The organism is Patulibacter ginsengiterrae, from assembly GCF_056269115.1.
Genome location: NZ_JBWDOG010000001.1, coordinates 741973 through 799643, shown reverse-complemented (window position 1 = coordinate 799643; position 57671 = coordinate 741973). Strand labels below are relative to the sequence as shown.

40 protein-coding genes (1 of these 40 running past the window's edge) are annotated in these 57671 nt (G+C 73.4%); 17 read left to right on the top strand and 23 right to left on the bottom strand.

The features are described from left to right. Positions 1-45: 45 nt before the first annotated feature. From ACVUH9_RS03390 to ACVUH9_RS03365, 6 genes are all read right to left on the bottom strand, one after another. The gene (locus ACVUH9_RS03390; protein ID WP_475753944.1) at positions 46-11547 is read right to left on the bottom strand and encodes a hypothetical protein; all 11502 of its coding nucleotides are present in this window, start codon (positions 11545-11547) and stop codon (positions 46-48) included. Between the two features lie 14 nt (positions 11548-11561). Then, positions 11562-13052 carry a ComEC/Rec2 family competence protein gene (locus tag ACVUH9_RS03385; RefSeq protein ID WP_475753942.1) on the bottom strand — a complete coding sequence of 497 codons (1491 nt, stop codon included), beginning with the start codon at positions 13050-13052 and terminating at the stop codon, positions 11562-11564. Between the two features lie 3 nt (positions 13053-13055). Next, a complete protein-coding gene (locus tag ACVUH9_RS03380) occupies positions 13056-16580 on the bottom strand; it encodes a hemagglutinin protein (protein ID WP_475753940.1) in 3525 nt (1174 codons plus the stop codon). Then, complete coding sequence (locus tag ACVUH9_RS03375; RefSeq protein ID WP_475753938.1) at positions 16577-21826, bottom strand: hypothetical protein; 5250 nt, start codon at positions 21824-21826, stop codon at positions 16577-16579. The genes ACVUH9_RS03380 and ACVUH9_RS03375 overlap by 4 nt, the downstream gene beginning before the upstream one ends. A gap of 17 nt (positions 21827-21843) precedes the next feature. Then, entirely contained in the window at positions 21844-23511 is a 1668-nt protein-coding gene (locus tag ACVUH9_RS03370) for a Hint domain-containing protein (RefSeq protein WP_475753936.1), read from the bottom strand. A 386-nt stretch (positions 23512-23897) separates the two neighbouring features. Then, on the bottom strand, positions 23898-24164 hold the full coding sequence (locus ACVUH9_RS03365; protein ID WP_475753935.1) for a hypothetical protein: 267 nt from the start codon (positions 24162-24164) through the stop codon (positions 23898-23900). A 232-nt stretch (positions 24165-24396) separates the two neighbouring features. Between ACVUH9_RS03365 and ACVUH9_RS03360 the strand changes: the two genes are divergently transcribed. The 3 genes from ACVUH9_RS03360 (at position 24397) to ACVUH9_RS03350 (ending at position 27474) form a co-directional block, all read left to right on the top strand. Then, positions 24397-25347, top strand: a complete 951-nt coding sequence (locus ACVUH9_RS03360) for a hypothetical protein (protein WP_475753933.1) — start codon at positions 24397-24399, stop codon at positions 25345-25347. A 166-nt stretch (positions 25348-25513) separates the two neighbouring features. Beyond that, a complete protein-coding gene (gene fabG / locus ACVUH9_RS03355) occupies positions 25514-26284 on the top strand; it encodes a 3-oxoacyl-ACP reductase FabG (protein WP_475753931.1) in 771 nt (256 codons plus the stop codon). Positions 26285-26304: 20 nt separating this feature from the next. Beyond that, positions 26305-27474: an acyl-CoA dehydrogenase family protein gene (locus tag ACVUH9_RS03350; protein ID WP_475753929.1), complete on the top strand. Its 1170-nt coding sequence runs from the start codon at positions 26305-26307 to the stop codon at positions 27472-27474. Between the two features lie 223 nt (positions 27475-27697). Here ACVUH9_RS03350 and ACVUH9_RS03345 read toward each other — a convergent pair whose 3' ends face one another. Next, complete coding sequence (locus ACVUH9_RS03345) at positions 27698-28462, bottom strand: hypothetical protein (protein WP_475753927.1); 765 nt, start codon at positions 28460-28462, stop codon at positions 27698-27700. A 1797-nt stretch (positions 28463-30259) separates the two neighbouring features. Here ACVUH9_RS03345 and ACVUH9_RS03340 point away from each other — a divergent pair. Then, on the top strand, positions 30260-31009 hold the full coding sequence (locus tag ACVUH9_RS03340; protein ID WP_475753925.1) for a hypothetical protein: 750 nt from the start codon (positions 30260-30262) through the stop codon (positions 31007-31009). A 30-nt stretch (positions 31010-31039) separates the two neighbouring features. Next, a complete protein-coding gene (locus ACVUH9_RS03335; protein WP_475753923.1) occupies positions 31040-31282 on the top strand; it encodes a hypothetical protein in 243 nt (80 codons plus the stop codon). A 142-nt stretch (positions 31283-31424) separates the two neighbouring features. On the opposite strand, the gene ACVUH9_RS03330 is transcribed toward ACVUH9_RS03335, so the two are convergent. Beyond that, entirely contained in the window at positions 31425-31547 is a 123-nt protein-coding gene (locus ACVUH9_RS03330; RefSeq protein WP_475753921.1) for a hypothetical protein, read from the bottom strand. 944 nt (positions 31548-32491) lie between these two features. Between ACVUH9_RS03330 and ACVUH9_RS03325 the strand changes: the two genes are divergently transcribed. From ACVUH9_RS03325 to ACVUH9_RS03310, 4 genes are all read left to right on the top strand, one after another. Continuing rightward, positions 32492-32773, top strand: a complete 282-nt coding sequence (locus ACVUH9_RS03325; protein ID WP_475753919.1) for a hypothetical protein — start codon at positions 32492-32494, stop codon at positions 32771-32773. A gap of 185 nt (positions 32774-32958) precedes the next feature. Further along, a complete protein-coding gene (locus ACVUH9_RS03320; protein WP_475753991.1) occupies positions 32959-33912 on the top strand; it encodes an ABC transporter ATP-binding protein in 954 nt (317 codons plus the stop codon). Beyond that, a complete protein-coding gene (locus ACVUH9_RS03315; protein ID WP_475753917.1) occupies positions 33909-34700 on the top strand; it encodes an ABC transporter permease in 792 nt (263 codons plus the stop codon). Before ACVUH9_RS03320 ends, ACVUH9_RS03315 begins: the two co-directional genes overlap by 4 nt. A 12-nt stretch (positions 34701-34712) precedes the next feature. After that, positions 34713-35486 (top strand): MerR family transcriptional regulator, encoded by a 774-nt coding sequence (locus ACVUH9_RS03310; RefSeq protein WP_475753915.1) that lies wholly within the window; start codon positions 34713-34715, stop codon positions 35484-35486. 64 nt (positions 35487-35550) lie between these two features. On the opposite strand, the gene ACVUH9_RS03305 is transcribed toward ACVUH9_RS03310, so the two are convergent. Further along, positions 35551-36444, bottom strand: coding sequence for an NADP-dependent oxidoreductase (locus ACVUH9_RS03305; RefSeq protein ID WP_475753913.1), 894 nt, complete (start codon positions 36442-36444; stop codon positions 35551-35553). A 70-nt stretch (positions 36445-36514) separates the two neighbouring features. On the opposite strand from ACVUH9_RS03305, the gene ACVUH9_RS03300 reads away from it, so the two are divergent. Further along, a complete protein-coding gene (locus tag ACVUH9_RS03300; RefSeq protein WP_475753911.1) occupies positions 36515-37096 on the top strand; it encodes a TetR/AcrR family transcriptional regulator in 582 nt (193 codons plus the stop codon). 214 nt (positions 37097-37310) lie between these two features. On the opposite strand, the gene ACVUH9_RS03295 is transcribed toward ACVUH9_RS03300, so the two are convergent. From ACVUH9_RS03295 to ACVUH9_RS03265, 7 genes are read right to left on the bottom strand one after another with little or no spacing between them, the layout of a single operon-like run. Then, positions 37311-39125, bottom strand: a complete 1815-nt coding sequence (locus ACVUH9_RS03295) for a CocE/NonD family hydrolase (RefSeq protein WP_475753909.1) — start codon at positions 39123-39125, stop codon at positions 37311-37313. An 11-nt stretch (positions 39126-39136) separates the two neighbouring features. Then, positions 39137-40858 (bottom strand): ABC transporter permease subunit, encoded by a 1722-nt coding sequence (locus ACVUH9_RS03290; RefSeq protein WP_475753907.1) that lies wholly within the window; start codon positions 40856-40858, stop codon positions 39137-39139. Next, entirely contained in the window at positions 40840-41895 is a 1056-nt protein-coding gene (locus ACVUH9_RS03285; protein WP_475753905.1) for an extracellular solute-binding protein, read from the bottom strand. Before ACVUH9_RS03285 ends, ACVUH9_RS03290 begins: the two co-directional genes overlap by 19 nt. Beyond that, complete coding sequence (locus ACVUH9_RS03280) at positions 41892-42884, bottom strand: ABC transporter ATP-binding protein (protein ID WP_475753903.1); 993 nt, start codon at positions 42882-42884, stop codon at positions 41892-41894. The genes ACVUH9_RS03285 and ACVUH9_RS03280 overlap by 4 nt, the downstream gene beginning before the upstream one ends. Then, positions 42881-43630: an enoyl-CoA hydratase/isomerase family protein gene (locus ACVUH9_RS03275; protein ID WP_475753901.1), complete on the bottom strand. Its 750-nt coding sequence runs from the start codon at positions 43628-43630 to the stop codon at positions 42881-42883. Before ACVUH9_RS03275 ends, ACVUH9_RS03280 begins: the two co-directional genes overlap by 4 nt. After that, a complete protein-coding gene (locus ACVUH9_RS03270) occupies positions 43627-44502 on the bottom strand; it encodes an amidohydrolase family protein (RefSeq protein WP_475753899.1) in 876 nt (291 codons plus the stop codon). Before ACVUH9_RS03270 ends, ACVUH9_RS03275 begins: the two co-directional genes overlap by 4 nt. Beyond that, on the bottom strand, positions 44499-46004 hold the full coding sequence (locus tag ACVUH9_RS03265) for an AMP-binding protein (RefSeq protein ID WP_475753989.1): 1506 nt from the start codon (positions 46002-46004) through the stop codon (positions 44499-44501). Before ACVUH9_RS03265 ends, ACVUH9_RS03270 begins: the two co-directional genes overlap by 4 nt. 106 nt (positions 46005-46110) lie before the next feature. On the opposite strand from ACVUH9_RS03265, the gene ACVUH9_RS03260 reads away from it, so the two are divergent. Next, entirely contained in the window at positions 46111-46770 is a 660-nt protein-coding gene (locus ACVUH9_RS03260; protein WP_475753897.1) for a TetR/AcrR family transcriptional regulator, read from the top strand. A 74-nt stretch (positions 46771-46844) separates the two neighbouring features. Here the strand turns inward: ACVUH9_RS03260 and ACVUH9_RS03255 are convergent, their stop codons facing one another. Next, positions 46845-47645 (bottom strand): IclR family transcriptional regulator domain-containing protein, encoded by an 801-nt coding sequence (locus tag ACVUH9_RS03255; protein ID WP_475753895.1) that lies wholly within the window; start codon positions 47643-47645, stop codon positions 46845-46847. Positions 47646-47816: 171 nt separating this feature from the next. Here ACVUH9_RS03255 and ACVUH9_RS03250 point away from each other — a divergent pair, with 171 nt between their 5' ends. The 3 genes from ACVUH9_RS03250 to ACVUH9_RS03240 are packed head-to-tail and all read left to right on the top strand — an operon-like array spanning position 47817 to position 50598. Then, the gene (locus tag ACVUH9_RS03250) at positions 47817-48635 is read left to right on the top strand and encodes a CoA transferase subunit A (protein WP_475753893.1); all 819 of its coding nucleotides are present in this window, start codon (positions 47817-47819) and stop codon (positions 48633-48635) included. Continuing rightward, entirely contained in the window at positions 48632-49414 is a 783-nt protein-coding gene (locus tag ACVUH9_RS03245; protein ID WP_475753891.1) for a CoA-transferase subunit beta, read from the top strand. Before ACVUH9_RS03250 ends, ACVUH9_RS03245 begins: the two co-directional genes overlap by 4 nt. Beyond that, positions 49411-50598 carry a thiolase family protein gene (locus tag ACVUH9_RS03240; RefSeq protein ID WP_475753889.1) on the top strand — a complete coding sequence of 396 codons (1188 nt, stop codon included), beginning with the start codon at positions 49411-49413 and terminating at the stop codon, positions 50596-50598. Before ACVUH9_RS03245 ends, ACVUH9_RS03240 begins: the two co-directional genes overlap by 4 nt. Before the next feature lie 214 nt (positions 50599-50812). Here the strand turns inward: ACVUH9_RS03240 and ACVUH9_RS03235 are convergent, their stop codons facing one another. Further along, positions 50813-51337, bottom strand: a complete 525-nt coding sequence (locus ACVUH9_RS03235; RefSeq protein ID WP_475753887.1) for an RDD family protein — start codon at positions 51335-51337, stop codon at positions 50813-50815. Then, entirely contained in the window at positions 51334-51834 is a 501-nt protein-coding gene (locus ACVUH9_RS03230) for a hypothetical protein (RefSeq protein ID WP_475753886.1), read from the bottom strand. Before ACVUH9_RS03230 ends, ACVUH9_RS03235 begins: the two co-directional genes overlap by 4 nt. 286 nt (positions 51835-52120) lie before the next feature. Between ACVUH9_RS03230 and ACVUH9_RS03225 the strand changes: the two genes are divergently transcribed. Next, a complete protein-coding gene (locus tag ACVUH9_RS03225; RefSeq protein WP_475753884.1) occupies positions 52121-53017 on the top strand; it encodes a DUF6916 family protein in 897 nt (298 codons plus the stop codon). Then, positions 53014-53340 carry a DUF6916 family protein gene (locus ACVUH9_RS03220; protein WP_475753882.1) on the top strand — a complete coding sequence of 109 codons (327 nt, stop codon included), beginning with the start codon at positions 53014-53016 and terminating at the stop codon, positions 53338-53340. The genes ACVUH9_RS03225 and ACVUH9_RS03220 overlap by 4 nt, the downstream gene beginning before the upstream one ends. Before the next feature lie 51 nt (positions 53341-53391). Here the strand turns inward: ACVUH9_RS03220 and ACVUH9_RS03215 are convergent, their stop codons facing one another. Genes ACVUH9_RS03215 through ACVUH9_RS03200 form a run of 4 tightly spaced genes read right to left on the bottom strand, consistent with a single transcriptional unit; the run spans position 53392 to position 55438 of the window. Then, positions 53392-53901 carry an N-acetyltransferase family protein gene (locus ACVUH9_RS03215; protein ID WP_475753880.1) on the bottom strand — a complete coding sequence of 170 codons (510 nt, stop codon included), beginning with the start codon at positions 53899-53901 and terminating at the stop codon, positions 53392-53394. Then, positions 53898-54425 (bottom strand): phage tail protein, encoded by a 528-nt coding sequence (locus ACVUH9_RS03210; protein ID WP_475753878.1) that lies wholly within the window; start codon positions 54423-54425, stop codon positions 53898-53900. The genes ACVUH9_RS03215 and ACVUH9_RS03210 overlap by 4 nt, the downstream gene beginning before the upstream one ends. Next, positions 54422-54934 carry a phage tail protein gene (locus ACVUH9_RS03205; protein ID WP_475753876.1) on the bottom strand — a complete coding sequence of 171 codons (513 nt, stop codon included), beginning with the start codon at positions 54932-54934 and terminating at the stop codon, positions 54422-54424. The genes ACVUH9_RS03210 and ACVUH9_RS03205 overlap by 4 nt, the downstream gene beginning before the upstream one ends. A 3-nt stretch (positions 54935-54937) precedes the next feature. Beyond that, positions 54938-55438 (bottom strand): phage tail protein, encoded by a 501-nt coding sequence (locus ACVUH9_RS03200; protein WP_475753874.1) that lies wholly within the window; start codon positions 55436-55438, stop codon positions 54938-54940. 185 nt (positions 55439-55623) lie between these two features. On the opposite strand from ACVUH9_RS03200, the gene ACVUH9_RS03195 reads away from it, so the two are divergent. Then, a protein-coding gene (locus ACVUH9_RS03195) for a beta strand repeat-containing protein (protein ID WP_475753872.1) crosses the window boundary here: on the top strand, positions 55624-57671 show its start. Its footprint extends 7615 nt past the window's final position; 2048 of the gene's 9663 nt are visible here — the first part of the coding sequence; it begins with the start codon at positions 55624-55626; its stop codon lies beyond the right edge, outside the window.

The window sequence follows — 57671 nt, the reverse complement described above, 5'->3', positions numbered from 1 at the left end:
ATCCGCATCAGTTCGCTCGCCGCCGCGCCTCGCCGCCCGCTGCCCTCAGTCGGCGATCCGGTGGACCAACCGGTCGAGCACCAGCAGCGGCCGCGAGGTCTGCTCGTCGAGCCAGCTGGAGAGGGTCAGCGAGACCAGCCACGAGCCCCCGGCGGTCGCCGGCCGGTGCTGCTCGATCCAGGTCGACGCGGCGGCGCCGATCTCCGCCGGGAGGGTCGCCGAGAGCGGCTGGTGCGGGTAGAGCGCGACCGGCAGGACGCTGATGATGCCCGAGCCGGGAACGTCGGGATCGGGCGCGACCAGCTCGTGGCCGTAGTCGATCGAGACCGTCAGCGGCGGACCGGTCGTGCTGCCGAAGAGCTGACCGAAGGCGGTGGTCAGCGCCGCGGCGAGCGAGGCGCCGGCGATCGGCAGGTCGAGGTGCCACTCCAGCAGCGGGGTGGCGACGTCGGGGGCGGTCACCGACGCGCTGCTGAGGACGAACGCAGCCGTCGTCGGGATCCCCGGCAGCAGGTGCTCGTTGCGCCGGGCCGAGAGCGACGCGTGACCGTTGCCGACCGTCGCGACCGGCAGCTCCGGCCACTCCAGCCGGACCGCGGGCCACCCGCTGACGACCAACGGCTGCGCGGGCACGTAGCGACAGGTCGTGCCGGTCACCGTCCCGGTCAGGGGCACGAAGGTCCCGTCGGCGTCGCGGATGCCGACCGTCGGCCAGCGGTCGCCCGGGCCGGGGCTGGCGCCGCCGTCGAGGCTCAGCCGCAGCGCCGTCAGGCGGTCGCCCTGGCCCGGGCCGTCGTCGTAGTCGACGGCGACCCGGAAGTGGTAGCTGTCGCCCGCCGGCAGCTCGTCCTGGCGACCCGCGGCGAGGACCGGGGCGGCGTTGGGCCAGTGGCTGGCCCAGGCGTCGGCGATCCCGGTCGCGAGCGTCGCGACGGTCGTGGCGACGGCGTCGCGGACGGCTTGGAGGTTCGTCGGGGCGGGGTTCGGCGGGTCGACGTACCAGGCCATCAGGTTCCGCAGCTGCGGCCCGAGCACGGCGTAGCGGCCGAGCGCGGCGGCGAGGTCCGAGCCCTCGACGAGCCGCTGCTGCGGGCCGCCGGCGACGTTGAAGGTGACCGCGAGCAGGACCTCGTCCTGCTCGGCGTGCTCGTGCGAGTAGCTCAGGCCGAACGTCCACTGCGACGCCTGGGCGAGGGTCGGGGGCTGCTCGCCGACGTAGCTGGCCTCCGCCGTCTGCCCGAGCACCAACGGGACCGGCGGATGCGCGCGCAACGGCACCGGCACGACCGGTGAGCCGAGGTCGCCGGTGACGTGGGCCGGACGGTCGCTGCCGGTCAGCGGGCGCACCAGCGTCACCCAGTCGGAGTCGACGTAGCCGTCGACGCCGGCGACGGGATCGATCGCGAACTGGACGCTGTCGTAGACGTACTCGAGCGGACCGGTGGCGATCGTCGCGTGGTGGCTGGGGTCGGGCACCGACATCGCGAAGCCGACGTACGAGCGGGCGGCGTCGAGCGCGGTCGTCGCGGTCGCCAGCGAGAAGTCGCGGTCGTCGGGGCCGGCAGCACGGTTCGGCGGGTGGGCGCCGCCGATCAGCCGCGCCGGGGCCAGGCCGCGGGCGGGGACGGCGTAGGCGGAGCTGACGGCCGCGTCGAACTGGAGCACGGTCGCGATCGCGTAGGCGCTCGAGAGCCCCGAACCGTACGCCCGCGCGAGCTCGGCGACGGCGGCGGCACGGCCGGCGGCGGCGTCGGGATCGGCGATCGCCAGCACGGGCGCGAGACCGGCGGCGATCCCGCCGGTCAGCTTCCAGCGGGCGGCGAGCAGCGTGTCGAGCGCGGTGCTCGAGGCGGCGTTGGCACGGATCGCGGTCGTGTACGCGGCGGTGCTGAAGCGGTCGAGGTCGGCGAGGAAGCTGGTCGCCCAGCCCTCGACGTCGACGCCCTGGAAGGCGGTCGGCGTGGTCCGTCCGGGCACGATCGCGCCGTTGTCGTCGAGCACCGGGACCGGCACCGCCGGACGGCTCTGGAGCGCCGGGTAGAGCGGCCGCAGCGCCAGGAACCGCGGGTGACCGGTGCTGCCGTCCGGGTAGCTCAGCGGCGGGGTGACGGCGACCGAGGCGATCCCCTGGGCGCCGAAGTCGACGGCCCAGAGATCGGCCGTCGTGCCCTCGACCCGGGCCGTCCCGAGGCGCAGGTTCGGCAGCGCCCGCTCGAAGGCGGTGACGAAGGCGTCGAAGGTCTCGGAGACGTGCCCGTCGCGGTCGCTCGGGGCGGTCGGCGCCGGCACCCGCGTCTCGGCTCGCTCGACCGGGCCGTCGTCGTTCGGGGTCGGGGCGAGCACCAGGTCGCGCGGCCGCTGCAGTCGCAGGTCGACCGTCAGCGGCAGGACCGGGTCGCGGAACGGACCGCTGCCGTCGCCGATCGGGGCCGAGACGGTGACGGTGGTCGGCGGCAGCAGCACGCGGACCCCGGCGACGAACAGCGGCGTCGGCGCGTTGGCGGCCAGCAGGCCGCGCAGGTCGATCGCGACCCCACGGGCGGCGAACCGGCCGAGGACCGCGTTGAGGCTGTCGGCGGTGGTCGTCCGCTCGGGCGCGATCGGCGGGGCCTGCGGGTCGGGACGCGGGGCCTGGAGGTCGATCCCGGGGACGAGCAGGCCGGCGAGCGCGGCGTTGGCCTGGGCGAATGCGAGCGCGTCGATCCCGTAGGCGGCGGCGACCTGGGCGGCGGTCAGCGGGGCGGCACCGGGCGTGCCGCGGGCGGCGAGCGGCGGCGCGGGGGTCAGCAGCAGCCCGCCGGGGGCGAGCAGCGTGGCGTCGTCCTGGATCGCGGCGACGACGGCCGCCAGGTCGATCGCCGGCCGCTGCGCCTGGAGCCGCTCGGTGACGGCGGCGAGCGTGTCGCCGGCGACGGTGGTCGTCGCGTACCCGGTGCCGTCGACGGTGACGGTGATCGTCCGCCCCACGACCAGCAGCCCGGGCAGCCGGTCGTTGGCCTCGGCGAGCGCCAGCGGGGTGGCGCCGAACAGCGGCTGGAGCAGCGTCAGGCGGTCGCCGGCCTGGAGCGCGTAGGGGACGAGCGGGGCCGCGGCGGGCAGCGAGGCGACCCCGGGCAGCATGATCTCGGGCGTGTCGGCGAGCCGCAGGCCGGGGTTGGCGGCCAGCACCAGCGCCGGGGTCGTGCCGTGGACGGCGGCGAACTGGCCGAGCGTCTCGAGTGGATCGGCGGGGACGGTCGGGGCCGTCGGCCAGGTCGTGCCGAGCGAGAGCACGGTGCCGGCGGGGAAGAGGTCGGCACGGTCGCCGTTGTGGTCGGCGAGGTCGGGGACGCCGGGCGCACCGAGGCTGGCCAGGCTGTCGCCGGGGCGGGCGACGAGGTGGGCGATGCTGAGCGACGCGGCGTCGGCGAAGATCGCGGTGGCCTTGGCGGCGGCGTCGGCCAGCTCGCTGACGGCGACGTCGACGGAGCGGGTCGCGAACGCGGTCTGGACCTGCTCGAAGCTGGTGATCGTCGTGCCGTCGACGGTGACGGTCTCGCCGCCGGCGGCGAACGCGAAGCCGGTCCGCAGGATCGGCCGGGCGGCGTTGTCGATCGCCAGCTGCGCGACGCTGGTGTGGTGATCGTGGGCGACGCTGTCGAGGCTGAGGGCGCTCGGGTCGGCGGGGAGCACGACGGTGATCGGGGTGATCGCGAGCACCGTCTCGGGGCGCAGCGGCAGGGCCGGGTTCGGATCGTTCTGGAGCAGCGCGCTCGCGCTCGCGGGGACGGGCCAGCCGTCGGGGACCCGGGTCAGCAGGGTCGCGGCCGAGTCGCCCTCGGTGACGGCCAGGCCGGCGGCGACGGTCAGCGGCTGACCGGCGGCGACGAGCAGGCCGAAGCCGCGGTCGGCGTTGGCCGGGCCGAGCAGCGACGGGGCCACGCCGTAGCGAGCGGTCAGGTCGCCGAGGGTGGCGAGCCCGGCGAGCGGCACGTCGACCAGCGCGGCGGCGGCGCTGGTGTAGCGGTACGCCGCGGCGGTGAAGCGCCACAGCGGGGCGAGGCCTTCGACCAGCTCGACCGGCAGCGGCGCGCCCGACGGATCCTGGTGGAGGCTGGTGACGATCGAGCCGGTGACGCTCTGGGCGAGCTGGAAGTAGGCCTCCGCGTAGCGGGCGGCCTGGCGCCCGGCCGCGTCGGCGGCAGGGGCACGAGCGTCGCCCGGGGCGGGCACGGCCGTCGCGGGCTGGGAGGTCACCGCGACGGTCAGGGTCACGACGTCCTGCGCCCGGTCCAGGCGGTAGCCGCTGGTGCAGCCGGGCCAGGCGCTCGGTCCGAGCAGCGGGTCGGTGTAGCCGACGTCGATGTCGAGAGCGGCGCCGGATGGTTCTTGGGTCATGTTGCCGAGCACGTCCGTGTAGCGGAAGCGGAAGGTCGCGGTCGCCTTCGCGAGCGCCGTGCCGAATCCGCGGTAGGGATCCGCCGCGGGAGCAGGGAGCCCCGTGACGGTGGGGGCGGGCGACGGCGGGCCGAAGGTCGAGATCGGGACGACCTGATCGTACCGCCAGTATTCCGCCGCCGGGGGATCATCCGGAAGCTGCTCGCCGCGGGCCAGGAGCGCGCGTTCGAGGCGCTGGCGCTGCCACGCCGGCAACGCCAGTCCGTCCTCGCGCTGGGGCGGCGCCGGCGGGGCGGCCCGCGGTGCGGCGTAGGTCGTGCCGTCGATCTCGACCACCAGCAGCGAGAGCAGCTGGGCGAGCCGGGCGGCCCGCTGCGTGGGAACGGGAGCGGTCGGGAGCGGCGGGAGCGGACGCGCGATCGTCAGCGTGATCCCGGTCGAGCCGGCCGGGACCAGCGCCTGGGGCTCCAGCTCGGCCGGCTGGTGGCGGGCGTCGTGGGCCTCGACGTAGAGCGCGGGGGCGGAGGCGTCGAGTCCGTCGGCGACCAGCACGCAGTTGTCGGTCGGGAGCAGCGTGCGGCCGTTCGGCTTCGGTGCGAGCTGGTCGCGGGCGATCGCGACCAGCCAGAGCGTCGCGCTGCCGTCCTGGTCGAAGGCGCCTGCGGGCAGGTCCCGGCCGTCGGCGGTCGCGAAGGCCAGGTGGTAGCCGCCGGCCGCGACGCTCGCCTCCCACGCGAGCTGGAGGAAGCGCGCGACGTCGCCGAGCCCGGCCGTGAGGACGGTCGGCGGCGCGGCCAGCGGGATGTCGCTGGCCATGTTGGCGCGGACGGCGAAGGTCGCCGTCGGGCTGGCGTCGAGCAGCGCCAGGCCGCGGGGGTCGGTCGCTCCGGGGACGGGTGCGATCGCCAGGTAGAGCCGGCTGCGGGCGGTCGGGGTGTCGGCCCGGGCGTAGAGCGCCAGCTCGCGCAGCAGCTCGCGGTCGACGGTGTCGGCGCCGAGCAGCTCGTAGACGTGCTTCCGGCCTTCGACCCGGCGGATCGTCAGCGGGACCAGGGTGCCGAAGGTCGAGGCGGCGACCGTCGTGTCCCCGGCGACGCTGCCGGCGGTGGTCGGGCGCAGGACGTCGAAGGCGATCGTGGTCGCGGCCCGGGCCCGCGCCAGCAGCGACGACGGGAAGCGCCAGAGCGCGGGGGCGCCCGCGGGGCGGCCGGTGTCGGTCCCCGGGATCGCGGGCACGACGGCGGCCTGGAGGTCGATCCGGTGCTCGAGCCCGTAGGTCCGGGGGACGCTGCCGACGACGGCGATCGCGGCCGGTCCACGGGCGGGAGGCCGCGCGAGCGCGTCGGCGGGGTAGCGGCTGGCGAGGCCGGCGTTGTCGTAGGCGCAGCCCGCGGTCCCGGGCTGGGGACCGCCGACCAGCGCGATCCAGCCCTGGGCCGGGCCGCTGGCGCCGATCGTGACGGTCAGGCCCGTGGTGCCGTCGAGCGGCGGGGCCGGCAGCTGCCAACCCGCCAACGCGGCGAACGCGGTCATCGGGCCGGTCGCGGTCACGGTCCGGCTGACCGGGTCGGTCACCGGTGCCGGCAGCCGCAGGCCACCGAGCAGGGTCCGCGAGACCTGGGTCGAGATCGCCGCCAGCGCGTCGCCACCGCAGACCGCGGCGACGACCGCGTCGACCGCCTGGGCGGGCAGGTGGCGGACGTCGAGCTGGGTCCTGGCGGGGAACAGCCCGGCGGTGGTGGCGATCTCCGGCCGCCGGGAGAGCGCCTCGACGGTCAGCCCGGCCGTCGCGGCGATCGCGGCGAGCGTGGGGTGGGTCGCGGTCGCGAGCGGCAGCAGCGGCAGCCGGACCACCGCCAGCGGATCGAGCACCGGCGCGGCCTCCAGCCACGGTAGCAGCGCGGGCACGCCGCCGGCCACGAGCAGGCGGTCGGCGAGCAGGGCGAGCGTCTCTCCCGGCAGGATCGCGACCGGGGTCGCGGGCACGGTCCCGCCCTGGTCGGCCAGGACCTGCGCCCGGAACGCCTTCCAGGTCGGGTTGCGGTCGTAGGCGGCCGGGGCCTGGGCGAGCGAGAGGGTCGCGCCGATCGTCAGCAGCGAATCGCCGATCCGGGTGGTGTAGCTCGTCGTGGTCGTCGCGCCGAACGCGGTCGGGACGGTGAAGGCCAGACCGGCGGGGATCGCCTCGCCGGGGAGGAGCGGACGCAGCGCGTCCTGGTTGAGCTCGGCGACGGCCTGCGCGTACCAGTCGGCGTGCGGCGCCTGGAGGTCGGCGAAGTAGCGGACGTAGGCACTCGCGGCGAGCAGCGCGAGGTCGGCGCCCATCCCGGTCCGCAGGGGCACCGCGACCGCGGCCCCGGACCGCAGCAACCGGCGCTGGGTGGCCAACGAGGCCTCGGTCACCAGGCGCGCCGCCGCGGCCGCCCCGTAGGCCCGCTGCGACAGCCCGTCGAGGCTGTCCTGCGAGCGGATCGGGAGCGCGACGTCGGTGACCGGCACGGTGACGTCGGGGGCGAGCGGGCGGGTCGCGTTGTCGACGGCCAGCGTGCAGGCGGCGACGCCGACGGTGACGTCGAGCCGGGTGCCCGGGAGGGCGGCGGCCAGCCGTTCGGCGAGCCCGGGGTTGAGCGCCTCCAGCTCGGCTCGACCGGCGCCGAGCCAGGCCGCCATGCTCGCGACGGTGTCGCCGGGGCGGACCGGGTAGGCGACGACGTCGCGCGGAAGCGTGGCCGCGGTCGTGGCCAGGTCGGCGGCCATCGCGACGGTCGTGCCGGCCAGCGCCAGCCCGGCCTGACGGACCGCCTCGCGCGTCAGCAGCAGGCACCAGTCGCGGAAGACCTGGGCGGCGAACGACTGGTACGCGTTGGGGTCGTCCGGCGGCTGCTCGCCCGGCAGCGGGGCGACCGGGGCGAAGCCCGCCATGTAGGCGGCGACGCCCTCGGCGTAGCGCGGGCCGACGGGGGAGGCGGCGAAGAGGTCGCTGCGCCCGCCCGGGTAGCTGCTGCCGGCGCTGCCGGTGGCGGTGATCGCCAGCCACGGCGGGGGCGGGAAGGCCATCGCGCCGACCGGAGCCGTCGTCCCGTCGTCCCCGCTGATCCGCAGGTGGAGGTTGCTGGCGAAGAACGCGGCGAGCCGGTCACGGGTGAAGACCTGCTCGGCGATGTACGGCTCGGTCAGCTGCTCGGCCAGCAGGGCCAGCTCGCCCGCCGTGACCTGGCCCTGCTGGCTGACGCCGGTCGGCAGCGCGTTCAGCGCCCAGCGCAGGAACGCCTCGACGATGCTGGCGGCCGCGACCGGATCGCCGTCGTCGACCGCCGGCGCGCTCGCCTGGGCGGCGGTCCGGGCGGTCGGGGCGATGCCGTTGGGCGCGAACAGCGGGAACGCCATCCGCCAGTCGGGCACGGCCGGAGACGGTGGCGCGGTGCTCGTCGAGGAGACCGGCGCGTCGGCGATCGCGAACGCGGGCAGGACCGAGAGCGCGAGCGTGCGCGGCGCGCCGAAGGCCGAGAAGCTCGTCGGCCACGACCACGGCTCGCCGTCGGCCCGGGCGGCGGCGAGCAGGACCGGCGCCCGCTGGTGCTCGGCGAGCCGGTGCGGGGCACGGGCACTCGAGACCCGCGGTGGCTGGACGGCGGCCAGCGTCCACGGCGCCTGCTCGTCGCGGCCGACGGTGAAGCTGAGATCCAGCTCGACGTCGAACGAGAACGAGACGGTGATGAAGAGGATCTCGATCTCGGCCTCGGCGCGGACGCGGACCTCGAGCGCGAAGCGGGTCGCGCGGTAGGACTCGAAGACGACCGTCGCCTGGGCGTAGGCCTCGAGCGTGACCGACGCCTTGACGACGGCGAAGTCGACCTCGCCGTAGACCTTGCCGTGGATCGCCACGATCCCCTGGGCCCAGTGGTAGCGGTCGGTCGCGACGTCGGAGCCGGTCGGGTGGAACCACGCCAGGACGCCCTGGAAGATCACCTCCAGCTCGACGTAGGCACCGCCCGAGAGCGGCCCGATCGAGATCTCCTTGCCGACCCCGACCGCAAGCCCGATGCCGAGCTCGAGCACCGGCGAGAAGGTCCCGTTGGTGATCTGCGGGACCCGCCGCGAGGTCGCCCCGTTCAGGACCCCGAAGTAGATCCCGCCGCGACCGATGAAGGGGAAGACCTGGACCGTGAAGGCGCGGGTGTAGTCGCGGCCGTGCGGGAACCCGAGGTCGATCAGGAAGTTCCCGTTGGTGTAGATCTCGACGACGATCGTGCCGAGCGTGATCGAGACCTCGCCGAGCTCGATGTGGCGGAACGCCTCCGGGACCCGCAGCTCGATCCGGAACATCCCCAGGCCGGGCGCGAGCTGCTTGTAGAGGACCTCGAAGCGGAGTCCGGCCAGCGGCCCCGCGCGCTCGCCGTCGAGCGCGATGAACAGCCCGTAGAGCCGCGGGTCGCTGAAGACCAGCCCGACCTGGACGGTCTCCAGCACCCGCAGGTCGAGCGCGACCAGCCACTGGCTGGCCGCGTCGAAGACCATCTCGCTGCCGACCAGCGGGTTGACGTTCGGGTCGCGCTCGGGCATCTCCTTGCGGAGCCGGGCGATCGCGTCGGCGACGGTGTCGGGCTGGGGGTCCTTCAGGCGGATCCGCTGGCCGAGCCCGAGGTACCGCAGCTCCAGCAGCTTCGGGCCCTTGCCGGGGACGGCCGGCGGCGGGTCGTTGACGACGTCCCAGGCGAGCGGCTTCGAGCCCGGTTGGTCCCGGAACGGCTTGCCGAGGAAGCTGCCGGTCAGGATCAGGTCGACCTTGCTGGACGCGCCCATCGCGTAGCGGACGCCGATCGTGTCGATCTGCATCACGAGCAGGTCGGCGTCGACCGCGTAGGTCAGGGCGACCACCCGGTCGGTCGGGTCGATCGTCAGCGTGAAGCGCGAGAGCTCGATCCGGCCGAGCACGTCCCACGGCGGGTCGAGCGAGAAGCCGAGCGTCGGCGCGGCCCGCCGGACGATCTCCTCCAACAGCTCGCCGAGGGTCGCGCCGCCGAGCTGGATCGCGACCACCTGGTGGCGTCCCCGGGGCGGATCGTCGGTCGTGATCCGGGCGGGCAACCCCGGGGAGTCGTTCGGCGAGGGCAGCCGCGGGACCCCGTCGGCCAGCTGCGGCGGCACGCGGTCGTCGACCCAGGCGGTCGCGGCGTTCAGCCACAGGGCCCCGAGCTCGACCCGCAGCGCGTAGGTCGGCTCGAGCACGCCGACGTCGCGCTGGAGGCGCAGGCGGAAGCGGTTGACCGAGAACGAGCCGGCGACCCACCCGCTCGCGGGCTTGGTCTGGTCGGGGCGGCGGAGGTCGACCTCGACCCCGGCGGCGACGTCGATCGTCGTGCCCAGCAGCCGCGGGCTCCAGCGGGCCGAGAAGGCGCCGGAGAGCGTCCAGCTGTCGTCGCCGGTGTCGATGCTGCCGTCGAGCCGGTCGATCCGCAGCGCGTCGAGATCGCTCGGCGCCGGCAGCGAGATCAGCCGCAGCAAGGCTCCGACGGTCAGCGGGTGCTCCGGTTCGAGCCCGCCGGAGAAGATCCAGCCGGACGATCCCTCGCCCTCGGCCGGCGGCGACTCCGCCCGCAGCCGGAGCGCGGCCGCGGTCGGCCCGACGCCGAGCTGGAGCCGCCCGCCGATCGCGCCCGAGAGCGACGACGCGGTGGCGCTGACGTCGAACTCGAGCTCGGTGATGCTGAGCCCCGAGAAGAACGGGACCGGCCAGTCGACGGTCAGGGCGGCGCCGGCCGAGAAGATCTGGCCGAACGGGTCGGCGTAGAGCGTCAGCTCGGTGATCGTCGGGTCGCCGGGAACGGCCGGCAGCGAGCGCCCCATCAGCTGGCGGAACGCCGCGCCGACGTTGATCACGGTGCCGTCGCGCTGCTCGCCCTCGATCACGAACGACGGCAGCTGGCCGACCACGTCGACGATCCCGTCCTCCTGCCCCGGGGCGTTGGTGAAGACGAAGCTGCCGAAGACGCTGCCGGCGACGACCCGCTGCTGGCGTCCCGCGACCGGGACCCACGAGAGCACCCAGCGGGTGCCGACGTCGGTCACGCTGAGGAACGGGATCGGCGGCTTCCAGACCTTGGGCTCGCCGCTGGTCGTCGAGCGGATCGTGGCGGCGATCGCCGAGAGCCCGGTCAGGCCGGCCGCGGGGCTGCCGTCGACCCACGCCTCGACCTCGTCGAGCGTGAAGCTCTCGAACCCGCCGAGCCCGGGCGGCGTCCGCAGATCGCCGGCCTCGATCCCGAACAGCGAGGCGAGCTGGGCGAGGCCACCGACGATCGAGGGACCGCTGCCGTCGAACTCGGCCAGCAGCCGCCAGCCGTCCTGGCCGACCAGCAGCGACCCGGAGAGCCGCGCGACGATCGGCGGGGCGCCGTCGATCGTGACCTGGCCGATCAGCTGCAGCTCGCTGTAGGGCGGCGGAACCGGCAGATCGGGGTCGTCCGGGGCCGGCTCCGGGCCGGCCACGATCGCGAAGCCCGGCCGCTGGAAGCTCAGCGGCGGAACGCTGATCCGGGCCTCCGGGGCGACCGCGCGGAGGTCGAGGTCGGGCGTGGCGGCGGTCGTCGCCGGCAGGCTCACGGTGCCGTCGAGCGTCAGCGGCCAGCCGTCGAACCAGCCGCGGTAGGCCGCGAGGTCGCCGCTCGGTTGGAGGCTGCCGGTCAGCTGGACCCGCTGGCCGCTGCCGCTGCGGGCGGTGAACGTGGGGGCGTCGACCCGCAGGTCGGCGACGGTCGACGCGCCGAAGGCGACGCCGGGGTCGGACGGGTCGGCCCGGAGCGTGTGCGGCAGGGTCGGGAACGTGCTGGAGAACGTCCAGCCGGCCTGGGTGACGGTCAGGGCGACGGCGAACGCGAGCGTCCCGGCGACGGGCTCGGTGACCGTCATCCGGACCGCCACCGGGAGCCCGCTGCCGCCGCCGGGGAGCGCGAAGCGGCCGCTGCCGCTGACCAGCAGCTGGTCGCGGGGGCGGGTCAGGGTCGCCGCGTCGACCGGGAAGGCGGTCGCGATCCGCAGCAGCGCGAGCGGCTCGGCGAGCGGGCCGAGCGGGACCCGGCCGCTGGCGGCGACGAGGTCGATCGTCTGGTTCGGCGGCTCGCCCTGGAGGGCGGCCTGGAGCGCGGTGAACGCCTGGTCGAGCGTCGGCACCGGTCAGCGGCCTCTCACGGGATCTGCCGAATCCGGCGGAAGCCGGCCGACGGGGGTGGGGACGCAGCGGCCGAGGGCAGCTCGACGACGGCCGGCGCGCGGGGCGACGGGGGCGGGTCCTGCTCGACGGTCGGCGCCGACGGCACCAGCACGAACCGCTCGGGCGAGAGGCCGCCGTGGACGTCCTCCAGCCGCGCCATCGTGGCGGCTGCGGCGAAGTTGCGATCGACGACCCGGAGCAGGTCGTAGTCGGAGCCGTCGGCCTTGACCTCCCACGCCCAGCCGGCGGCCCGCGGCGGGACGGGGGCGTAGGGGGCGTTCGGCGCGTCGACCACCGCCTCCGGCGGGAACACGGTCGGGACGTTGAGCGTCGCGGGGTTGCCCCGGAAGTAGTCGATCGTGAAGACGTTCTTGACCGTGCGGCCGGTGTACCAGCCGGTGTTCGGCGGCCAGGTGACCGTGGCGCCGCTGCCCAGCAGGCCGAGGCCGTTGGCGGCGTAGTGCGAGGTGAAGAAGTGCTGCTCGCGGAAGGGGATCCCGGCGTCGGCGTAGAGCTTCTCGCCGAGGTGGCTGCCGAAGTCCTCGATCACGCGGCTGGCCGGGTGCTTGTGGTGATGGTCCTCGCCGGCGCTGGCGGTGATCGAGAACGGCTTGAGGTGGTCGACGAAGGCCTTGATGATCGCGTCCGCGACCTCGTCCTGGTCGAGGTCGTCGGTCTTGAGGCCGAGCATGTCGTAGGTGGTGACCTTGCTGCCGTGGTGCGGCAACGACAGCGTGGAGACGGGCCCGAGCTTGATCTCCTGATCGTCGATCTTCGCGTTGCAGCCGGCGAGCGTGAGTCCGGTCGCGTCGCCGAGCGCGACGAGCTTGCGGCTCGTGGTGCTCCCGTAGCGGACGACCATCACCAGCGAGGAGACGTTGCGCAGGTACGCCCGCGAGCCCTTGCGGCTCGGCTCGGCCTCCTCGTAGAGCTCACCGACGACCGGAGCGTTGCCGTACAGCAGCCAGAAATTGACGCCGTTGCTGGTCTTGAAGAGCGGTTTGGGGTCGTCGCCCCTCCAGCTCGATCTGCGGAGGCCGAGCTCGTTGATGTTCGTCGCCGTACCGGTCGGCCGGTAGGTCTTGACCCGGTCGAGGATGTTCTTGCTGCGCTTCTTGTAGTGCCCGTGCTCGCCGCCGTACCAGACCTCCTTGATGATCAGGGTCTCGTCGACGGGATCGCCCTTGCTGGGCGGGGAGAACTCGTCCAGGACGCGGCCGAGCAGGTTGGTGTGGTCGCCGTCGGAATGGGAGAGGAACAGCGCCTTGAGCTGCGGCACCGCCATCTTCTGCAGCTCCGCGATCACGAAGTCGGCGCTCGGCTTGCCGGCCTGCTTCGACCAGCCGAGCGAGCCGAGGTCGATCAGCGAGGTCTCGATCGGGACGCCGCCTCCGTCGAGCACCTGGATCAGCGTGCCGCTGCCCTGGCCGACCGGCAGCACGGTGTAGCGCAGCTTGTTGGGCACCGTCTAGCTCCGTTCCGCCAGCCGGGCCGGGCCGTCCGGCTCGCCGTCGTAGGCGGCGTACCAGCCGACGGTCCGGCTGTCGGGACGGTCGGGGTCGCCGAAGAGGGTCAGGTCGAGGTTGCCCGGGGGCAGCGAGATGCTCAGGATCGAGAGCGCGAAGCGCCGCAGCCGCAGCAGGTAGGCGAGGCCGCCGTTGGGCTGCGGGTTGGTCTCGAACTGGAAGCTGCGGAAGCCGAGCTTCATCACGCTCTGGAGCGACCACTGCATCCCGCCGGGCAGTTGGAGGCCGACGTAGGTCGGCCGCGAGCCCTCCTCGGCCCCGGCGCCCCAGGCGACCAGCATCGTCAGCGAGAGGCCGGTCGCGCCCGCCAGGGCCCCGAGCGTGCCGAGGTCGAGCGTGTAGCGGAGCCCGTACCACGGCGGCTCCAGCGGGCTCTGGTCGAGCGGCACCGCGATCGACGTGAAGCCGGTGTCCTGCGGGGAGAGGGTCGTGGAGCCGACGAGCGCGTCGAGGCCGACCGGGAAGTTGCGGATCAGCGAGCGGCGGCGGGCGGCGCTGCGGGAGCTGTCGAGCCGGAGGCCGTCGAGGGCGACGTCGAACGCGAGCTGTCCCGGCGCGCCGAGCGGGAACCGCATCCCGATCTCGAGGCCGTCGAACCGCAGCCGCCCGTCGAGCTCCGGATCGGGGACGGCGGCGGCCGGCCCGTAGCCGAAGCCGTCGAACGTCGGATGGTCGACGAACCGCAGGAAGCCGCCGAGCGCGAAGGTCGCCCGGACCTCGCCGGTGCCGCGGACGCCGGCGGTCGTGAGCGCCTGGACGGCGTCGATCACGATCGAGTCGATCGCGGTCCGGTCGGCGCTGTAGCGGTGCTGGCCCTCGAGCGCGAACGCGTAGGCGAGCGTGCCGCCCTGGCGCTGGCTGGTGCCCGTCAGCAGGACGTTATTGCCGTGGGTCGGATCGAGCTTGAGCAGCGGCGCGGCGAGCAGCCGGTTGACCATCAGCTCGACCCGCGCGTCGAAGCCGGTCAGGGCGGCGTTGGCGAAGCGGGCGGTCAGCGAGAGCGTCTTGAAGCCGAAGTCCGGATTCGGCGACGTCGGGTCGAGGATCAGATCGGCCGGGTCCTGGTAGTCGATCAGGCCGAAGGCCGCCGTCCGGTGGATCTCGATGCCGTTCGTGCCGGCCTCGACCGGGGTCGCGGAGAAGCCGAGGTGGTGGGCGTAGAAGCGGCTCGGCTCGATCCCGGCGGCGAGGAACTGGAGCTCGGGCGGGAGCGCGTCGATCGCGACCGGGGCGTTGAGGAACAGGACCCCGTTCCAGGCCGGATCGGCGAGCACGTCGCGGTAGAAGGCGACGTAGGGGTCGTCACGGGCGATCGTCCGGTCGTCGAACCGCGCCCGGGTCCGCTCGATCGTCTGCTGCAGCACCTGCTGGGCGCCGCCGGCCGCGCCCCGCCAGCCCCAGGCGGCGCCATCCTCGGCCAGCGCGAGCAGCGAGCGGTGGCAGAACTTGAACAGCATCACCGTCGGGTCGCTGCTGCCCGTCCGCCAGTTGCGGGGCGAGAGCTGGAACGTCCACTCGTCGAGCACGGCCCGCAGGAAGCCGGCCAGCTCGCGCAGCAGCGGGAGCTGGGCGCCGGCGACCGTCCCGACGGCGGCGTCGAACGCCTGCTCGTCGGCGAAGACCCGCGGGACGCCGCCGGGCAGCACGATCGGGCGCAGCGCGGCGATCACCGTGGCCGGCACGCCGCGGGCGGCGGCGATCAGCAGGCCGGTCGCGTCGAGCCGGTAGCGGACGGACGAGTCGTCGAGGTAGGCCGCGGGATCGCCGACGGCGAAGAACAGCTCGTTGGTCTGGAGCGCGCCGCGCAGGTGAGGGCCGACGCTGGTCAGGTCGAGCCGGTCCTGCTCCGTCTCCGGCAGGGCGGCGACGATGATCCGCTCGATCTCGTCGGTGCCCGCCTCGACCAGCAGGCCCTGCGGGGTCACCGCCAGCGTGCCGGCGTCGGCGGCCGCCCCGAGCCCGTCGGCGGCGAGGCCGATCGCCTGACGACGGGCGGGGGCGAGCGCGGCCTGCTCGATCCGGCGGGCGAGCGGGCCGGCGGACGGCGCGACCCCGGCCAGCGGCGCGGCCGGGACGACCGCGGGCACGGCGGTCGGGTCGCTCGACCAGGCGGGGAGCCGGGCGGCGATCAGCTCGAGGTAGCCGAGCACCCCGGGCCCGAGTCCACCGCCGGCGGCGTAGAGCGGGGCCTGGCGGGGCTGCGCGTAGTAGGCGAGGCCGGGGCCGGGCGTCGGCGGCAGGATCGCGAGCTGCGCGGTGGTCGCGGCGCCCGTCAGCGGGCTGGCGGTGGTCGGCGGGGACGGCGGCGCGTCGGGGGCGGCGCCGGGCGCGAAGGCCGGCAGCCCGGCACGGAACAGCGCGACCGCTCCGGCCCCGGCGGTCAGCGCCGCGTACTCCTGGCCCGAGAGGCCGAGCATCAGCCGGTGGCGGTCGTCCTGACCGGGGTCGGCGGGGGCGATCACCGCCAGGTCGAAGGCTCCGTCGGGGGCGAGGTGGTAGGTCGGGCTCGCGGTCTCGGGCGGGGCGGCGACGGTCGACGGGGTCGCGCAGAGGACGAGGCCGGCGGGCCAGAGCGGGGCGGCGGCGGTGCGCGGGGCGAGCGTGGTCGCGTAGCCGCGGCTGGTGCGGAGGGTCGCGGCGAGCGGGGCGACCGGCGGGCCGCTGCCGTCGTCGGCGAAGAACCCGAGCCGGGTCCGGGTCGGGAGCTGCGGATGCAGCCAGTCGAACCGCAGGTAGAGGGCCAGCGCCGCCGCGCCCTGGGCGACCACGGCCGCCTCGAGCACGTCGACCGGGTCACCGGGCTGGCCGTCGCCGTGCGGCGCGGCGTAGCGGATCTGGACCCGCAGGTCGGCGAGTCCGTCGCGGCCGGGCGTCGGCGGCAGTCGCAGCCGGGCGCGCCAGCTGCCGAGGCCGGGACCCGCCAGCGGCAGCCAGCAGCTCGCGGGGTCGGCCGCGCAGCTCGTCGCCGGGCCGGCGAACGTGAGGCCGGCGACCGCGATTCCCCAGCCGAGCGCCGTCGGGTCGGCTGGGGTCAGGGCCGCGCCGCGGGGCAGCTCGACCGCGTACTCGCCGACGACGAAGGTCGCCGGGCGGGTGACCGTCCAGGCGATCGCGTCGCCGCTGCCGGTCGCCCGCGCGCCGAGTGCGGTCAGCTGCCAGTTGCCGGGCGCGATCGTCGGGTCGGCGATCCAGACCGCCCGGATCGACCCGGCCGGCCCGAGCCCCGCCAGGGCCGCGAGCAGCTGGCTGGCGAGCGCGGGCAGGTCGGCCGGCGTGCGGGCGAGGAAGACGTAGCTGCCGCCCGCGTCCTGCCACGCCTGGGTCAGCGTCGCGGTCGCGGCGAACGCCGCCTCTGGGCCGGCGAGGTATCCGGCCCAGAACCCGTCGACGCCGGCGTCGGGCGTGCTGCTGAGGGCGTAGAGCCGCGACCCGCCGACCTGGGTGAAGGTCGGAGCCGGAGCGGTCATCCGGCGGTCCCGGTCCGCAGTCGGTCGCCGTGCAGCAGCGGCAGCGAGAGCGCGTCGCGTCCGCCGGCCCAGCTGACCAGGCCCTTCCAGTCGAGGTGGACCCGCTCGCCGGCGGCGGCGTCGTAGGCGGCGGCCGGGTCGAGCACGACCGGGCCGAGCGCCCGCTCGAGCCGCAGGCCGGCGAGCGGGGCGGCGGTCGCCGGCGGGCGGCGGGCGAGTCGGTCGAGCAGGTTGCCGATCGTGGTGCCGACCGGGACGACCTGCTCGCGGCCGTCGACCTCGACCCGGATGCAGAGCGTCACGACGGTGCGCCCGCGCAGGTAGGCGATGCTGACGCCGCCGCCGGGGATCGGGGTGGCGGCGTCGATCGCGGCCCAGCTGCCGGCCGCGGCGATCGCGAACTGCTGGCCGGTGCGGGAGACCGACGGCGGCGTCGCCGGCTGGAGGTTGTCGGGGACGAGCAGCCGGTGGTAGGGCTGACGGAAGCCGGAGAAGAAGAGGTCGGCGGCCCCGGCGCCACCGGTCTCGAGCACGTCGCCGGCCGACGGCGGGAGGCCGCTGGTGGTGGTCTGGGGGGCGGGGACGGTCAGCACGCCGTTGGCGGTCAGCCAGGCGACGAAGGCGTCGAACCCGACCCGCCAGGGTCCGCCGGCGCCGTCGTAGTAGTCGTCGATCGCGAAGTCGACGACCGGGCCGGGGGCGTAGCCGGAGGACCAGGCCGGGGCGGCGCTGACGGCGGTCAGGTCGAACGAGCCCGACGCGACCCGCAGGATCGTCCCCGGGCGGAGGTCGATGCAGCCGTTGGTCGCCGAGAGCCCGTAGGCGTAGTAGAGGCTCTCGTCGAAGCTCTGCGGCATCAGCCGCGAGATCGCCTGCTGGATCGCGAAGATCCCCTGCGGCGTCGCCCCGGCGGTCTCGGCGGCCGTCAGCAGGCTGCCGTAGGTGGTGGCCAGCGCCGAGCGGGCGGCGTCGAAGCGGAGCGCGCCGTGGGCGATCGTGAGCGTGTAGGGGAAGCGCGCCACCGTCGCCGGGTCGGGGTTGGCCGCGAGCGTGAACGGCACGTCCTGCGCGCCGGCCTGGGCGGGCGCGATCGGCAGGCCGGTGATCGTGCCGATCGGCGGCAGGTAGGCGACGACCGGGGCGGCGACGACGGCAGCGGTCGCGGCGCGAACCGTCCGCGGCGGGCCGTCGGTGGCCTGGACGACGATCCCGGGGGCGAACAGCGGCGCGCGCGAACGGACGCCGGTGCTCGGGCCGGCCTGGGCCTGGACGACGACCTCGTAGGCCTGGCTCGGATCCGGCAGCGTGACCGGCAGTCGCAGGCGGGTCGCGCCGGCCGCGGCGTCGGCGGTCGCGGTCGGCACGGCCGCGGCGGGGGCGACGACCGAGACGACGTAGCCGGTCGCGTCGGTCACGGCCGCCCAGCGGACCGCGACGGCGGTCCCGTCGAAGGCGACGTCGATGACCTCCGGCGCGTCGGTCACGACCGGCAGCGGAGGACCGAACGGTCCCGCGAGCGCGGTCGACGAGACGACCGCGCGGGTGGCGACGGCGACGGTCAGCGCCTGGTTGCGTGCGGGGGCCGTCGCGAGCACGACGCTGGTCGTGGCCGGGGTCAGCGGCGGGCCGCTGGGAACGCCGTCGCGGTACGCCTGGACGACGTAGCCGCTGGCCGCCGGGGCCGTGGCGGCGGGCCAGCTGACGGTGGCCGTGCCGTTGGTGGGATCGACGGTCACCGCGGTCACGGCGGGGCCGGTGGTGACGAGGGCGACGGGAGCGGCCGGCCCGAGCGCGACCCCGGACGCGACCCGGACCGCGACCGTCGTCGGTGGCGCCGGGGCGGCGAGCGGTAGTGCGGTGGTGGCGCCGCGGACCGTCGCGACGGCGAGCTCGGTCGTCCCGGAGAGGACCGCGACCCGGTACTCGGTGGCGGCGGCGCCGTCCCAGGCGAGCAGCAGCGTCTCGCCGTCGTAGGCCGCCGAGCGGACGACGGGCGCGGCGAGCGGCAGCGGGACGGGGGCCGACCATGGGCCGACGACGCCGGGATAGGTGGCACGCACGGCGACGCTGGCGGAGGTCACGGCTGGGGCCAGCGCGGGGAAGCTGGCCTGGCCTTCGGGATCGACGTCGACCGGGCTGCCGGCGACGCCGTCGACGGTCAGGACGGCTTCCAGCGTCCGCCGGACCGGCGGCAGGGCCCCGGGGCGGGCGGTGAGGGACACGGACGCCCCGTTGCTCGCGCGCACGATCGACGGGGCGGCGAGCAACGCCGGCGCGTCGGCGGCGGGCGGACCGAGCGCGGTCCCGGCGCGGGCCCGGACGCGAACGGCGTGCCGCACGCTCGGGTCGTTCGACGGATCGACGGCGAGGGCCAGCGGCTGGCCGGTGGCCGGGGCGGGAAGCTCGGCGGTCCGGACGACGGCGCCGTCGCGCAGCAGCTCGAGCCGGTAGCCGGTGGCGGTCGGGGCCGGGGCAGCGGGTGCGGTGATCGTCACCGCCAGGTTGGTGCCGTCGTAGGCGACCGGGCCGACGGTCGGCGGGGCCAGCAGCAGCGGGACCCCGGGGGCGCCGTCGGGACCGAGGGCCCCCGGTCCGCTGGCTCGGCTCGCCCGGGCGATCACCGTCACCCGCGCGCTGGCGCCGGGTGTCAGCGGCAGGCGAGCGGAGGTCCCGGGCACGCTGACCTCGACCGGGCTCGCGCCGCCGGTCACGCGGACCTCGTAGCCGTCGACCGGCTCGGCGACCGGTGCCCACTCCAGGGTCAGCTCGCCGTTCGCGAAGGCGGCGTCGCGGACGGCCGGCGCATCGCGGAGGACCGGCAGCGGATCGCTGGCCGGGCCGATCACCTGGGGGCCGGTCGCCCGCAGCGCGACCCGCTGCGCGACGAACGGGCCGTCGAGGTCGGGCGGCAGCGCGATCGTCTGCGGCGAGCTGGTGCCGGCGAGGGCGACGATCGCGTCGGGGCGGCCGGGCGACGAGAGCACCGCGGCGTAGCCGGTCACGGCGCCGGCGGCGGCGGACGCGGGGGTGAAGCCGAGCGCCAGGTGACCGTCGAGGCTGGCGACCGCGCTCGTCAGCTGCGGGGCCGTCCACGGGATCGAGAGCGCGGGGGCGGCGACGAAGGCCGCGGGCGGCGCGAGCGGGCTGACCGCGAGCCGGACCGGTACGCCGGGATCGATCGGGCCGTCCGGGACCAGCGTTCCCGCCAGCCCGTCGACGACCACGTGCCCGCGCGCCGCGGTCCCGCTGAACAGCTCGAGCCGGTAGGCGGTCGCGGTCGCGGCGCCGCTGGCGCCGGGGGGCCAGGCCCAGCTCGCCCGCAGCCGGTCGCCGTTCCAGTTCGCCGAGCCGACGACCGGGGCGCCGGCGAGCAGCGCCGCGGCGGGGCCGGCCGGCGACGAGCCGGTCGGACCGACGGAGCTGGCGGTGACCGTCCAGCCGACGTTCGGATCGAGGTAGCCGGCGTCGAGGGTCAGCGCGGCCGCGTGGCCGGGCAGGCCGGCGAAGGTCTTCGGCGTCGCCGGCCCGCTGGTCGGGGCGACGACGACCGTCGTCGAGCTGGCCGCGCCGTCGGGGGCCGGCGCCGGGGCCCAACGCAGTTCGAGCGTGGTGCCGGAGACGACCGCGCGCTTGATCGTGGGGCCGGTGGCGAGGACCGGGCTGGGGGCGCCGAGCGGACCGGAGCCGGTCGCGGGGGCGGTGGCGAGCGCCTGGACGCGGACGCTCAGGCCGGTCAGCCCCGCCGTCGCGCAGGCGATCGTGGCGACGGGGGCCGGGCCGGCATCGACGGGTGGGGAGGAGGCGAGCCGGCGGTCGCCCTGGAACAGGTGGGCGACGTAGCGACCGACCGACGGAGCGGCCGGCGGCGGGGCGATCGTGACCGCGACGGCGGTCGGGCTGACCATGATCGCGCTGGCGGTGGCGGTGGCGGCGAGCACCGTCGCGGTCGGCCCGGCGGGTCCGAGCCCTCCGGGGGTCGTCCAGCGCAGCCGGACGCCGTGGGCGGCAGCCGGCTCGAGCGCGACGTCGAGCGTGGCGGTGCCGCCGGTCGCGGCGCGGGTGGCGATCACCGTCGGTCCCTCGAGCACCTCGACCCGGCAGCCGGTGGTCCCAAGGTGGTCGGCATCCACCCAGCTCACGGTCAGCCGACGGCCGTCGTAGTCGGTCGCGGTGACGGCGGTGCGGACGTTGGCGACGAGCACGGGGACGCTCGCCGGCCCCTCGGCGGGACCGCGCAGCGCGGCGACGGTGGTGGCGTAGACGACCCCCGAAGCGAGCGGTGGCACGGGCGCGCAGGTGCCGCTGTCGGCGCCGCTGATCACCGCCGCGCTGGTCGTCTGACCGCTGGCGGTGAACAGCACCTGGCCCGCGGACGGGTACGGCGGCCCGGGCAGGCTGCGCCAGGAGAGCGCGGCGGCGGTGCCGTCGAGCCGGACCTCGCCGAGCACGGGCGCGGTGGACAGGACGTCGACCGCCGGACCCGGCGGACCGCTGGCGACGCCGGCCGACCAGACCGGCTGCAGCGACCAGGCGACGGCGGGATCGAGCGGGGCGGTCAGCGGCAGCGGGACGACCGTCCCGGCCCCGGTCGCGGAGACGAACGGCACGCCGTCGGCGAACAACGTCGCGCCCGGCGTGGCACCGGTCGGGGCGGGCGCGGCGAGCAGGGCCTGGACGTGGAGCCCCTGGGCAGGGTCGTAGGAGACGGCGCGGGTCGCGGCCCGGGCGACGACGAGCGGGACCTTCAGCGGCGGCCCGGTCGAGGTGCCGATCGCCGCCCGCACCACCAGCGACGCGCCGGCGGCGAGCGGTGCCGACGGCGTCACCGCTCCGCTGGAGGCGACGATCGTCTGCTGGGTGAGGACGCCGCCCGTGGCGGTCTCGACGGTCAGCTGGGCGGCGTTGACGGGTCGCGCGGGCAACGTCCAGGCGGCGGCCACCTGGCTGCCGTCGTAACGGACGGCGAGCCCGGTGACCAGGTCGATCACGATCAGCAGCCGGTTGCTGTCGGGCCCCCGTCCGCTGCTGTCGTTGGTGGCCACCGCGACCTGGCAGGTGCGGTCGGTCAGCGGCTGCGGGAGGGTGACCGTGCCGATCGTGCCGAAGCCCGGTCCCGAAGCGACCACGCTCCCGCCCGCGTAGACCGTGATCAGGAACTGGTTGATCCCCGGGATCACCTGCCACTGCGCGCCGACGGCGAGCTTGCCGTCGTAGGAGGTCGCCAGCAGCGTTGGGGTGGTGGCCATCCCCGGACGCCGTCCGCTCAGACCGCGGTGGTCTTCGCCAGGTGCCGGCGGTAGTCCTCGTGGAACAACGGGTCGAGCGTGGCGAGGATCCGCTCGGGGTCGTTGCGGCGGGCCTCGGCGACCTGGACCTGGAGCTCGTAGTCGCCGACCCGGACGCCGTTGGCGAGCAGGCTCTCGCAGCCGGGATCGACCGGCTCGCCGGACACCACCAGGCTCGCGTTGGCCAGCAGCCCGTCGTACTCCTCGCTGGTGACGGAGCGCAGCGTGGCCTGCCCGTCCTCGACCAGCACCTGGTCGCCGACCTCGAGCTCGCCGGCGGGCACCGGACCGTCGGGGGTCAGCACGAGGTGGTTGTGCGAGAGGACCAGCTCGCGGTCGCCGTCGACGGCCAACCGCAGGACCTCGCCCTGGTGGTTCCCGAGCATCGTCGAGACGACCGGGACCGCGCTGCCGTCGCCGCCCAGCACGCTGTCGTCGCTGGTCAGGTCCTCGATCGCCTTGGTGGTGCCGTCCGCGAGCGCGATCTGCGTCCCTGCGGCGAGGCAGTGGAAGACGAACTGGATCGGCGGGATCGTGGTCACCCCGTCGAGCGTGTCGAGGTCTGGCGTCGTCGCGCTCATGATCGACGCGACCGCCGGCTGCTGCTGGCCGACGAGGTTGACGGTGAACTGGATCAGGAAGAAGGTCAGCTCGCTGGTGTCCCAGGGAGCCGGGATCCAGACGATCGGGTTGCCCGGATTGGAGGCGCTGACGGCGGCCGGGAGCGTGTAGGTCAGCTGGCCGCCCGAGGGCTGGCAGGAGTTGATGACGTTGGCGATCTGGGCGGGGGAGATCTCGAGGATCCCGCCCTTGGGTCCCGGATCGGGAGCGGGGGTGCTCTTGGCGCGGGCGAGGTAGCCGGCGACGGTGAGGTTCGTCGAGAGCGGCGTGGCGATCGTCCCGTCGAAGTCGGCGTAGCCGACCAGCGGCACCGCGTAGGTGGTGCTCGCCTGCCCCTGCCAGAACCAGTAGTCGACGTCGCCGGTGTAGCCGGTCCCGCGACCGAGGCCGATCCGCAGCTGGGGCCCGGGCGTGCCGGCGCGCTTGACCGGCTGCTGGACGACCGGGTCCGCCAGCGGTCCCTGGTCACGGTGGACGTAGACGTTCTCGACGACGATCGGCTTGCCGATCCCCGGCTGGTAGCTGTACTGGAGCGTGCCGGTCATGTGCGCGGCGATCGGGCGCGCGGTCGCTGGGTTGGTGGCAACGGGGAGGTAGGTGCCGTCGCCGTAGACGACCGACGAGCCGTTGGCCAGCAGGACCGCGTTCTGGTCCTTGATGACCAGCACGTTGGAGAGCATCGGCGCGCCGCCGAGCACCGACGAGAAGCCGTTCGACCCGGTGTTCCGCGTGCCGGTCTGGGTGCTGACGTCGCTGATCACGCCGCCGGTCTCGAAGCCGGCGTCGTCGGCGACGTCGATCGGCGGTGGACCGCCGGCGGCGATGTGCGCTTCGCGGGCCTGGGCGAGCGCGGCGTGGAGGCCGGGGAACTCGTCCGGGGTCTGGCCGCCGAGGGTGTGCATCGTGACCGCGTGGCGGTACTGACGTTCGTCGGAGAGGTCGAGCCGGTGGCGGGTCCGTGGGGGCGCGAGGCTCTCCACGTAGGCGGCATCGGCCTGCTGCTGGGCGGTCAGGGAAAGGGTCATCGGATCCTCACGGAAATGGTGCGGCGGGACGGCGGGAGGCAGGACCCGTCAAGGATTACTGGTGGGTGGAAGGTGTCACAGAAGTTGGGCGATCGCAAGCGGCTTGGCCAGATGGCCCGCGGAGCGAGCGGTCGCCCGGTTCGGTCCGGCGCGCGGGCGCTGCCGGGCTCCGGGTGGACCGGAGAATCCTGCCAATAGCAGGGCCTTTGCCGTCCTCGGCGGTGTTGCCCGCGCGCCGTCCGGGGTCGCGGCCGTCGACTTCGACGCGGGGCGTGAATCGTTTTACTGCGTCCGCAGAGGGGCGATGCTCGATGCTGTCGAGCGCGGAGGGAGGGCCCTCGGCAGTTCGGTATACGGGTGAAGCGAGAGAGGGAGGGGCGGGCGGCTCAGCGCCGCCGGTTCCGGTGGTCGAGCGCGGCGATCCGGGCCTGGACCTGGTGCAGCTCGACGGTGAACTCGTCGAAGACCCGCGCGAGCGCAGTCCGCCGTCGCCCGACCTCGGCGTCGTGCCGCACGTGCTGGCGGAGCGCCTCCCGGGCGGCGGTGATCTGGCCGGCGCGGCGCTCGAGTCGGTCGCGCTCGGGGCCCGTGGTGAGCACGACGACCCGCTCGTTCCGGGGCGGGCGGGAGGAGCGGTGCGAGGCGGCGGTCATGGCGGCGTCCTACGGGGAGCGGTGGGTTCCGACAGGCGCACTCTGTCTCGTTCGTGGCGCGCTGCCATCCGCGCAAACCCCGTGGTGCTCGTCCGTAGTTCCGTGTAGGAGGCTGCACCGCCCGCTCCGGGCGGAGCCCGAGGGCCGCGGGTTGGGACGCGCTCGGCGCGGTAGCGTCGGTACGTGAGGGCTCTGTCGGTCTGCGGGAAGGGCGGTGCCGGCCGTGGGTAGCGTGCCGGTCGGTCCTCCGCGGGACGAGGACGGGCGGGTGATCGCCTGGTTCGTCCGGCTGCGCGCGTTCGGGGCCCGGCACCGCACGCCGTTGACGATCATCGGCTCGCTCGGCACGCTGACGGTGCTCGCGCTGGTCCTGGCCGGACGCCGGGAGGAGTTCGCGACGGCCCTGTCGGGGACCGCCACCTGGGTGCTGATCGTGACCGTGCTGCTGCAGATCGCGGCGCTGGTCTCCCGGAGCGAGGCGTGGCACCTCTCGATCGAGGCGGCTGGCGGCACGGTGGCGCGGCGGGTCCTCTACCGCGCGTCGAGCATGCAGGTCCTGGGTGGCGTGCTCAACGGGCATCTGGGGGTCGCCGCGCGGATCACGGCGCTGCGGCGCTCGTCCCCGACGGTCAGCCCGCAGGTGCCGACGCTGATCGCGGCCGAGTTCCCGATCCTCGCCGTCGAGGCGGTCCTCGCCGCGCTCAGCTCGTTCACGCTGGTCGCGCCGCTCGGGCTGCCGTGGTGGCTGCCGCTCGTCGTGGTGGCGCTGATCGTCACCATCAGCGCGGGGCTGCGCCACCTGGCGATGCGCACGGGCCGCGAGCTCTGGCGGGGGCTGGCGGCGATCCGCAGCTTCAGTCACGGAGGCCGGGTCGTCGGCTTCGTGCTGGTGGCGGTCGCCGCCCAGATCCTCCGCAACTGGCTGCTGCTGCAGTCGGTCGGCGTCGACGCCTCGCTGTTCGACGCGGTCGCCGTCCTGATCGCCGTCGTCACCCTGGGCCAGCTGCCGATCGGTCCGGGGGTCGGGGCCGCGGCGGCGGTCCTGATCCTCGGCAGCCAGGGCGTCGCGGCGGCGGCCGCGGCGGGGGTCCTGCTGACCGTCACGGGCACCATCGGCGGACTCTGCTTCGCGGCCTGGGCGGGCGCCGACCGGCTCTGGGTCCACAGTCGCCGCAACCGCTAGCTCCGGGTCGGTCGCAGCGCCGGTTGGTCCGCGGAATCGTGGATGTGGGGTGCCTTCAGGACGTGGGTCACGCCGCGACGTCGGGGAATCGATCATCTAGTGTCGTCTGCGGCCAACCACCGCAGTCCCGGGCGCGGCTCGCCGGCCCGGCGAACGAGGAGCAGCAGTGAGCACGACGTCCCGGCGTTTCCCCGAGCAGGTCGCGATCGTCACCGGCGCGGGCGGTGGCATCGGTGCCGCGGTCGCGTGGCGGCTGGCGGAGGAGGGCGCGAACGTGATCCTCGCCGACCGTGACGAGCCGGCGGCCAGCGTCGTCGCCGCCGAGCTGGAAGCGGCCGGCCACCGAGCGAGTGCGGTCGCGGTCGACGTCACCGACGGCGACGCGGTCGAGCGGATGGTCGCCTGGGTCGCCGAGCGCCACGGCCGGATCGACGTGCTCGTCAACAGCGCCGGGATCACCCGCGACAACCTGCTCTTCCGGCTGACCGACGAGGACTGGGACACGGTCGTCGACGTCAACCTCAAGAGCGTCTTCCTCTGCGCGCGGGCGGTCCAGCGGGTGATGGTGCCGGCGAAGTCGGGCGCGATCGTCAGCCTCTCCAGCCGCTCGGCCTACGGCAACCGCGGCCAGGCGAACTACAGCGCGGCGAAGGCCGGGATCCAGGGCCTGACGGCGACGATCGCCTCCGAGCTGGGGCCCTTCGGGATCCGTGCCAACGCGGTCGCTCCCGGCTACATCGCGACCGCGATGACCGACCTGACCGCCCGCCGGCTCGGGCTCGAGCCCGCCGAGTACCAGGAGCGGGTGGCCGCGGCGACGCCGCTGCGGCGGGTCGGGCAGCCCGACGACGTCGCCTCGGTGGTCGCGTTCCTCGCCTCGTCCGATGCGGCCTACGTGACCGGCCAGACGATCAACATCAACGGCGGCGCGCGCTAGCGCCGCGCGGAGCGGCGACGATGGACTTCTCCCTCAGCGACGGGCAGCGCTCGATCCGCGACACCGCGCGGGCCTTCATCGAGAAGGAGGTGATGCCGCTCGAGCCGGAGGTGCTCCAGCGCGAGCGGCGCGGCGAGCCGGCGCTGCCCCACGAGCAGCTGCGGGCGCTGCAGGCACGGGCGCGCGAGTTCGGCTTCTGGGGCCTCGGCACGCCCGCGGCCTACGGCGGCGCGGAGCTGCCGGCGGTGACCCAGAGCCTGGTCTGGACGGAGATCGGCCGGACCTTCGTGCCGTTCGTCTTCGGCGGCGAGACCGACGTGATCCTCTACAAGGCCAACGCGGCGCAGCGCGAGGAGTACCTGCTGCCCGCGATCGAGGGCACGCGCGCGTCCTGCTTCGCGGTCACCGAGCCGGGGGCGGGCTCCGACCTGACCGCGATCCGGATGAGCGCGCGGCGCGACGGCGACGACTGGATCCTGAACGGCGAGAAGACCTTCATCACCCGCGGCAAGGAGGCCGACTTCTCGATCGTGATCGCGGTCACCGACGCCGAGCTGGGCTACCGCGGCGGCTTCACCGCCTTCATCGTCGACCGGTCGATGGGCTGGACCTCGTCGCCGATCGAGACGATGGGGCCGGCCGAGCCGATCGCGATGGCGTTCGACGACGTCCGGGTCCCGCACGCGAACGTGCTGGGGGAGGTCGGCGACGGCTTCCGGCTGGCGATGGAGTGGATCGGCCGCGGCCGCTACGTGATCCCGTCGCAGGCGATCGGGGCGGCCGAGCGGCTGCTCGGGATGGCCGTCGCGTACGCCAACCAGCGCGAGACGTTCGGGGTGCCGATCGGCGACCACCAGATGATCCAGGCGATGATCGCCGACAGCGAGGTCGAGCTGGAGAGCGCCCGCTGGTTGGTGCTGGTGGCGGCGTGGACGGTCGAGCAGGGCCGCGATCCGCGCCACGAGTCGTCGATGGCCAAGCTCAGCGGGGCGACGATGGCCAACCGGGTCGTCGACCGGGTGCTCCAGATCCACGGCGGGATGGGCTACACCCGCGAGCTGCCGATCGAGCGCTGGTACCGCGAGGCGCGGCTGTGGCGGATCTTCGAGGGCACCGACGAGATCCAGCGTCGGGCGATCGCCCGCAACCTGCTCAGCGGCAAGCGCCGGATCGGCGGGCACCTGGCCTGAAGATCGTGGTGTCCCGGGTTCGAGTCCCGGTCTCGCCATACGCAAGAAAGCCCCGTAAATCGGGGCTTTTTTCGTTCCCCGGGGAGGGCCCGTTGTGAGCGCCTACGCGCCACGTTTTGGGGTTCGTGGCCTGATCATGGCCTAATCAGCTGTGAATCCGTCGTTCGGTGCTTCAGTTCGAATTGCAACTGACGAGTTGCAGGGGCCCCGTTTGGCGCGACTCCTACTTCGGGCGGTGCCCTCGCGCCTCGCCCGAAGCCTCAGCGGAACCGTCGCGGAGTCGCTGGGCCTGCGCTGCGATGTGGCGGTGGAAGCGCCGTTCGGTGGGCGGCCGTCGCAACAGCTGGTCGTCTGCCGCGTTGGCGACTGTGATCCTCAGGGCGTCGATCAGCTGGTCGTGGATGTGATCGAGCTGGTGCCGATGGTCGAGGAGCCAGAGTTCGTCGGGCACATCCTTGCCGTGGACGATCGCGTTTCGCAGCTGGCAGAGACGCGTCAGCCACCGCTCGTTTGGGGTAAGGGGTGCCGGGCCATTCGCCCAAAACACCTCGTCGCGGCCGTAGGTCTTCTCCGGGGTGTCGGGTCCTCGCGTGAGGTGACCGAAGGCGCGTACGAGGGCCTGCGTCTGGTCCCCGGAGTCGGTGAGTACCTCCAGGGCGCTGCGGGTCGCGCCGACTCGCACTTCGAGCGTGACGGCCTCTGCATTGCTCAGTGCGATCCGGTACCAGTCCAGCGCGCGGCCCAAGCGGCGGCCGGCCGCTTCGTCCTCGTCGAGCGCCGAGTAGGTCGCGTCAGCGAGTTCGTCGTCGAACGACGCGAGACGGGGTTTGGGAAGCTCGACTGGCGGTGCGATCGGAGGCAGTGGCTTCCCGTCGGGTGCGCGGTGAATCGCGGAGATTCGGACGAGCATTCCGGTCACCGTCGCGTACGAGTTGTCCCGTCCTCCAAGCGGGTGGCCATAGACCAAGGCGTTCTCCGCCGTCGTCATCGCATGGCCCGCGTTCGGGCTTACGTCCCCCGGCCCCCCACCATGGCGGGGTTGCAGGACATCGCTCCGGCGAGCAGTGCGTGCCCGAGTCTCCGCATTTCTGGGTGAGAGAACGGGGCCTCGACCTGGTCTCCGGACGGCAATGCGACTGCGCCGAGCGACGGCCCACCGCCGGGCCGGTATGCCTCGACCAGTCGCGTCACGTGTGGGCGTAGGTGCACCGGTACGGCGGCGCACGTGTCGATGTCCTTGAACGGCACGAGTCGCCACGGCCCGACGGTTGCCTCTTGTCCTAGCGGCACGTAGGGGGCGAAGAGCGCGTCGGGCACCCCGGATCTTCCCCGCCTACCTGGACGGAGCGCACGGGCGGCGGCCGATCTCGTGGAGCGAGAGGGCAACGACCAGCGGGTCTCGTTGGCTGCCGCCGCAGTCGAATTGCGTCCGGCGGGTTGCTAGGCGCCCGTTTGGCGGGCCCAAAGCCTTGGCTTTGGATCTCGGTCCATAGCGTCGGTCGGGTTCTGACAATCAAGAGTGCCCCGGGCGACGCGCGAACGTCCCCGGGGCTGGCACAGGAGCAGCAACTCCCATGCAAGACCGGCCTACCCACGGCCGGGGCCTCTCCCCGGCCGAAGCTGACAGCGAGATGCAGGGCGTCGTCTTGATGCATCTGTTGGACGACTACCCGGCGCCGTTCACTACCGAGGAGGTGGTGACGGAGCTCCTTGGCGATGATCCGCGCTTCGGCGGCCGCGACGTGATCGTGCGTGCGGTGCGCGACCTGCAGCATGCGGGGCTGCTGCATCGTCACGGCGAGTTCATCTTCCCGAGCCGTGCGGCAGCACGTTTCGCAGTATCCGCGTCAACTGAGTTTCGGCCTGGGCGCGGGTATTGGTACTTGCCTCGCGCTCTAGGTCGACCGGAGGCGCGTGCCCTCGCGGCTAGCTCTGCGCAGGCGTGCGCCGGCCCCGCTCGCTCGCTTCGCCAGCGAGAGGATGCACAACAGTCCGAGGGCGGTGGGGAGGCACATGAGGCGAAGCACGGCGGCAGCGTAGCGAGCCGGTCCTCAAGCCGCGGGCAGTTGCAGGGCCATCCGGCACCGTCAACACGACGCCAGATACCGACCGCAGGCCACGACGAGCGCCGCTACGGCTGTGACCCCGCCGGGGCTGGTGACGCAACACAGCACCGCCCCGATGAAGACGATGACGACCAGGCTGAACACTCCGAGCGCCGGGTGCAGCCCGGGGCGAGAACGAGCACTACTTCGCTTGCCCTGCTGCTCCGTTCGGATGTCGTCCTCGGTTGCGATGGTTCGGCGAGAGTTTGGCACTACAAGCACCGTAGGATCGACTCTCGACCCGAACCGGATGCAATGCATCACGCGTAGTACTGCGAACATGTTCGGCAGGGGCATTCAAGGCACTTTTGCTCTGCCGAAGGCCGCGACCAAGATGCTGTAAGCCCTGCGGCTGGGCGTCGACCGGCGCTCTACCGGCTTGCTGCTCTCAGCCGCCAAGCCGGCTGGCTCGATGGTGTCCGTGCCGACATTCTCGGCGTCCGTTTCGCAATGCATGCCAAATCGCCATAGGCGATTGGTCTAGAACGGATCGACTATGGATGTCCTCTCAGCGGCACGGCGCCGGGCTGCCTGGCGCTGCCGGGGGCGCGACCCGGCTGACGAAACGTGCGGCGCCGCTCCGGCGCCCTGACGGGCCGCCGTGCGGGCGGAGGGTCTCATCACCCTTGACACATGCAACTGGTGCCTTATGCTGGACAAGCTGTGTACTAACCCAGGAGATGAGAATGGGACTGAGCAGGCAGGCCCTCAAAACCGTGACCTTTGGGGCGGTCCTTCTGGCCGTACCGTTGGGAGGAGCTTCTAGTGCTCTGGCCGGTACGGTCGTCGCGACGAATTCGTCGGAGATCCCTAGCGAGTGGAAGGCGATCGCGCCGGCGGGATCGTGCATTGCCGACCCGTTCAAGCCCGACTGCCGCGACGAGACAGGCGGCCCCGTGCGAAAGGCGATCTACCCGGACGCGGCAACGCTCAAGGCCCAGAATGACCAGCCGGGATTTGAACCTGACGCGCCCTTGGTTGGTGTAGGAGGAGCCGACCTGCCGGCCACAACCGCAACGGTGCCATTCGTCGGGGCTCCAGACGCATCCGCGAGCACGTCTGCCACCCAGGGCGCTGCGTCTGCCGCGGTCAGCTGCCAGATCGCGGCATACCCGGTAAGCCTACTCCTGAGCACCAACCCGTCGGTCGGGCACTATGTGGGGTTCTCGGGATCGGTCGTGTGCCCCCCGGGTTACTACATCGCCGCGACGGCGCAGGCTCAATTGCTCCGCGACGGTGGCCAGATCGCATTTGCGAACGCCGATTCGGTGGGCATCCCGAGCGCGACGGCCCGTGGCACCTACAACTGCCACCACTCGCAGGTACACACCTACAAGGTGCGAACCGTGGGCTTCCTGACCCAGATCAACGGCTTGCTGGTCTCCGACTCGGTTGTCGGGCCGGCCGAGAATCACACCTGCCCCACCTAGACCGGGCCCACCCCGATAGTTGATGGCTTGATGGGGCCGTTGGTGCATCTGGCGACGGCCCCAGAGCTATTTGGTATTCAGCCTGTCGGTCACGGACGCTTCGTCGACCCCGTATTCGCGAAGCCACAAACCAAATCGGCCGCCCTTGGCGAGAATGGCGAGGATCAGAGCGGCGTCTACGGCGGGATGACCTACATCCCCGATTGCTCGGCCGTCAAGAACGACTGCGACCGCTCTGTCGTGATCGTCGGCTCCGCCACCGACCGGCCGTGACGGCGGCCGGCCGCTCGGCGGGGTCACTTCGGCGTCGGTTTGAAGTTCGTCGTGCGGCATATCACTGGTTCGGTCCCGTTCCTATACGGCCGCCGAGACCGCGCAGTTCTTGCTCTAAACAAGATAGAGCTTCTGTGCTCCCCTAGGAGTAGGCGAGCGATCCGCGCTTCTCGCGCTCGACGATCCCGGCGGTCAGCAGCTGCTTGAGGTCGTAGTTGACGCCGGACTTCGCGACCGCGGAAGACGACCCCGTGGAGTTGCTCAAACGGCACCGCGGGCGGCCATGCGGTGACCTCAAGAAGATCGACCCGCGGGCTGTGGACGTGGTCGCCAAGGATCTGGCCGGAACGCTCCGGGTCGAACACAAGCTCCTTGCCTTCGTTGCGAGATATCCGCCGCCGCCGGAGTCTCGACCGGCTGGCGCGCGGGTGGACTTCTCGAACCTTGACCCGGTATTGCGCACGATCTACGAGCATCGTTCGCGCGCGACCTGCACGACGGGATCGCATTTCCCCAGCCGCTGTGCGAACCGCCAATATCGGGCGAGGACGGCAGCTATGAGCGCTTCCCGATGGTCGCGGTTCGCGGAGCTGGCGGCATCTGGGGCGCGGCGGTCCTTCCGATCTGCCTCCACACGTTCGCGCACCTCGTTCGAGAATCGGTTCTCGCTTGGGCGATCGACAGGGCTCGGCAGACTCGCTAGCGCACTGACTCGCCTCTTGCTATCGGTGCGGCGCCGGGGCGAGGTCGATCAGGCCACGAGCCCCACGCTCGTGGCCTGAACCCGCGTGAAACCCCGGTAGACTATGGGCAACTCGGGGCTACCGGCGTACAGGAAATCCCTGCAAATCCCGACCTGCGGTGGCCGAAATGGCGCCGACTGAGGGTCGTGGTGTCCCGGGTTCGAGTCCCGGTCTCGCCACTTCCGAGAAGGCCCTGCATTGCGGGGCCATTTTTTCGTTGGCTACGGGCCCATCAAGTTGGAAGCGTCTATGTGCCAGTAGCGCGGTTGGTGGCCTGATCGTGGCCTAATCAACGCCGATCCGTCTGTCCGGATTCGCTCGTCGAGGTCCGATTTCGCCGCGCGATCGGCCCGCAAAAGCCCTGGCTTTGGGTTCGGGCCAGCTGTTTCGTTGTCGTTCTGACAATCGAAGTGCCCCGGGGCGACGTTGGCGCGCCCCCGGGGCCGGCACAGGAGCGTGAACTCCCATGCATGACCAGCCTACCCGTGGCCTGGCACTGTCCCCGGCCGAGTCTGACGACCAGTTGCAGGCCGTCGCCCTGAACCACCTGCTGGACCTCTACCCGGCCCTCTTGAGGGTCGCGGAGGTCCAGGCCGAGCTGCGAAGCGACGATCCCCGGCTCGACAGTGCCGAGGGCGTCGACCGGGCTTTGCGAGATCTGCGGTGCGCGGGCCTGATTCATCGCAGCGGCGAGTTCGTGTTCCCGACCCGGGCTGCCGGGCGCTTCGGCGGTCTACCGCCAGTCTAGGTGCCGTTCCTCAGGATGTCGTTCATCCGCGCGTCCATGCTGAGCCCGCGGCTCTCTCGGCGAACGTCCACCGATATGCCGGATTCCCTCGGGATCAGGCCCCGTTGGTTGGGGCAACGTCCCTCGTACCTACGCGGAGAATCCGCCTTGACCTTGACGTTGCGTCAGGGTCCTATCGTCGCGGCATGAATCACAGAAATGACGCGATCGAGGTGACCGGGCTACGGAAGTCCTACGGTGATCACGAGGTGATCTCGGGCGTGGATCTCACCGTCGCGGAGGGCACGGTCTACGCCCTCCTGGGCCCCAACGGCGCTGGCAAGACGACGATCGTCAACATCCTCGCGACCCTGTTGATGGCCGACGACGGTGAGATCCGCGTCGCCGGCCACGACGTGCGCCGCGCGCCGGACCGGGTGCGCGCGTCGATCGGTGTCACCGGGCAGTTCTCGGCGATCGACGAGCGGCTCACGGGCCGCGAGAACCTGCGGCTGATGGCCGACCTTGCCCACCTCGACCGGGCGGCCGTCGCCGGCATCGTGGCCGGGATGCTGGAGCGCTTCGACCTCGTCGACGCCGCGGACCGTCCGGCGCAGATCTACTCGGGCGGGATGAAGCGCAGGCTGGATCTGGCGATGACGTTGATCACGAGACCACGGCTGATCTTCCTCGACGAGCCGACCACCGGCCTGGACCCGCGCAGCCGCCGCGAGCTGTGGGCGATCGTGCGGGAACAGGTCGCTGACGGCGTGACGGTCCTGCTGACCACGCAGTACCTCGACGAGGCCGATCACCTGGCCGATCGGATCGGTGTCCTGGACGGCGGTCGGCTGGTCGCCGAGGGCACCGCGGCAGAGCTGAAGCGGCGGGTGCCCGGCGGGCACGTGTCGGTGCAGTTCACCGACGCCGCGAGGCTGACCGCGGCTGCTGCGTCGTATACGGACGCGTCCGCGGATACCGAGGCGCTCACGCTGCAGGTACCCAACGACGGCAGCGTCGCCGGGCTGCGTCGGGTGCTCGACACGCTCGACGATGGCGTCGTCGGGGTGACCGTCGAGAGCGCCGATCTGGACGACGTGTTCCTCGCGCTCACCGGCCATGCGACCGCGGCGCCCGCAACCGAGGAGGTTCCCGGATGAGCACCTACACCGTTCGGGACTCGGCGACGATGCTGCGCCGCAACCTGCTGCACATCCGCCGCTACCCCTCGCTGTCGATCATGCTGGTCGCCCAGCCGATCCTGTTCCTGCTGCTCTTCGTCTACGTCTTCGGCGGAACGATGGGCGCCGGTCTGCCGGGTCAGGCGGGCGTCGGCGACCGCAGCGACTATCTGGTGTTCATCACGCCGGGCATCCTGATCATGACCGTCGCCAGCGTGGCGCTGGGCACCGCGATCGCGACCGCGACCGACATGACCACCGGGATCATCGCCCGGTTTCGCACGATGAACATCGCGCGGGTGTCGGTGCTCACCGGCCACGTGCTGGGCGCCGTGATCAAGACCGGCTGCTCCTTGGTCGTCGTGACGGCGTTCGCGTTCCTGCTCGGGTTCCGCTCCGACGCCGGCCTACTGGAGTGGCTCGGCGCGGTCGCGCTGCTGGTGCTGTTGGCGTTCGCTCTCACCTGGCTCACCGTCGGCATGGGCCTGGCGGCCGACAGCGTGGAGACCGCCAGCAATACCCCGATGTTCCTGGTGCTCCTGCCGTTCATCAGCAGCGGCTTCGTGCCGACGGACGCGATGCCGTGGGGCGTGCGGCAGTTCGCCGACTACCAGCCGTTCACGCCGATCATCAACACCGTACGGGCCTTGGTCACCGGAGCGCCGACAGACTCCGACCTCTGGCTCGCGATCGGCTGGTGCGTGCTGATCTCGCTGCTGGGGTACCTCTGGTCCCGGCGGCTGTTCCTCCGGGTGCCGGCGAAGTAGGAGACTGGCCGGGTGCTCTTGATCGGTCAGCTGGCGTCGTACGCCGGCGCCACGGTCCGCGCGGTTCGGTTCTACCACCAGAAGGGCCTGTTGCCCGAGCCGGAGCGCGACGGCTCCGGCTACCGGCGATACGACGCCGCGGCGGTCGTCGAGCTGATCCGGATCCGTACGCTCGCCGAGGCCGGCGTGCCGCTGTCGCGCGTGCGTGAGCTGCTCGCGGCCAATCCGGACGAGTTCGCCGCGGCCGTCGAGCAGATCGACCATCGCCTGCAGGCCGAGATCCGGGAGCGGCGGGAGCATCGCAAGCGGATCGCGCAGTTGGTGGCCGGCGACAGCCTCGCGCTGCCCCCCGAGGCGGTTGCCTACCTCGACCGGATGCGCGAGCTCGGCTTTCCGGAGGGGATGGTCGCCGGCGAGCGCGACGCCTGGATCCTGGTCGCGGCTCAGTTGCCCACGAGCATGCCGCTGTACATGGCCTCCAAGCGGGAGCAGCTCGATGATCCGACGCTCCGCGAGCTCTATCGCGACATCGGCACGGCGGCGTACGAGTGGGAGTGCGACGATCCGCGGCTGCCGGCGCTGGCCGACCGTCTGGTGGCCTCCATCGAGGCGTTCGGTGAGGCGGAGTGGGAGGCCTACGCCGAGGGTCCGATGAGCGAGGAGCTCGTCGCGTTGCTCGACTGGGTCTTTCTCGACTCCTCTCCGATCGCGGCCCCCCTCCTGGAGCTGCTCGAGGAGCGCGGCTGGCGCGGTTGGACGAAGCTCGAGCGGACCCGTCCGCGATAGCGCCGTCGCGCGGGCCGGTCCCCGGGGCGCCCAACGCTGAGACGGCGAAGGCGGGCTCGGGAGCTCAGACGACCAGGACCCGCCGCCCGCGTGTGTGGCCGGCGTGGCTGTCTGCGTGCGCCGCTCCGGCCTCGGCGAGCGCGTACGACCGCTCAATCGGGATCCGGAGCGCTCCCCGCGAGATGAGGTCGGTGGCTTCGGCGAGCGCGTGCGGCACGCTCCCGGCGACGCCGGAGAAGCGGACGCCGAGCTCCGGCGCGGTGAGATCGGCGATCGAGATCACCTTCCGCGGATCGCCGGTCAGCGCGACGAGCTCGCGGATCACGCCCGAGCCGGCCAGATCGAGCGCGGCGTCAACCCGGCCGAGCTGCCGCACTCGCTCGACCCAGCCGTCGCCGTAGGTCGTGGCGAGGGCACCCAGGCTCCGCAGGTATTCCTGGTTCGCGGCCCCGGCAGTGCCGATCGCCGCGATGCCGCGGTCGCGGGCGATCTGCAGCACCGCCGATCCGACTCCCCCGGACGCGCCGCTGACCAGCAGCGTCTGTCCGGGCTGTACGCCGACCTGGTGGATGATGCGAAGCGCGGTCTCCACCACGGAGGGGTACCCGGCCGCCTCTTCGAACGTCAGGCCCTCGGGCATGCGTGCCCAGGCCGACAGCACGGCGAGCTCGGCGTAGGTGCTCGAGCCCTCGCCGAACACGTGATCGCCGACCTCGACGCCTGCGACGCCCTCGCCGACCTCGTCGACCACCCCGGCGGCGTCGAGCCCAACTCCGGCGGGCAGCGCGATCGGGCGGACCTCCTGGAACTGGCCCTCGCGGATCCTCCAGTCGACGGGGTTCACGCCCGCCGCCCGCACGGCGATCCGGACCTGACCGGGGCCCGCGTGCGGCTCGGCGATGTCGACGAGCTCCAGCACCTCCGGACCGCCGAATTCGGCAAAGCTCACGGTTCTCATGGTCCCACCGTAGCACTAACGGTTATGATTACGGAACGAATACGCTTTCGTACTTGCTAGTGTCCTGGTGGTGATCGAGCCGATCGGGCGCCGCGAGCGCAAGAAGGCCGCGACCCGCCAGAAGATCGCCGACACCGCCCGGCGGCTCTTTCTCGAGCGCGGGTACGACGCGGTCGGGATCCGTGAGGTGGCCGCCGAGGCCGACGTGGCCGTGACCACGCTCTTCGCCCACTTCGCCTCGAAGGAGGCGCTGGTCTTCGGTCACGACCAGGACTTCGAGCGTCAGCTCTCCGAGGCGGTCACCGGCCGCTCGCCGCAGGAGCCGCTTGTCGACGCGCTGCGCCGCGAGATCCAGGCTCAGCTGCGGCAGTGCATGGCGGGCAGCGCCCGCCCGCTCTGGCGCATGATCGACGACTCGCCCGGGCTGCGGGAGTACGAGAAGTCGATGCGGCTGCGGCACGCCGAGTCGCTGGCCACGGCGATCGCCAGCGATCTCGGCCTGGCGGAGCCGTCGACGGCCTGCCGGGCGGTCGCGCGGTTCACGATCGACGCCTTCCAGCTGGCACGGGAAGACGCCGATCCGGAGGCCGCGGTCGACGAGGTCTTCCGGATGATCGAGGCGGCCTGGGCCGTCGGCGGCCCCGCTCGGTGAGGGGCCGGGCCGCTTGCGGCGCTCCGGGCTTGGAGGCTCCGCGACGGCGCCCGTCGCTGGCTGACGGGCCCGACGGGCAACTGCTCGCCTCGGTCCTGCTGACCGGGTCCTGAGCCGCCCGGGCGCCGCGGCGGTCGGCGCGCCTCGCCCGCGACCGGCCGCCCCGGGGGCCGGGACCGACCCGATCCCCGCGGGCGGCGCGCTCCCGGTCGGCCTACCGCGTCGGGGCGACCGGCAGCTCGACGTACGACGGCCGCTCGGCGTTGCGGTGAACGGTGTACGTCGCCTTGCCGTCGGCCGGCAGCGTCGCGAAGTGGTCGGCGTCGGCGCCGGCGATCGCGATCCGGATCCGGTGGCCAGCCCGGATCCGGGCCGCCGTCGGCAGGAGGTCCATGCGGATCGTCTCGACGCGGCCGGGCACCATCGCCCTCGCGTCTCGCCGGGCGTAGGTGCGCGGCGTGCGCAAGACGCGGTGCGGGGCGTCGCGACGGGCCACCCGGCGGTCGGCCAGCCGCAGCTGGCCCTCGGTCAGGTAGGTGACCCGCCCGTCCGGCCCGACGTCCTCGAGGTACGCGAACAGCCCACCGTCCTTCCGGGTGCTCGCCAGGCGGAGCGTCAGCTTCGCGAGCCCCGCGACGCGCGTGTCCCGGACCATCGGCGGGCTGGTGTAGGTGAGCAGCTTGCGGTCCTCACCGCGGCGGTCGGCGTAGACGACGTCGTCGCCCCCGAGCTGGGTCTCCCAGCGGCCGGTGGTGCCGCTCCGGGTGCTCGGGTCGAGCCGGTAGCGGTCGGTCGCGCGACGGTCCGTCGGCCGGTGCCGGGCGAGCCCGTTGCCGGCGTCCAGGTACCAGCGCGCCGTCTCGGTGCCGCGCAGCGGCCACGTGCGCGTGGTGCGGAACGCCTTCTCGCCGAGCGTCGCGTAGCGCAGGACGCGGCCGGGCACCGCCCGCTCGCCGCGCTGGACGTGACGATCGAAGAAGTCGCGCATTCGCAGCATCAGGCCGTCGACCTCGAGCGTGCCGGCCTCGTCGGCCGGACGGAACGGGTCGGCCGTGAACCCGGCGCCGTGGCTCCAGGCACCGATGTAGGCCTCCTGCGGCACCTTCAGCGTGAGCAGGCGGGACAGCGAGCCGTTGGCGGTGCCCGCGTCCAGCCAGCTGGCGGCGGTGAGCATCGGGACTCCGGCCCGCTCGGTGGCCTTGCGGTGCGCGTACGGCGAGCCCGTGGCCCAGGACCAACTCGTCCTGCGGTCCTTGAAGCCCATCTTCGCGACCGTGGACCGCAGGTCGACGCTGCGCTGGTGCTCCCGGACGGCGGCGGCGAGCAGCGCCGGGCCGTCGGGGCCGTCGACCGGCTTCGGGCGGGCGACCTGCTGGGCGAACGCGGTGCAGTCCTCGCCCATGACCTTGGCCGCCTCGCAGACCGCGCCGTCGATGCCGTCGAGAGCCCGGGTCAGCGCGAGCCAGTTCGTGAGCATGAAGCGGTTGGGGAGGCCGCCGGGGAACGCCAGATCCTCGTACACGTCGTAGTCGGGGAAGAGCGGCGCGACGGCGCGGATGTGGGGGTTGCCGGTCGAGGCCATCAGCTCGGCGGTGTTGCCGCCGTAGGAGGTCCCGTAGGCGCCGGCCCGGCCGTTGGACCACGGCTGCGTGGCGATCCAGTCGAGCAGCTGGTCGTAGTCGCGGATCTCCGCCGACGACCACTCACCGGTCCGGGAGCCGAAGGACGCGCCGGTACCGCGGGCGTCGACGTTGACGAAGGCGTACCCGGCGTCGGTCCAGTAGCGCGCGGCGCTGGACGGCTTGGCGTCGACCTTCGCCCGCTGGTAGCGGGTGGCCGTGACGACGGCGCCGATCCGCTTGTCGGCGGGCAGGCCGGCGGGGAGCGAGAGGTCGATGGCGATGCGGACGCCGTCGCGCATCGTCACGTACTGCGCGACGGTGACGGGGTCGGCCGTCGCGGCCTGGGCCGCGAGGCCGGAGACGATCGCGCAGGCCAACAGGCCGGCGACGATTCGGATGATGCGCATGGGAGCTTCTCCTAGTCGGTGGTGGGTGAGACGGCGCCGGCACGACGGCCGACGATCAGGGTGAGGGCGAGGGCGGCGACGGTGAGCCCGACGAGCAGCGTCGAGACCGCCGTCACCATCGGCGTGATCTCCACGGCCAGCTCGTTGAACATCCGCTTGGGCAGCGTCTCGTGGGTCCCGGCGATGAAGTACGTGACGACGAGCTCGTCGAAGCTGACGAGGAAGGCGAACAGCCAGGCCGACAGCAGGCTCGGCACGAGCGGCGGCAGCACGACGCGCCACAGCGCCAGCATCGGGCGGGCCCCGAGGCTCCACGCCGCGCGTTCGAGCTGCGGGTCGACGGACCGGAAGGCCGGCGCCAGCACGACCACGACGAACGGGGCGACGAGCACCGTGTGGGCGAGCAGCAGGCCCGGCCAGGTGCCGAGCAGACCGGTCCTCGCGCCGGTCACGTAGAGGGCGACGGCCGTGATGATCGTCGGCGTCGCGACCGGGGCGACGAAGTGGGCGAGCAGCAGCCCGCCGCCGCGGGCGGGTTGCTTGCGCGCCAGCCCGTAGGCGGCCGCCGCCCCGAGCACCAGCGCGATCGCGCTGGCCGCCAGGGCGAGCAGGGCGGAGGAACGCGCGGCCGCCAACCAGACCGCGTCGGAGAAGAGCGCGTCGTACCACCGCAGCGAGAGCCCGGGCGGAGGGAACGCGAGCGTCGACGCGCTCGAGAAGGACATCGGCACGACGACCAGCACGGGCGCGACGAGCAGGGCGAGGGTCACGCACGCGACGGTCGCCAGAACCGAGCGTCCGGTCCGCGTGACCGGCGTGACCGGCGCGCGGTGCAACGCGGAGGCGTCGGGGCTGGCGCCGCCGCCCATCGCCCCGAGGAGGGCGCCGCGCCCGGCGACGCGGGTGACGACGGCGAAGGCCAGAGCGGTCGCGGCGAGGAGCAGCACCGACAGGGCGGCGGCGAGCCCCCAGTTGCCGATGTCGTTGACGAGGGTGTCGAGCAGCGTCGCGAGCAGCGGGACCTTGCCGCCGCCGAGCACCGCCGGGGTGACGAAGAAGCCGAGGGTCAGCACGAAGACGAGCACCGACCCGGCGAGCGCGGCCGGCCAGGTGAGGGGCACGAGCACCCGGCGCAGGACGGTCGTCGGGCCGGCGCCGAGCGAGGCCGCGGCGCCGAGCAGCCGCGTGTCGACGCGGGTGATGCTCGCGTACAGCGGGAGGACGAGGAACGGCAGCAGGATCGAGACGGTGCCGAGCGTGACGCCGGCGCTGTCGTAGAGGAACTGCACCGGGCTGCCGACGAGTCCCAGCTCGATCAGCCCGCGGTTGATCGCCCCGTTGTTGCCGAGCAGCACCAGCCAGGCGTAGGCGCGGACCAGGACGCTGACCCAGAAGGGCAGGATCAGCAGGGCGATGGCGAACCGGCGGCGGCTCGGCCGCATCCGCGCGAGCCAGAGGGCGAGCGGGTAGCCGAGGGCGAGGCACGCCACCGTCGTGATCGCGGCCACGCGCAGCGTGGATCCGAGGATCCGCACGTACGCCTCGGTCTCGACGACCTCGCGGAAGTTGGTCGTCGTGGCCGACGGGTCGAAGACGCTCTGCCCGAGCAGGAGCAGCAGCGGCAGGTCGAACGCGACGACGATCAGAAGGGTCAGCGGCGCCAGGAACGCCGCCCCCCGCGCGATGCGCGGGCGGGGGACGGCGCGGCGACCGGCTAGCGGCTGAGCTTCCATGCTTCCCAGCGCTTGAGGACCTTCTCGTAGTTGGCCGCCCACCACTGCGGGTCCTGGAGGAACTGGACGTCGCGGTTTCCCGCACCGGTCGGCAGCAGCTTCGCGCGGTCGGCGGGGACGAGCTTCTCCATGCCGACGGCCGGGCCCGAGTAGGGGATCAGCTCGGCCAGCGCGGCCTGGTTGGCGGGCAGCGAGTACTGGTGCAGCAGCGCGTTGGCCTGCGCGACGTGGGGCGCGCCCTTGGGGACGACGAGGCAGCCGAGGTCGAGCAGCCCGCCGTCGTAGACGTGCGCTACGCCCTCCTGGTCGGCCAGCCGCCCCGACCAGCCCAGGGCGTACTGGACCTCGCCGTCGCGCAGCAGCTGCGCCGGCTGCGCGCCGGACGTCCACCAGACGTTGACGTTGCCCTTGATGCGGTCGAGCGCCTTGAACGCGCGGTCGACGTCGAGCGGGAACACCCGGTCGAGCGGGACGCCGTCGGCGACGGCGGCGAGCGGCAGCGCGAAGGTCGGGTAGTCGGGCATCGCCCGCTTGCCCGGAAAGCGCTCGGTGTCGAAGAAGTCCTTGACGCCGGAGAGCGGGGTCGTGCCCTGCTTCCAGGCTGGGATCGTCGAGTAGTACTGGTAGCAGAGGGCGTTCTCCTGCTTGGCGCCCGGATCGATCCGCGCCGGCTTGACGGCGGCGTAGTCGATCGGCTCGGTCAGGCCCAGCGCCCCGGCGGCGACCGCCTGGATCGAGTCGAGCTCGACGATCGAGTCGGTGACGTTCCCCGTCTTGACCTGCGCCTGCAGCTTGCCCATCTCCGATGGGCTCTCGCGCGTCACGGCGTTGCCGGTCTTGCGCTCGAACGGCGCGATGTAGGCCTTCTGCATGGCGACGCCGGACGCGCCGCCTGCTTCGAGCACGCGCAACTCGACGCCGGACCTCGCGCCGGTCGTCCCCCCGTCGCGTTTCTTGTCGTCGCTGCCGCAGGCGCCTAGCGTCCCGACGAGCACCGTCGTCGCGGCCGCGGCCGCACCCCATCGTCTCAGCATCATCTCGTTCCCTTGTCGTTGTCCTGCAGGAAAGTCGCGCGGGCCGGGTCCCAGCTCGCGATCACGTGGTCGCCGACCGCCGGCGGCGGCTCGGCGGCCGGCCGTTCGGCCAGCAGGACGGCGCCGTCGTCCAGCCGCAGGTGGCAGACCACCCGCGAGCCGAGGAAGACGACGTCCTCCAGCCGGGCGGAGACGCCGCTGCCGCTCGCAGGCCCCGCGGCGTCCAGGCGGACGTCCTCCGGCCGCACCAGCAGCAGGCCGCCGTCGCGCCGCAGCACGTTGCTCGCCCCGAGGAACTCGGCGACGAAGCGGCTGGCCGGACGGCGGTAGACCTCGGCCGGCGGCCCGTCCTGGGCGATCGCGCCGTCGCGGAGCACGACCAGGCGGTCGGAGAGCGTGAGCGCCTCCTCCTGGTCGTGGGTGACGAGCAGCATCGTCACCCCGAGCTCGCGGTGGAGGGCGCGCAGCTCGACCTGCATCTGGTCGCGCAGTCGCCGGTCGAGGGCCGCGAGCGGCTCGTCGAGCAGCAGGATGCGGGGCTCGAAGACGAGCGCGCGGGCGAGGGCCACGCGCTGCTGCTGGCCGCCGGACAGCGTGCCGGGGGCGCGCGCCTCGATGCCGGGCAACCCGACCGTCTCCAGCGCCCGGGCGACGCGCACGCGCCGCTCGGCCCGGGGAACGCCGCGGGTTCGCAGCGGAAAGGCGACGTTGTCGCCCACCGAGAGGTGGGGGAACAGCGCGTAGCTCTGGAAGACGATGCCGATGTCGCGCTTGTGCGCGGGCAGCCGAGTGACGTCCTCGCCGCCGATCACCACCGCTCCCGAGGTGGCCTCCTCGAAGCCGGCGACCAGCGTCAGGGCGGTCGTCTTGCCGGCGCCGCTCGGGCCGAGGATGGCCACCAGCTCGCCGTCCGCGACCTCCAGGTCGACGCCGTCGAGGGCGGTCTGGTCGCCGTAGCGCTTGGTCAGGCCCCGCAGCTCGATGGCGCTCATCGCTGCTCCCGGAACGCGGCGGCGGCGCGGGCCGCCTCGGCCGAGCCGACGGCGGCGACCATCGCGTCGGTCTCCGACGCGTACGCGGCTTCCATCGCCTCGTCGACGACGGCCTGGAGCACGGCCTTGGCCGCGGCGAGCGCCCGGGGCGGCTGGCCGGCCAGCTCGGCCGCCAGCGCGCGGGCCGTGGCGTGCAGCGCGTCCGGGGGCGCGAGCCGGTTGACGAGCCCCAGCTCGTGGGCCCGCGCGGCGTCGAAGCGCTCGCCGAGCAGCACCAGCTCCCGCGCCCGCAGCGGGCCGACCGTGTGCACCAGCGCGGCGGACGAGCCGCCGCCGATGGCCAGGCCGAGCGGCACCTCCGGCAGCCGGAAGCTGGCGTCGTCGGCGGCCAGGACGAAGTCGCAGGAGAGCGCGAGCTCGCAGCCCGCGCCGATCGCGAAGCCGTGGACGGCGGCGACGCTGGGGACGGTCGACCGCAGCATCCGGCTGACGTCCTGCAGCCGCTCGACCCCGCTGCGCAGGTCCTCGCTCGTCGCGGGCGGCGGCTCCTGCAGGTCGTGGCCGGAGCAGAACGACGCGCCCGCGCCCGCGAGCAGCAGGGCGGTCGCGCCGTCGCGGCCGGCGGCCACGAGCGCGGCGTGCAGCTCCGCGACCAGCGCGGCGTTGACGGCGTTGTGGCGCCCGGGGCGGTCGAGCGTGATCTCCCCGACGCCGTCGGGGTGGAGGACGTACCGGACGCTGCTCATCGGGCGGCCTCGATCGGCGTGGTGGGGGGAATCGACAGGCCGAGCAGCCGGGCGGCGTTGCCGCCGAGGAGCGCGGCGGCGACCGGGTCGGGCAGGTCCATGCCCCGCCACTCCTCGAGCGCGCGGGCCATCGGGAAGACCGGCCAGTCGGTCGCGAAGAGGGCCTGCCCGGCGAGCAGCTTGGTCACGTGGTGCAGGAGCACCTCCCAGCCGGTGCCCGGCTGGGCGAGGTACTTCGGGGCCAGGCCGCCGAAGTCCAGCAGCACGGTGGGGTGGCGTCGGGCGACCGCCGCCATCTCCGTCGCCCACGGCCAGCCGGCGTGGCAGGCGACGAGCGTCAGGTCGGGGAAGTCGCACGCCACCTGGTCCAGCAGCTCTGGGCGCTCACCGCGGATGGGGTGGCGGCGCGAGTAGTTGACGCCGGTATGGAGGCCGACGATCAGCCCCGCCTCCTCGGCCGCGGCATAGACCGGGTAGAGCCGGCGGTCGTCGATCGCCAGGTCGAAGAACGCGGGCTGGACGCTGACCCCACGCAGGCCCAGCGCCTGGATTCGGCGCAGCTGCGCGAGCGTCCGGGACGGGCGAAGCGGCGCGAGCGTCACCGTGCCGAAGCCGGAGAAGCGCGTGGGGTGGGCCGCCACCAGCGCAGCCACCGCCTCGTTGAGCGCGTCCGCGTGGTCGCCGGTCTCGTACTCGGCGTGAACGATCGCGTGGTCGATCCCGGCGCCGTCCATGTCGGCCAGGAGCGCGGCCGCGTCGCGCTGGATGTCCGTGTCGAAGACGGCGCCGTAGTCGGCGAGCAGCGCGCGGGCGTCGGCGTCGAGCGGGGGCCGCAGGGCCTGCGGGAGCCGCACTCGTGCGTCGACGATCATCGGTTCGCCTCCGCGGCCGCGTCCCAGCAGCCGTCGCGGTCCGCGCTGAGTCGGTGCTTGGCGACGCGCTCGGAGGGCGTCCGGGGCAGGTCCGCGGCGGCGACCCAGAAGCGGGGGACCTTGAAGCCCGCCAGCCGCTCGGCGGCGAACGCGTGGAGCGCCGCGAGGTCGAGGTCGTCGACGCCGAGGCTCTCGCGGGGCTGGACCACGGCCTTGACCTCCTCGCCGCGCAGGTCGTCCGGCACGCCGATGACGGCGACGGTGGCAACGTCGGGGTGGGTGGCGAGCACGGCTTCGACCTCCTGGGCCGCGACGTTCTCGCCGCCCCGGCGCACCATGTCCTTGAGGCGGCCGACGAGGCGGAAGGCGCCGGTCTCGTCGCGGACAGCGAGGTCCCCGGTGTGCAGCCAGCCGTCCCGCAGGGTGCGGGCCGTCTCCTCCGGCCGGTTCCAGTAGCCCTGCATCGTCACACCGCCGCGGACCACCAGCTCCCCCTGCTCGCCGTCGGGCAGCGGCCGGCCGTCCTCGCCCACGACGCGGGCCTCCTTGCCCGGCACGGGACGGCCGATCGAGCCGGAGCCGACGCTGCCGGTCTCGTCGAGGGGCACCACGAGGTCGACGCCGGTCTCGGTCATCCCGTACGCCTCGCGCCACGGCACGCCCCAGCGCCGCTCGAACTCGGCGTGCAGCTCCGGCACGATCCCCGAGCACGACACGAGCTTGAGGCGGTGGTCGCGGTCGATCGGGTCCTCGGGCTGGCGCAGCAGGAGCAGCGGCATCGTGCCGATCACGTAGGTGAAGGTCGCGCCGCTCTCCCGCACGGAGGTCCAGAAGCTGGACGCGGAGAAGCGGGGCAGGATCTCGAGCGCGCCGCCGGCGGCGATCGTCGCCACGGTGATCCACTGCGGGTCCATGTAGGTGAAGGGCTGGGCCGTCAGGCAGACGTCGCCCGCGCCGAGGTCGCTCAGCTCCCGGGCGCGCTCGGCCAGCTGCAGCCAGTAGGCGTGGCTGAGCATGCACGCCTTCGGGAAGCCGGTCGTGCCCGATGTGTACTGGAGGTTGAGCAGGTCGTCTCCGCCCGCGGCGGCGGCCACGGGGGTGGTCGGAGCGGTGGCGAGGTCGGCGGCGAGGCTGGCCTCGGTCTCCACCGCCAGGTCGGGGAGCACCTCGGCGACGCGGTCGGCGAGCTCGGGCGTCGTGAGCGCGAGCCGGGCGCCCGAGTCGCTGAGGACGTGGAGCAGGTCGGAGCTGCGGTAGCCGACGTTCACCGGCACGGCGATGGCACCCAGCTTGGCGAGCGCCAGCCAGGCCGTGGGGTAGCCGAATCCGTTGGGGAGCATCAGCGCGACGCGGTCGCCTTTGACGATCGATCGGTCGGCAAAGACGTGTGCGAGCCGCTCGGTCGCCTCGTCGACCTCACCGTACGAGCGGGTCGTCCCGTCGAAGCGAAACAGTGGTGATTCCCGTTGCTCTGCCGCTTTCCGGCGCAGCAGACCACCCACGCCGTGGGCGGCGATCGTCGTTCCCGACACGCTTCTCCCTCTCCCTTGTCCCTCCCGATCGATCGATCGGGAGCGGTGGCGCTACACTACAGTGATGGTTTCCGCGATGTCAACGGAAGAGCGCATTCGGCGGACTGCGGTCTCGCTCTTCGCCGCTCGCGGCTACGCCGCCACGGGGATCCGCGAGCTCGCCGAGGCCGCGGGCGTCCAGACCGCGTCGCTCTACCACTACATGGGCACCAAGGAGGAGCTCTTGCGCTCCTTGATGCTCGACGGGAACCGCCGGCTCCTGGGCTGTGCGCAGCTCCTCGTCCGGGAGTCCGACCTGCCCGAGCACCGGCTCGCGTCGCTCGTCCAACTGCACGTGCTGGGCCACGCGCACGAGCGCGAGCAGGCGATCCTGCACGACACCGAGCTGAAGGCGCTGAGCCCGGAGGCCCGCGCCGAGGTGATCGCGATGCGCGACCGGTACGAGGCGCTGTGGCGCTCGGCGATCGAGGACGGTGCCGCCGAGGGGACCTTCACGATGGAGGACGCGCGCATGACCCGCCTCGGGCTGATCTCGATGTGCACCGGGGTCGCTTACTGGTACGAGCCCCGCCGGGGGCAGGACGACGCCCTGGCGACCGCGTTCGTCGATACCGCGCTCGGCGCCGTACGGGCCCGGCGCGACGGCTCCGACGTGCGCGCGGCCAGCGACGGCATGCCGCGCCCCGCGGCGGCCCGGGACGTCCTCATCAGCCTCGGAGTGCCGGTCGGCAACTGAGGCCGGCGGGTCGGGCCCGTAGGCCGAGCCTGAGTTGGTCGGTCGCGACCGACGGGCCCGATGCCCGCGCTTCTTCAGCGGCGGGCGGGTCCGCCGGGGTGCGCCTGGACGAGGTCGCGGCCGACGGCGTCGGCGGCCTCCCGCAGCCGCGGGAGGGTCACGGTCCGGAGCTGCTCGAGCGTCGTCCGCGCGGCGTGGGTGGCGACGTTCATCGCCGCGACGACCAGGCCGCTGCCGTCGCGCACCGGCACGGCGACGGAGCGCAGGCCGTCCTCCAGCTCCTGGTCGACGATCACGTAGCCGTCGTGGCGGGCGTTCTCGATCGCCGCTCGCACCGCCGGCAGATCGACCAGCGTGCGCTCGGTCAGCGGCTGCGTCTCGGCGTGGGCCAGCTGCTGCTCGAGCTCGTCGACGGGCAGCGCGGCGAGCAGGACCCGCCCCATCGAGGTCGCGTGGGCGGGGAAGCGGGTGCCGACCGCGATCGTGACGCTCATGATCCGCCGGGTCGGGACCCGGGCGACGTAGACGATCTCGCGGCCGTCGAGGACCGAGATCGACGCGGACTCGTCGAGGTCGTGGGAGAGCGCCTCGAGCTGGGGGCGGGCGACGTCGAGGAAGTCGAGGCCGGAGAGGTAGGCGAAGCCGAGCTCGAGGACCCGCGGGCGGAGCGAGAACGAGCGGCCCTGCTGGTGGACGTAGCCGGCGTCGACGAGCGTCAGCAGGAACCGTCGCGCGGCGGCCCGGGTCAGGCCGCAGCGCTCGGCGACCTCGCTCAGCGAGAGCACGGGGTGCTCGCCGTCGAAGGCGCGGATCACGGCGAGGCCGCGGGTCAGCGACTGGACGTGGTCGGGGTTGCGGGGCGCGGGATCGCTCATCGGTTCGGGCGAGGGCAGCCGGGGCGCCCGTGTCGCGCCGCGAACCGTAGCGGAGGGCTCCGGGGCGGCGAGCGCGGTCGTCGAGGGGTGGCGTCGGGGCAGTCTAGCCGCTAGTGTTCGATATGTGCACAGAAGTTCGTATTGCGAACATGACCTGATGAGGGGCACCCCGTGGCCGAGCTGACCGACCTGTCCTCCGCCGTCGCCGAGCTCGTCCACGACGGCGACAGCCTGGCGATGGAGGGCTTCACCCACCTGATCCCGTTCGCGGCCGGGCACGAGGTGCTGCGGCAGGGACGCCGCGACCTCGAGCTGATCCGGATGACGCCGGACGTCCTCTACGACCAGATGATCGGCGCCGGCGCGGCCCGCAAGCTGGTCTTCTCCTACGGCGGCAACCCCGGCGTCGGCTCGCTGCACCGCTTCCGCGACGCGATCGAGAACGGTTGGCCGCACCCGATCGAGATCGAGGAGCACAGCCACGCGGCGATGGCCAACCGCTACGTCGCCGGCGCCTCGGACCTGCCGTTCGCGGTCCTCCGGGCCTACGCCGGGACCGACCTCGAGCAGCACACCAACGTCGAGCGGGTCACCTGCCCGTTCACCGGCGAGCGGCTGGCGGCGGTCGCCGCGCTGCGCCCGGACGTCGCGATCGTCCACGCCCAGGAGGCCGACCGCCAGGGCAACGTCCAGCTCTGGGGGATCCCCGGCGTGCAGAAGGAGGCGGTCCTCGCCGCCACCCGTTCGCTGGTGACCGTGGAGCGGATCGTCGACGAGCTCGAGCCCCGCCCCGGCGGGATCGTCCTGCCCGGCTGGACGATCGACGCGGTCGCCGAGGCCCCGCGCGGCTCGCAGCCGTCGTACGCCCACGGGATCACCGAGCGCGACAACGACGCCTACCGCGCGTGGGACGTCGTCAGCCGCGACCGGGAGCTGTTCACCGCCTGGATCGACGAGCACGTCCTGAACGCCACGGAGGCGAGCGCATGAGCACCATCGACCACGCCGCTCCGGCGACCACCGGGGAGATCCAGACGATCGTCGCCGCCCGCCGGCTGACCTCCGCGAAGGTCGTCTTCATCGGCGTCGGCAAGCCGTCGACGGCCGCGATCCTCGCCCGCGAGATCCACAACACCGACCTCGTCCTGGTCTACGAGTCGGGCACGATCGGCGCCAAGCCGCGTCGGGTCCCGCTCTCGATCGGCGACGGCGAGCTGGCCGAGACCGCCGACGCGGTGGTCGCCGTGCCCGAGATGTTCAACTACTGGGTCCAGCCCGGCCGGATCGACGTCGCCTTCCTCGGCGCCGCCCAGGTCGACCGCTTCGCGAACCTCAACTCGACGGTGATCGGCGACTACGACGCGCCGAGGACGCGCCTGCCCGGCGCCGGCGGCGCACCCGAGATCGCCGGTGGTTGCGGCGAGGTCGTGGTCGTCGCCCCGCACACGAAGCGGACGCTGGTCGAGCGGATCGACTTCGTGACCACCGTCGGCCACGGCGACCCGACCGGGTTGGACCGGCCCGGCTTCGACCGCGAGGCGCTCGGCTTCCGCGGCCGCGGCCCGTCGGCCGTGATCACCGACCTGGGCGTGCTCGAGCCCGACCCGGAGACGAAGGAGCTGACCCTCGTGCAGCTCCACCCCGGCGCGACCGTCGAGCAGGCCCGCGAGAACACCGGCTGGGACCTGAAGGTCGCCGCGTCGGTCGCCACCACCGCCATCCCCACCGACCAGGAGCTCACCGCGCTCCGGGAGCTGATCGCCCGATGACCGACCGTTCTGCCGCCTACGTCCTCGACGCCGTCCGGACCCCGTTCGGGAAGTTCGGCGGCGCGCTCGCCGGCGTCCGCCCCGACGACCTCGCCGCCAGCACCCTGAAGGCGCTGATCGAGCGGACGCCCGGGCTCGATCCGGCCGCGATCGACGACGTGATCCTCGGCGACGCGAACGGCGCGGGGGAGGACAACCGCAACGTCGCACGGATGGCCGCGCTGCTGGCCGGGCTGCCGACCAGCGTCTCCGGCGTGACCGTCAACCGGCTCTGCGGCTCCAGCCTCGAGGCCACGATCCAGGGCTCGCGCGCGATCGAGACCGGCGACGCGGCGCTGATGGTCGCCGGTGGCGTCGAGTCGATGAGTCGCGCCCCGTGGGTCCTGCTCAAGCCTTCGCGGCCCTACCCGGCCGGCCACGAGACCCTCCACTCGACGACCCTCGGCTGGCGGATGGTCAACCCGGCGATGCCGGAGAAGTGGACGATCTCGCTCGGTGAGAGCACCGAGAAGCTGGCGACGATCCACGGGATCGACCGCGAGCAGCAGGACGCCTTCGCCCACGAGAGCCACCAGCGCGCGGCCCGCGCCTGGGCGGACGGCACGCTCGCGAACGAGATCGTGCCCGTCCCCGGGGTCGAGCTGGCCCGCGACGAGTCGATCCGCGAGACGACGACGCTCGAGAAGCTGGCGACGCTGAAGCCCGCCTTCCGCGCCGACGGCACCGTCACCCCCGGCAACGCCTCGCCGCTCAACGACGGCGCGTCGATGGTGCTGCTCGGCAACGAGGCCGCTGCCGCTACGCTCGGCCGCGATCCGCTCGCCCGGATCGTCTCCCGCGCGGCCCACGGCAACGACCCTGACGTCTTCGGCTACGCGCCGGTCGAGGCCGCCAACGAGGCGCTGCGCCGGGCCGGGATCGGCTGGGGCGACCTCAAGGCCGTCGAGCTGAACGAGGCCTTCGCGGCCCAGTCGCTGGCCTGCCTCAAGGGCTGGCCCGAGCTGGATCCGTCCATCGTCAACGTCAACGGCGGCGCGCTCGCGATCGGGCACCCGCTCGGCGCCTCCGGTGGCCGGATCATCGGCCGCCTCGCGCACGCCCTGAAGGCGTCCGGCGGGGGCTACGGCCTGGCCGCGATCTGCATCGGCGTCGGCCAGGGCCTGGCCGTCGTGCTCGAGGCCTGAGCGGGGCGGGCCGGGGCGCCACGAGCGGCCCGACGACGGTCGCGGCCCGGACGCGGCGCGCCCCCTCGCGAGCGGGGCGCACGTCTCCCACGGGCCCGCGAGTGGGTTCCCGCGGGCCCAGTAGCGTCGGCGAGCGACCTCCGCCCGCGGGACCGCGCGTCCCGCGGCGGCGGAGGGCGCCGAGGGCGGACGCCTCCTCCGGCCGAGGCCGGACCTACTCCGGCCGGGACTCGATCACGAGCGTCCGCGCGAGCCGGTCCTGGAGCGCCCGCCGCCGCTCGTCCCACAGCAGGATCACGAACCCGGCGAGCAACGGGATCACCGCGAGCGTCAGGCTGACGAACCGCAGCAGCGCCCGCCGCAGCCGGATCGGGCCGCCGTCCGCGGCGACGACGCGGATCTGCATGACGCGGTTGCCGAGCGTCTGACCACCCGTCGACCACGAGACGACGAAGTAGCCGACGACCCAGAAGGCGTAGACGATGGCGCCAACCACGAGCAGCGCGTCGTGCAACGCGACCGGGTCGTAGATCACCGAGAGCGCGAGCGCGACGATCGCCGAGGCCACCACCGAGGTCAGGTTGATGATCGCCCCGTCGATCGCGAACGCGACCGCCCGGGTGACGAGTCCGGCGTAGACGGGTCCGTCACTGGGGGCGGCAGCTGGTTCGCGCCGCCGGGGGCGGGGCGCGCGGCGCGCCCGCGCCTGGGCCGCCGCGATCGGATCCTCGTCGCTCACGGCGAGCCCGGCAGGTCGCCGTTGCCGGGCCGATCGCTCCGCCGTCGCGCGAGCCGCTCGACCCAGGCGTCGGCCCGCCGCGATCCGTCGCGGACGCCCTCGGCGACCTCTCCGGCGGCGCTGCGGCTCTGGTGGGCGATCGCCTCCGTCACCGCCGGGCTGCGGGCGACCTCGTCGATCAGGACCCACAGCTGCTCGCGCAGGAGCAGGCGCTTCAGCGCGGTGTCGAGCAGGCCGCTGTCGACCGCGTGGCGGACGAGCTGGTCGGCGGCCCGGCTGTCCACGATCCGGGCGACGAGCCTGGTGGTGCCCTCGTGGTTGGCGATCGCGTCGACGATCCGGGCCGGCTCCGGTGAGGAGAGCCAGGCGTCGGCGGTCGCGATCAGCGCGTCGGCGGCCGCCCGCCGGGCGCGTCGCTCGACCCCGCGCCCCAGCCGGACCGCGCCGGAGAGCGGCCGCAGCGCGAATCCGCCCGCGCCCTTCACGGCTGAGGGCACCGTGCTCAACGGCCGGCCCTGCCGGACGTGGGGCGGGGGAGACGCGAGACCAGCACCCCTACGACAGTAGCTGTCGGGCCGGCTCTCGGCCACCGCGGAAACCCCGCACCCGGGACGGTGCCCGGCGGCTCGGATCGGCTGCTTCGGCCGTCGGCAGGCGGCTCCGGTTCGTCCGCGGCCGGACGGGGCACGGCCCCGGGGGCTCGCACGGCCGGACGAACCAACGTCCGTTTTCCCGTGCGCGCGTGGAATGGGCACCCCCGGGGCCGTATGATCGTCCGGCCTCATGTCCGCTCGACCACGTAACGACCTCTCGACGGGGCGGCTCAGCCGACGTCATCTGCTGGCCACCGGCGGGGCCGGCGTGGCCGCGCTCTGGCTCGGCCCAGGTCTCCAGCTGCTGGACGGGATCGCCGAAGCGGCGCCGCTCCAGCCGCAACTACGCCGCTCGACCTGGCTCCAGGTCACGGACAAGGCCTTCTCGGCGACCGCCGGCGGGCGAACATCGGCGTTCCGGCTGCTCGAGGTCTCCGACCTGTCGATCGCCGCCGTCCTGCCGGACCTGCGCGATCACGACGGTGCGTTCTCGCTCCGCTTCAGCGGCCCGGCCGGCGTGGCCCAGGGGCAGGTCCAGCTGCAGCACGCGGACCTGGGCAGGTTCGAGCTGTTCCTCGTTCCGGTCGAGCGCGAGGCCGGGACCCAGGTCTACGAGGCGATCGTCGACCGGACGGTGCGCGTCGCCGGCATCAACGAGGAGGGCGTTCCCACGCCCGTCACCGTGCCCGAGGCTCGTGGTGAGCAGCCGGCGACCGCGGTGGCCGAGACCGGGGTCGCGAACGGCTCCCAGGGCTCGACGCCGCCGGCGGCGAAGGCCGGGGCGAGCAGGAAGGCCGTCAGTCCGCGGCTGCGGCGGGTCGCGCTCAGCCGCGGCAGCACCCGCCGGACGATCGTGGCCGAGCTGGCCCTCGCCGACGCGAGCACGGTGGCGTCGGTCCACGCGCTGCTGTTCGCCCACGGCAAGCTGGTCGCTCGGACCGCGGTCGACGTCCGCACGCCGCAGCGGATCCGGATGCGGTTCCTCGGGCGCCGGAGCCTCGCCCCGGGTCGCTACGAGCTGCACCTGACCGTCGTCGCCCGCAACGGCCGCATCACCCGCATTCGCAGGAAGGTCCGATTCTCGTGAGCACGCTCGAAACCCCGACCGTCGATGACTTCGCGGCGGTCCTGGAGAGCTCGTTCACGCTCGACCTGGGCGATGCGGGCTCGCTGACGCTGACGCTGATCGCCACCAGCGCGCTCGGCGGTTCCGTACCGGACCAGGCCGACGGCCCGGCTGCGGCGGCGCCGCGGCAGCCGTTCTCGCTGGTCTTCCGGGGCCCGCTCGAGACCCAGCTCGGGCAGGGCACCTACGCGCTCCAGCACGACGAGCTGGGCGTGCTGGCGATCTTCCTCGTCCCGATCGCCCGCGACGCCGAGGCGATGCGCTACGAGGCCGTCTTCGCGTAGACGTCCCGACCGCCGGTGCTCGGCCGCGACGCGGCTCGGGAGCCCGGCGGGTCAGGACAGGGCGTCCACGGGACCGCCCGGCGGACGCTCCCAGAGCAGGTAGACCGTGCCCTCGCGCGGCTCGTCCACGGGGACGAAGCCGAGCCGCCGGTAGAGCCGCTGGGCGGGATTGAAGGTCTCGACGTGGATCGTCGTCGGTACGTTGCGGGCGTCGGCCTCGGCGAGCACCGGCGCCAGCACCCGGGTGCCGACGCCGCGACCGCGGTGCTCGGGCAGCAGCGCGATGTCGACGACCCGGACCTCGCGCGCCCAACGACCGACGATCAGGCGCCCGGCCGGCGTCCCGTCGACCTCCACCACGTCGAACGAGGTGTCGTGGTAGTGCTGGGCGTAGTGCCGGGACTGGGCCTCGAACTGGTGCTCGAGGAACGCCGCCTTCTCGGCCGCGCTGAACGGCACCCGCGCCAGCTCCTGCTCGCGGGTGCTCGCGTAGACGCGGGCGAGGAAGGCCCGGTCGTCCGGGGTTGCCGACCGCAGGCCGACCGTCGGCGCCGCGCTCACGGGCGCTGCGGGAAGACGCCCTGAAGCGCGATGCAGAAGTTCACCGTCAGGACCGGCGGGACGTTGGGGTGCGGGGCGTCCGAGCCGACGACCGACAGCACCTGCGGGTTCATCGGGACCAAGTTATCGGTCGCGTTGGACTGGTAGGGCTGGCCGGGGGTGGCGCGGGCGAGCGCCCGGTCCGGGGCCGGCGATGACTGTTCGGCGGTGTCCGGCGAGGCCATCGCCGTGTGGGTGTGCTTCGGCATCTCGGTTTGGAGCAACTGGACGGTGTCGGTGCCGACCACCTCGCCCTGGAAGTACTCGGTCCCGGTGGTGCTCTGGCCTTGCTGGATCGCGCCCGAGCCCTCGAGATCGGGCAGGCCGAACGTCGACTTGCCGTCACCGCCGTACATGGTGCCGAGCAGCGAGAAGAGCGCGGTGTTCTGCGAGATCGGCATCAGCTGCCCGTCGCAGTACGCCCAGCCCTTGGGTGGGAAGTCAAAGCCGAAGACGCGGATCTCGGCGACGAAAGGATCGGTCATTGGTGCGGGAACACCCCAAAGAGGGAGATGATGTAGTTGACGGCGAGGATCGGCATGCGGTTCTCGTGTGGCTGCGAGCCGCCGGTCGGCTGCACCATAGGGGCGGGCAACGCGATGCCCGGGGAATCCCGCAGGAACATCGTGATGCTCGGCGGGCTGCCGACGACCATGTCCTGGGGGTTGGTCGTCGTCCCTCCGGCGGTCGAGGCGAGGAAGCCGTGGGTGTGCTGCGGTGTCTGCTGCGCGGTGATCGTCACGTCCTCGACCCCGAACGGCTCGCCGATCTGGTAGGTCTGGCTGAGCACGGGACCCTTGCCCATGTGCACCGGCAGCCGGCCCTGGAGGTCCGGCAGCCGGAACGTCTCCTCGCCGTTACCGCCGTAGGTGGTGCCGAGCAGTTGGAAGAGGACCTCGTACTCCGAGATCGGCAGCGTCTGCCCCTGGCAGAGCATCCAGCCATTGGGGCCGAAGTTGCCGCCGAACATGCGGATCTCACCGACATAGGGCATGGGTTAGTTCCTCGACGGGAAGATGCCGAGGAGCGCGACACACCAACAGAGTGTCAGTGCCGGCTGGCGGTTCTCGTGCGGCTGGCTGTTGCCGTAGTTGGAGATGGTCTGTGGGTTCACGGTGGTCAGATCGCTGAGCGGTCGGTAGAGGTTGTTGGCGGCGGCGAGCATCCCGGGCATCGGCTGGTTGGCGTTGGAGGACGACGCCATCACCTGGTGGGAGTGCGCGGGCAGCTCCGCCTGGCTCAGGGTGTGGAACTCCTTGCCGTCCGGCTGGCCGACGACGCGTCCGGCACCGCCGCCGCGGTGGATCGGCGCGCGGCCGCGCATATCGGGCAACGCGAAGTTCACGCGCCCGTCGCCGCCGTACATCGTGCCGAACAACGAGAACAGTGGTTGGTTCTGGTTGATCGGCAGGAGCTGGCCGTTGCACTCCGCCCAGCCGCTGGGGGCGAAGTTGAAGCTCATGAGCCGCAGCTCGCCGAGGAAGGGGGTGTCGGACATCGCCGCGAGAGCCTACACGCGGAGCGGGTCATCGACCAACAATCACCGCACGGTGGACGGTTGATTGACGGTGTCGACTTGAGGGGGCGCGCAGGCGGTGTACATTTCACTGCGCCCGCGAAGCCGGTGATCTCGTCGTGCGTCACGCCCGTGACGAAGGAGATCCGCGCGCAGTGCAGACCTCTATGTCCCGACTGATCCGTTCGTCCCTTCCTACGCTGGTCGTGCTGGCCGGTCTGGCCGCCGCGAACCCAGCCCCTGCCGCTGCGGCCACCTCCCAGTCGCAGGCCCAGCGCAAGGCCCTGTCGGCGCTGAAGGTGCGGAGCGGATCGGCGCCGGTGATCGTCTTCCGGCAATCGAAGCGGGTCCCGCGCAACACGCGGATCCAGCAGGCCGGCGTCGGCTCGGCGACCCCCAAGGGCGCCGCCAGCAGCCGTGGCCGCGAGCGAGCGAAGGCCGGCGTCACGACCGTCGATGCCCCGGTCGTCGCGCGCACCGGTCGTGAGTCCGCCTGGCTCTTCTACGAGGACCAGGCGCCGTACCAGGCGTACCAGCACCCAGGCCGGGTCATCCTGGTCGGGACCACCAGCGGCCGGGTCAGCGTCTCCAAGACCCTGCTCTGGCCGCCGCTGATCGACGGCAAGCTGCCCGAGTTCCTGGCCGGCTACGACGCCTACCGCTCCCCCAAGCACCGCGCGTTCACGCGCTCGTGGCGGACCGGGAAGGGCTCGACGACCCGTGCCATCAGCGCCACGAACCTCGGCGTGTCGATCGGCGCGACGCTGCCGCAGGTCAACGACCTCGTCCCGGCCCAGGCCCCGTCGGGTGCCGCCCGCAAGCAGGCGGCGGACCAGCTCGCCGCCGAGGGCTCGTGCGCGATCCGGATCAGCGACACGCTCGGCAGCTTCTACGACGCGGGGCCGGTCGACCGCACCCGCGCCGAGCTCGGCGTCGTCTTCAACCAGCTCGCGCGCCTCAACCCGGGCTTCTTCACCGCGCGCTACCGCTACCGCGAGGGCCTGACCCCCGGTGGCTTCGTCAACCAGGCGATCACGCAGCACGGCTGCAAGGACGTCCTGGTGTACCTCGGTGGCGGTGGCTACCGGAGCGGAGAGGCCGCGGTCAACGTCGGAACCAACGGCCGCAGCGACGGCAAGATCGACCAGCAGGCCGTGACCGCCACCGCGGTCGGCAAGATCCTGGCCGAGCACCCCGGCGTCACCTTCAAGCTGATGGTCGACGCGCCCTACTCGGGCCGCTTCCTGCCGGTCCTGCGCACGGCGCCGAACCTGGTCCTGTTCGCCGCGTCCTCGGGCGCCGCGGACGGCAGCTTCACCGCGCTCGCCGACGTCCAGGATCCCCAGGGCCGGCCGGTCGCCAACACCTACAACCGTCGTGGTCACCTCGAGTTCACCAACCGTGAGCTCCAGGGCCTCAGCTGCTTCCTCTCCAGCCCCGAGGAGGTCGGCGCCGCGGCCGCGGCGAAGGCCGACGGGCGCAGCACGTCCTTCCTGGCCTGGATGATCGCCCGCTCCTTCACGCTCTGCTCCGGCGGCAGCCTCGCCGAGCAGGTCGCCGGAGCGCCGCAGCCGATCCTGCACTTCCCGGGTGGGTTCCCGGCGGGTGGAGGCACGCCGAAGGTCAACCACCCGCCGGTCGCCAACGCCGGCAGCGTCACCACCGCCGAGGACGCGCCCGTCGCGATCACGCTCGCCGGGACCGACCCCGACGGCGACCCGCTCAGCTACGAGATCGTCAGCGGCCCGACCAAGGGCACGCTGAGCGGTACCGGCGCGAACCGCATCTACACCCCGAACGCGAACGTGAACGGCAGCGACTCGCTGACCTTCAGCGTCTCCGACGGGCAGACGAGCTCGGCCCCCGCGACCGTCTCGATCACCGTCACGGCGGTCAACGACGCCCCGATCCTCACCCTCGGGCCGGGCACCACCAGCTTCGTCGAGGCCGGCGCCCCGGTCGCCGTCGACCCGGGCCTGACGCTCGTCGACGTCGATGACGCCGACGTCACCGGCGCCACGGTCGCGATCGGCGACGGCTTCGCCAGCGGCGAGGACGAGCTGCTCTTCACCGACACGCCCGCGATCACCGGCAGCTTCTCCGCCGCGACCGGCGTGCTCAGCCTGACCGGCTCGGCGAGCAAGGCCGACTACCAGGCGGCACTCCGCTCGGTGCGCTTCCGCAACACCAGCAGCAACCCGTCGAACGCCCCGCG

Excerpts from the sequence above, each read along its gene's own strand:
- ACVUH9_RS03280 (WP_475753903.1), bottom strand. The coding sequence starts at position 42,884 with ATGAGCGCCATCGAGCTGCGGGGCCTGACCAAGCGCTACGGCGACCAG.
- ACVUH9_RS03200 (WP_475753874.1), bottom strand. The coding sequence starts at position 55,438 with ATGTCCGACACCCCCTTCCTCGGCGAGCTGCGGCTCATGAGCTTCAAC.
- ACVUH9_RS03255 (WP_475753895.1), bottom strand. The coding sequence starts at position 47,645 with ATGAGCGATCCCGCGCCCCGCAACCCCGACCACGTCCAGTCGCTGACC.
- ACVUH9_RS03315 (WP_475753917.1), top strand. The coding sequence starts at position 33,909 with ATGAGCACCTACACCGTTCGGGACTCGGCGACGATGCTGCGCCGCAAC.
- ACVUH9_RS03205 (WP_475753876.1), bottom strand. The coding sequence starts at position 54,934 with ATGCCCTATGTCGGTGAGATCCGCATGTTCGGCGGCAACTTCGGCCCC.
- ACVUH9_RS03350 (WP_475753929.1), top strand. The coding sequence starts at position 26,305 with ATGGACTTCTCCCTCAGCGACGGGCAGCGCTCGATCCGCGACACCGCG.
- ACVUH9_RS03345 (WP_475753927.1), bottom strand. The coding sequence starts at position 28,462 with ATGACGACGGCGGAGAACGCCTTGGTCTATGGCCACCCGCTTGGAGGA.
- ACVUH9_RS03340 (WP_475753925.1), top strand. The coding sequence starts at position 30,260 with ATGAGAATGGGACTGAGCAGGCAGGCCCTCAAAACCGTGACCTTTGGG.
- ACVUH9_RS03260 (WP_475753897.1), top strand. The coding sequence starts at position 46,111 with ATGTCAACGGAAGAGCGCATTCGGCGGACTGCGGTCTCGCTCTTCGCC.
- ACVUH9_RS03285 (WP_475753905.1), bottom strand. The coding sequence starts at position 41,895 with ATGATGCTGAGACGATGGGGTGCGGCCGCGGCCGCGACGACGGTGCTC.
- ACVUH9_RS03290 (WP_475753907.1), bottom strand. The coding sequence starts at position 40,858 with ATGGAAGCTCAGCCGCTAGCCGGTCGCCGCGCCGTCCCCCGCCCGCGC.
- ACVUH9_RS03375 (WP_475753938.1), bottom strand. The coding sequence starts at position 21,826 with ATGGCCACCACCCCAACGCTGCTGGCGACCTCCTACGACGGCAAGCTC.
- ACVUH9_RS03325 (WP_475753919.1), top strand. The coding sequence starts at position 32,492 with ATGCATGACCAGCCTACCCGTGGCCTGGCACTGTCCCCGGCCGAGTCT.
- ACVUH9_RS03335 (WP_475753923.1), top strand. The coding sequence starts at position 31,040 with ATGGGGCCGTTGGTGCATCTGGCGACGGCCCCAGAGCTATTTGGTATT.
- ACVUH9_RS03370 (WP_475753936.1), bottom strand. The coding sequence starts at position 23,511 with ATGACCCTTTCCCTGACCGCCCAGCAGCAGGCCGATGCCGCCTACGTG.
- ACVUH9_RS03240 (WP_475753889.1), top strand. The coding sequence starts at position 49,411 with ATGACCGACCGTTCTGCCGCCTACGTCCTCGACGCCGTCCGGACCCCG.
- ACVUH9_RS03380 (WP_475753940.1), bottom strand. The coding sequence starts at position 16,580 with ATGACCGCTCCGGCTCCGACCTTCACCCAGGTCGGCGGGTCGCGGCTC.
- ACVUH9_RS03225 (WP_475753884.1), top strand. The coding sequence starts at position 52,121 with ATGTCCGCTCGACCACGTAACGACCTCTCGACGGGGCGGCTCAGCCGA.
- ACVUH9_RS03295 (WP_475753909.1), bottom strand. The coding sequence starts at position 39,125 with ATGCGCATCATCCGAATCGTCGCCGGCCTGTTGGCCTGCGCGATCGTC.
- ACVUH9_RS03320 (WP_475753991.1), top strand. The coding sequence starts at position 32,959 with ATGAATCACAGAAATGACGCGATCGAGGTGACCGGGCTACGGAAGTCC.
- ACVUH9_RS03270 (WP_475753899.1), bottom strand. The coding sequence starts at position 44,502 with ATGATCGTCGACGCACGAGTGCGGCTCCCGCAGGCCCTGCGGCCCCCG.
- ACVUH9_RS03210 (WP_475753878.1), bottom strand. The coding sequence starts at position 54,425 with ATGACCGATCCTTTCGTCGCCGAGATCCGCGTCTTCGGCTTTGACTTC.
- ACVUH9_RS03365 (WP_475753935.1), bottom strand. The coding sequence starts at position 24,164 with ATGACCGCCGCCTCGCACCGCTCCTCCCGCCCGCCCCGGAACGAGCGG.
- ACVUH9_RS03245 (WP_475753891.1), top strand. The coding sequence starts at position 48,632 with ATGAGCACCATCGACCACGCCGCTCCGGCGACCACCGGGGAGATCCAG.
- ACVUH9_RS03275 (WP_475753901.1), bottom strand. The coding sequence starts at position 43,630 with ATGAGCAGCGTCCGGTACGTCCTCCACCCCGACGGCGTCGGGGAGATC.
- ACVUH9_RS03305 (WP_475753913.1), bottom strand. The coding sequence starts at position 36,444 with ATGAGAACCGTGAGCTTTGCCGAATTCGGCGGTCCGGAGGTGCTGGAG.